A 57,671-nucleotide genomic window follows, 5' to 3' on the forward strand; every position below is an offset into this window, starting at 1 on the left:
GCCAGCATCGACCATCTCAAGGCGCTGGGCATCACCACGGTCTGCCTGCTGCCGGTCGCCTTCCGCGCCGACGAGGCCCGGCTGCTGCGCATGGGGCTGAGCAACTACTGGGGCTACAGCCCGATCGCCTGGGCCGCGCCGGAAGCGCGGCTGTGGAGTGGCACGCCGGGCAGCACCCCGCGCACCGAACTGCGCGCCCTGGTCGACGCGCTGCACGCTGCTGGGCTGGAAGTCGTGCTCGACGTGGTCTACAACCACACCGCCGAGCTCGACCCGCACAGCGGCCCCACGCTGTCGCTGCGCGGCATCGACAACGCGCTGTACTACCAGCTCGACCCCGAAGATCCGAGCCGCAACCTCGACTGGACCGGCTGCGGCAACAGCGTCAACCTCAACGCCCCGCTGGTGCTGCGTGTGGTCATGGACAGCCTGCGCCGCTGGGTGAGCGAGTTCGGCGTCGACGGTTTTCGTTTCGACCTGGCCACCACCTTGGCGCGCGGCAGCAGTCGGGTCGATCACGCCTTCCAGCCCGACGGCGCGTTTCTTGGCGCAATCGCGCAAGACCCGCTGCTGTGCAACTGCCTGCTGATCGCCGAGCCCTGGGATCTGGGCCCGGGCGGATATCGGCTGGGCGGCTTTCCACCGGGCTGGCTGGAATGGAATGACCGTTTCCGCGACACCCAGCGCAGCTTCTGGCTGCAGCATCAGAACGCGCCAGGTGAATTCGCCACCCGGCTGGCCGGATCGAGTGACCTGTTCCAGCCCATGCTGCGCGGGCCGTACAGTAGCGTGAACTTCATCACTGCGCACGACGGCTTCACCCTGCGCGATCTTGTGAGCTATGCGCACCGCCACAACCAGGCCAACGGCGAGGACAACCGCGACGGCCATGGCCACAACCTCAGCACCAACAACGGGGTCGAAGGCCCGACCCAGGTACCCGAGGTCCTTGCCGCCCGCACCCGCCAGAGCCGCGCCCTGCTGGCCGTGTTGCTTCTTTCCCTGGGCACCCCCATGCTGCTGGCTGGCGACGAACTCGGCCATACCCAGCGCGGCAACAACAACGCCTACTGCCAGGACAATCCCATTTCCTGGATCGACTGGCAGCAGGCCGATCGCACGCTGCACGACTTTGTGCGCGGCGTGCTGGCGCTGCGCCAGGCGCTGCCGCTGCTGCAAAGCCACGCGTGGTGGGCACCGTCGCCCACGGCGACCCAGCCCGGGGCTGCATGGTTCCGCGCCGACGGCCATCCGATGGAACCGGCAGACTGGGCGCGCGACGATCACGGCGCGCTGATGGTGCAGCTCACCGCGCCTGCCGGCACCACGGTGCAGCAGGCGCTGATCCTCATCAACGCCGAGGCGCAAGAGGTCGCGTTCACCCTTCGGCCAGGCAATTGGCACCTCAGACTGGCGAGCGACAATGGATTCGTCGATCCCGCCGCGGGCCGCGCCGGCAGCAGCCGGGCACGGCGGCTGCAAGCACAGCACATCCTGCCGCCGACCAGCCTGTGGGTCGCCACTTCAGAACCAGGAGAGCCCAACGCATGAACCGCATCACCCGCCCGTCCACCCCGTTCGAAGACCAGCGCCCCGGCACCTCCGGGCTGCGCAAGAAGGTCAGCGTGTTCCAGCAGCCCGGCTATCTGGAAAACTTCGTGCAGGCGCTGTTCGACGTGCTCGGAGACGCTGGTGGCAAGACCTTGGTGGTCGGCGGCGACGGGCGCTATTACAACCGCGTGGCCATCCAGACCATTCTGCGCATGGCCGCAGCGCATGGCTACGCCCACGTGCTGGTCGGGCAAGGTGGGATTCTGTCCACCCCGGCGATGAGCGCGGTGATCCGCCGGCGGGCGGCGAGCGGCGGTATCGTGCTGTCGGCCAGCCACAACCCGGGCGGGCCGGACGGCGACTTCGGCATCAAATACAACATGGACAACGGCGGCCCAGCGCCCGAGTCGTTCACCGAGGCTGTGTACCAGCGCGCACGGCAGGTGCACCAGTTCCACACCACGGACAGCCCCGACCTGCCGCTCGACGCGCTGGGCACGCACCGGCAGCTGCAGACGCAGATCGAGATCATCGACCCTGTGGCCGACTATGCTGCGGTGCAGCGTGCGCTGTTCGACTTCGATGCCATCCGCGCGCTGTTTTCCCGCGGCTTTCGCCTGCGGCTGGACACCATGTGGGCCGTGGGCGGCCCTTACGCCAAGGCGATTCTCGAAGGCGAGCTCGGTGCGCCCGAGGGCACCGTGGTCAACGCCACCCCGCGCGAAGACTTCGGCGGCCTGCACCCCGATCCGAACCCGGTCAACGCCACCGATCTGATCACGCACATGGCCGCCGCCGACGCCCCGGACATGGGCGCCGCCACCGACGGCGACGCCGACCGCAACATGATCGTCGGCCGCAACTTCGTGGTCTCGCCATCCGACAGCCTGGCGGTGCTGGCTGCGCATGCCACGCGCATTCCGGGTTATGCCGCAGGTCTGGCCGGGGTGGCGCGCTCCATGCCCACGTCCACCGCAGTCGATCGCGTCGCGGCCCGGCTGGGTATCGCTTGCTTTGAAACGCCCACCGGCTGGAAGTTTTTCGGCAACCTGCTCGACGCCGGCAAGGTCACGCTGTGCGGCGAGGAAAGCTACGGTACTGGCTCGAACCACATCCGCGAAAAAGACGGGCTGTGGGCCGTGCTGTTCTGGCTCAACCTGATCGCGGTCACCGGCAAGTCGGTCGAGCAACTGGTGCGCGAACTCTGGGCCGAGCATGGCCGCTGCGTGTATTCACGCCACGACTACGAGGGCATTCCCACCGCGCAGGCCAACGCGCTGATGCGCGATCTGCGCGCCGCGCTGCCCGACCTGCCGGGAAAAACCCTGGCGGGCGAGCCCGTCGCCATCGCAGACGATTTTTCCTACACCGACCCCACCGATGGCAGCGTCAGCAGCAAGCAGGGCGTGCGCATCATTCTGCGCAGCGGCTCGCGCGTGGTATTTCGTCTATCGGGCACCGGCACCGAGGGGGCGACGCTGCGCGTCTATCTGGAACGCCACGAGGCCGACCCTGCGCGTTTCGATCTGCCTGTGCAGCAGGCGCTGGCGCCGCTGGCAGCGCTGGCCGAACAAGTCGCCCGGGTGCGCCACCACACCGGACTGGGGCGCCCCAGCGTGATGACCTGAGACTTTCGACTGCCCCCTAACAGGCCGTTGAAAAACGTCGCGAGGATGGCCAGATGCAAGGCGCACGGCGCGCAGCGACCGAGACATATCAAATAGATAGGCGAGGCAGCGCGCACCGTGCAACGCCGCAGATGGCCCACCGCAGTAGTTTTTCAACGGCCTGCTAAAAACACCCAGGAGACCTGCTATGCATCAGAATCAACCGCTGAGCCCCATGAACCTGCAAGATCGCCAGATGCAGCCACACATGCTGGTACGCCGCTCGATCGCACTGGTGCTGGCCGGCGGGCGCGGCTCGCGCTTGAAGCAGCTCACCGACAAGCGGGCCAAGCCCGCGGTGTATTTCGGCGGCAAATTCCGCATCATCGACTTTGCGCTGTCCAACTGTGTGAATTCCGGCATCCGCCGCATCGGTGTGATCACCCAGTACAAGTCGCATTCACTACTGCGCCACTTGCAGCGCGGCTGGAGCTTTCTGCGCGCCGAGCTCAACGAAATGGTCGATCTGCTGCCGGCGCAGCAGCGCGTCAACGAAGAACACTGGTACCGCGGCACGGCAGATGCGGTGTATCAGAACATCGACATCATCCAGTCGAGCAAGCCCGAGTATGTGGTCATCCTCGCCGGCGATCATGTGTACAAGATGGACTACTCCATCATGCTGCAGGATCACGCCACCAGCGGTGCTCAGGTCACGGTAGGCTGCATCGAAGTGCCGCGCGACCAGGCCAGCGCCTTTGGGGTAATGGCGATCGACTCCAGCCGCAAGATCGTCGAGTTCGTTGAAAAGCCCGCCGATCCACCCGGCATGCCGGATCACCCCGAGATGTCGCTGGCCAGCATGGGCATCTACATTTTCAACGCCACCTACCTATACCGCATGCTCGATGAAGATATGGCCGATGCCGCCTCGTCGCACGATTTTGGCAAGGACATCATCCCCAAGGCGGTGCGCGAGGGCATGGCGCATGCGCATCCGTTCTCGATGTCATGCGTGCAGGGCGGACAGCAGAGCAAGCCTTACTGGCGCGATGTCGGCACGCTCGACGCCTTCTGGGCGGCCAACCTCGACCTGGCCTCGGTGATGCCAGAGCTCAACCTCTACGACACCGAATGGCCGATCTGGACCAGCCAGCGCCAGCTCCCCCCGGCCAAGTTCGTCCAAGACCACAACGGCCGACACGGCCAGACCATCAACATGATGGTGTCGGGCGGCTGCATCATCTCGGGTTCCGCAGTCAGCAACTCGGTGCTGTTTTCCAATGTCCGGGTGCATTCGTTCTGCACCCTCAACGAATGCGTGCTGCTGCCCGATGTGGTGGTCAACCGCTCGTGCCGGCTCAACAAGGTCATCGTCGACCGCGGCTGCGTGCTGCCAGAAGGGCTGGTGATCGGCGAAGACCCCGAGCTCGATGCCAAGCGCTTCGAGCGCACCGCCGGCGGTGTGGTGCTGGTGACCAAGAAAATGCTGCGCGCACTGGGCGAGGCCGAGCTCAACGAGGATGACGATGACTGAAATGCCCCCCCCCGGTCGCGCCACGTCTAGCCTGCCGCCAGAGGCGCCCGCAGCCCTGCAGCAGTCTGATGGGCTCGGCGCCCTGCGCCTGCTGCAGGTCAGCGCCGAAATCTTTCCGCTGCTCAAGACCGGCGGTCTGGCCGACATTGCCGGCGCGCTGCCCGCGGCGCTGCACTCTGTGGACTGCGACGTGCGCGTGCTGCTACCCGGCTTTCCCGCCATTCTGGCCGGCCTGCAAGACGCCGTGCCGATCGGCTGCTTCGCTCTTCCCTGGGGTGAGCCGGTGCAAGTGCTCGGCGGCACGCTGCCGGCGGTGCCGGGCGGTGACGGTGCGCCGGTGTGGGCCTACGTCCTGGAAGCACCGGGGCTGTACGACCGCCCGGGCAATCCGTATGAGGACGCGCAGCGCCGCCCCTATGACGACAACCATCGCCGGTTTGCCGCGCTGGGCTGGGGCGCGGCGCATCTGGCGCGCGGCCTCGACCCCGGCTGGGCGCCGCAGATCGTGCACGGCCACGACTGGCATGCCGGGCTGGCGCCTGCCTGCCTCAAGCTCACCGCGGGACGGCAGGTGCCCTGCGTGTTCACCATCCACAATCTGGCGTACCAGGGCATTTTCCCGGCAGATCGCTTCGGCGATCTCGGTCTGCCGCCGAGTGCGTTCCAGATCGACGGGCTCGAATTCCACGGCCAGATCTCCTTCATGAAGGCCGGGCTGTTCTACGCCGACAAGATCACCACGGTCAGCCCGACCTACGCGCGCGAAATCCAGACTGCGGAGCAGGGCTTCGGCCTGGACGGCCTGCTGCGCAGCCGCCGCGCCGACCTGACTGGCATTCTGAACGCGGTCGACACCTCTGTGTGGAACCCGGCCACCGACCCGCTGATCCCGCGCCGCTACAACACGACGCAGATGGCGGGCAAAGCCCATTGCAAGGCAGCGCTGCAGGTCGAGGCCGGATTGCACCCCGCCAGGGACGCGCCGCTGTTCTCCGTGGTCAGCCGCCTGACCGAGCAGAAGGGGCTGAACCTGGTGCTCTCCGGCGTGGACGCGCTGGTCGCAGGCGGCGGCCAGTTGCTGGTGCTGGGCAGCGGCGATCATGTGCTGGAGACCGCTTTCGCCCACGCGGCGCAGCGCCACCCGGGTGCGGTGGCGCTGCGCGTAGGCTACGACGAGCAGTTCGCCCACCGCATCTTTGCTGGCAGCGACATCACCCTGGTGCCCTCGCGCTTCGAGCCCTGCGGGTTGACCCAGATGTACGGCCTGCTCTACGGCAGCCTGCCGCTGGTGCGCGCGGTTGGCGGGCTGGCCGACACCGTGGTCGATGCCGACCTGGCCACGCTCGAAGACGGCACCGCCACGGGCATCGTGTTCACCGATTTTTCTCCTGCGCATTACCTCCATGCAGTGCGCCGCGCGCTGGCGCTGTATCGCCAGCCGCGCGCCTGGGCACGGGTGCGGCTGACCGGCATGCAGCAGAATTTCAGCTGGACGCAGGCGGCCCGACACTACCGCGCGATCTACCTGTCCACCCTTCCTGCTTTCACCCTTCCCTCCACATGACTCCAGAACCCAAACCACCCCTGCCCGAAGCCGCCACCGTTCCCTTCGTCCACGACACCCCGCCGCACGACGTGGCGGCACTCAAGCGGGCGATTTCCAACAAGCTGATGTTCCAGATCGGCAAGGATCCGCAGTCGGCCCAGCCGATCGACTGGCTGCACGCAGCTTCCTACGCGGTGCGCGATCTGATGGTGCAGCACTGGTTCGACACCACCCACCTGCGCAACGCCAAGGACGCCAAGCAGGTCTACTACCTGTCGATGGAGTTTCTCATCGGTCGCGCCTTCGGCAATGCCCTGATCGCGCTCGATCTCACCGCCCCGCTGCGCCAGGCGCTGGCCGAACTCGGCGTGGACATGGACAGCATCGCCGACCTCGAACCCGACGCGGCGTTGGGCAACGGCGGCCTGGGCCGGCTGGCCGCCTGCTTTCTCGACAGCATGGCCACGCTGGGCATTCCCGGCTACGGCTACGGCATTCGCTACGACTACGGCATGTTCCGTCAGACCATCGTCGATGGCCGGCAGGTGGAAGCGCCCGACTACTGGCTCACCGCAGGCAATCCCTGGGAATTTCCCCGCCCCGAGGTGGTCTACCGCGTGCAGTTCGGCGGCCATGTGGTCAAGGAAGGTGACCACGCCCGCTGGGTGGACACGCACGATGTCGAGGCCATGGCCTACGACACCATCATCCCCGGCTACGGCACCACGACCACCAATACGCTGCGCCTATGGTCGGCCAAGGCCACCAAAGAAATCGACCTGTCCGCATTCAACCGTGGCGACTATTTCGGCGCGGTCGAGCAAAAAAACCACTCCGAGAACGTCTCGCGCGTGCTCTACCCCGACGACTCGACCGATGCCGGACGTGAGCTGCGACTGCACCAGGAATACTTTTTCTGCAGCGCCAGCGTGCAGGACCTGGTGCGCCGCTATCTGCAGACGCACACCACCTTCGACCAGTTCGCCGACAAGGTGTCGATTCACCTCAACGACACCCACCCAGTGCTGGCCATCCCGGAGCTGATGCGGCTGTTCGTCGATGTGCATCACCTGCCGTTCAACGATGCCTGGCGCATCTGCCAGCGGGTGTTTTCCTACACCAACCACACCCTGATGTCCGAGGCGCTGGAAACCTGGCCGGTGGACATGCTGGGCCGCGTGCTGCCGCGGCATCTGCAGATCATCTTCGACATCAACGCCCACTTCCTGGCCCGTCTCACGCAGAAATACGGCCATGACGTCAACCTGATGCGCCATGTCTCGCTGATTGACGAAACCGGCACCCGCTCGGTGCGCATGGCCTATCTTGCCGTGCTCGCCAGCCACTCGGTCAACGGGGTCTCCAAACTGCACTCCGAGCTGATGCAGCAATCGATCTTCGCCGACTTCGCTCGGCTATGGCCCGAGCGCTTCAACAACAAGACCAACGGCATCACCCAGCGGCGCTGGCTGGCGCTGGCCAACCCGCCGCTGTCGGCACTGCTCGACCAGACCATCGGCACGCACTGGCGGCGCGACCTGACCGAACTCGCCAAACTGCGCCCGCAGCTCGACAACATCGCGCTCCTGCGCGGCGTCCAGCAGGCAAAGCGCAGCAACAAGCAGCGCTTTGCCCACTGGCTGCAGACCCACCACGGCATCACCATTCCGGTGGACGCGCTGTACGACGTGCAGGTCAAGCGCATCCACGAATACAAGCGCCAGCTGCTCAACGTGCTACATGTCATCACCCGCTACCTGCGCATTCTCGAGCAACCCGGCAGCGTGACCGTGCCGCGCGTGGTCATCTTTTCCGGCAAGGCAGCTTCGGCCTATCACACCGCCAAGCGCATCATCCAGCTCATCAACGATGTGGCCCGAACCATCAACACCGACCCGCGCGCAGGCGACCTGCTCAAGGTGGTGTTCGTGCCGAATTACAGTGTGAGCGCGGCCGAGGTCATCATCCCCGCGGCCGACCTGTCCGAGCAGATCTCCACCGCAGGCACTGAGGCCTCGGGCACCGGCAACATGAAGCTGGCGCTCAACGGCGCACTGACCATCGGCACCCTCGACGGCGCGAATGTCGAGATCCGCGAGAACGTGGGCGCCGACAACATTTTCATCTTCGGCCTGACAGCAGACGAAGTCACCGATCTGCGCATGTCCGGCTACCAGCCCCAAGCCATCGTCCGCGACAACCCGGAGCTTGCGCGCGTGCTCGACGCGATCCGCGATGGCCGCTTCAGCCCGGAAGAGCCGCACCGCTACCAGAGCATCCACGATCTCCTGGTCAACTGGGGCGACTACTACATGCTGCTGGCCGATTACGCCAGCTACATCGCCACGCAGGAAAAGGTCGATGCGCTGTATCTCCAGCCCGATGCCTGGGCGAAAAAAGCGCTGGCCAACATCGCCGGCATGGGGCCGTTCTCATCCGACCGCACCATTGCCCAATATGCAGAGGAGATCTGGCACATCAAGCCCCTTCTGCTCGACTAACCTCGTCCGCCACCTCCACCCGCAAAGCGCTCCAACCCCCATGCCCACACCCAAGACCATCGACACCGCCGGCCTGCGCCTGGAGTTCACTCGTCACGGCGAACAGGCGCTGGCCACCGCGCTCAAGACCCTCGCCGCCCTGCCGAACAACCCGCAGGATTTGGTGAGCCAGACTGTGCTCAACGGCAGCGAAAACCGCCCGGCCTGGCATGTCCTGTCGCGCCTGGGCGCCAAGGGCCTCGACGCGCCCTCACAGGCCGCAGCCGATTTTCTGCACGCCGAATTCACCCGCATGGCCGACTGGGTGGATCAGCGCGTGGCAGAGGCCGGCCCGCAGGGTCTTGACATCATCCACCTCGGCGCCGGCGGCTCCGAAACGCCCATGCTCGCGCTGCATACCGCACTGTCGGTGCTGCAGACACCCCGCTGTCGCGTGCACTGGGTCGCCAATCTCGACGGCGCCACCATCGACGCCGCGCTAACCGCCGCCGTGCCCGAACGCACCTGGATCCTCATCAACAGCAAGTCCTTCCGCACCCAGGAAGTGATGCGCAACGCCGACATCGCACTGCGCTGGCTGGGCGATGGCATCGGCGCGGACAAGGCCCGCTCCCGCCTGGTCGCGCTCACCGCCAACGCCGAACTCGCGCTGCAGCGCTTCGGTCTGCCCGTCGATCAGATTTTCCGCTCCCTGCCGGAAATCGGCGGCCGCTTCTCGCTGTGGAGCGCGCACGGCATGGTGCTGCTGCTCGCCTTTGGCCGCGATGCGGTCACCCAGCTCCATGCCGGCGCGCACGCCATGGACACGCACTTCCTCGACACACCGCTGCAGAGCAGCGCACCGGGGCTGATGGCCGGGCTGTCGCATGCCTACCGCGTGCGCTTCGGCCTGCCGCTGCTATCCATCGGGCTGTACGGAGACGCATTCTCGCGCATGCCGCTGTACCTGCAGCAACTACTGATGGAATCATTGGGCAAGTCAACCAGCGCCGACGGCATGCAGCCAGTGCACGTCAGCGGCCCTGCAGTCATCAGCGGCGTGGGCACGCCAGTGCAGCACACCTACTTCCAGCTGCTGCACCAGGCCGCGGTGCCAGTGTTTCACGAAATCGTCGCAGTCGCACACCCCTGGCACAGACACCTGCGCGAACATCTTGCCCTGCTGGCTAACGCACTGGGCCAAGCCGATGCCCTGTGGAACGGGAAAGACGCCTCCAGCTGGCAGACCGAACTGATGGCCCAGGGCATGAGCCAGGAAGCCGCCGCCCGCGCCGCACACCATCGCGCCTGCCCTGGCGGCCGCCCCTCCACCTTCATCTGGATGGAACGGCTCAGTCCCTACCACCTGGGGGCGCTGCTGGCGCTTTATGAACACCGCACCGTGGTCGAGGGCTGGCTCTATGGCATCAATCCTTTCGACCAATGGGGCGTGGAACTGGGCAAGACCCTGGCCACCAAGATCGAAAACGCCCTGCTGTCGCAAAACACCCAGGGGCTGAGTGCAGAAACTGCAGCCTCGATCGACTACCTGCTCACCCACGGCGCCTGAGCCTGCGTCGCAGCCATGCGTCAACCCGCAGCAATTTCTGGCCTGCCCGACTGGATTCGAACCAGTGACCTACGGCTTAGAAGGCTTAAATAAATAGAGCTGAAACCCGCATAAATACTTGCTCTGCTAGACTTCTCCCGGGCATTTGTGGGAAATTAGTGGGAATGGGAGTTATGGCATGGCTTACATTGAACAGCGGAAAAATGGCTGGATGGCGCAGATCAGAAAGCGCGGCATGCCGACGCTTTCGCGCACCTTTGATCTGAAAGCCGACGCCGAAGTCTGGGCGCGTGAGATCGAGCGCGAACTTCAGCGTGGCAACGTGGCTGCCGCGACGAATGAGGCTGGCCGGGTCACACTCGGCCAAGTTGTCGAGAGATACACCACCGCCGAGTTGCCTCGCCTGCGCAGCAAAGGGGCCGCCGGCTATGTGCGCGCTTGCAATGCCCGTTTCGGCGCGTTCTTCCTCGGTTCGGTCCGCTCCGTTGACGTGGCCGCCTGGCGTGATGATCTCTTGAAAGACGGTCTAGCTGCGCAGTCAGTGATTCACCATCTCAATACGCTGTCGAGCCTGTTCTCTTATGCCGAGAAAGAACTGTCGATCCCGCTGCCGGCCGGCAATCCCGCGAAAGCCATCCGCAAGCCTTCGGTCCCGAAGTCGAGGGACCGACGGCTTCGGCCTGGTGAGCTCGATGCATTGCTGGCGGCGGCAGAGTCAACAAAACGCACGCCAGGACTGCGGCAAATCATCATCCTGGCAGTCGAGACCAGCATGCGCCTGGGCGAACTTCTCGGGCTAGAGTGGAAGCGCGTCGATCTAACACGCAAGACCGCACACCTGGTCGACACCAAGAATGGAGAGAGCCGCACCGTTGCGCTGTCTAGCGCTGCGCTTGATGCCTTTCGCGCCATGAAGTCCCAACCGCTCCGCATAGACGGCCGCGTGTTCGGCTGGGCCGCCGCCGATAGCTTCGAGAAGGCGTGGGTTCGCTGCAAGGCGCGGGCGCTGAAGGCTTATCGAGAAGAGTGCGAGAAGTCAGGCACCCAGCCCGACCCCGCCTTCCTGGCGGATCTGCGCTTCCATGACCTGCGCCACGAGGCCACGTCGCGCCTGTTTGAGAAGGGGCTGAGCATCATGGAGGTAGCCAGCATGACGGGGCACAAGAGCTTGTCCATGCTCAAGCGCTACACGCACGTCGAGGCGGAGAGGCTGGCGGTGAAGTTGGGGTGAGGTGAAGCGGCCTTTCTCACTGACCTTTGCCCTGGTTGCATTGCCCACCTGCTGGGGTGGAAGCTCCGGGGTTCGGGGCAGAGCCCTGAGGTGTTTGGGCCGTGGAATCGGGCTGCTGGCGGGGTGTTTGAGGGTTGATGCGTTCATGGCGGTGCTCTTGTGTGGGGGTGGTTTCTGCCAGGTATGGAGGGCTCATTTGCCGAGCTTTTGGCCGGGCGGCTTTAAGGGCAGGAGGCGTGACAGCGGCGTCTTCATGCCGCTGGCGCGGCTCTTGTCCCGCATGGCCCGGCCAAAAGTCGCGCGGCTCCAGAACCGGCAGTCGTCCCCCAAGTGGTCGAGCGCGGCACCCCGGCCGCCCGGCATGCCCGTGCAGCGCCCATGACGACACAGCCGTCATCCTTCGCCCGCAGGGTGCTATTTGGATGCTTGTGTGCCCGCCTGGCGGGCATGCTTTGGCCGGGCGAAGCCGGGCCTGCTTTTGGCCCTTGGCTTCGGCACGTGTGCGTAGCACTGGTGCCGCAGTTGCTCCGTTGAAGCAAACTTTGCTCCATCGGAGCAAACATGCATGCCCCCCGAGTTCGACATATTTTTGCGTAAGTGATTGATTCGCCTCTGTTCCGGCGATTGAAATTGGCACTACGGGGCGATGTCCCCTCCTGCCACTCGGCTGTTCAAATATGCACAAGTTTGCCGTATCCTTGCCAAAATTGCCATCAGAAATGGCCAATACCCTACGACGGGTTGGGAAGTGGTGAAAAAAGCGACTAGCGAAATATTTACCCTCGACGAAGTGGCGGCCTATCTCAAAGTGGGCAAGCGCACGGTGTATCGCCTGGCGGCGGCGAAGAAGATTCCCGCCTTCAAAGTCGGTGGGACGTGGCGCTTCCAGCGCCAGGAAATCGACCAGTGGATCAAGAGGCAGACCGCGGAAGCCCAGAGCGATGATGATCCTGGCGGATCTCGTGGCGAGACAAATCTGTCCGGAACAGATTTGCACAGCCGACAGGCTGGCCCCGAAGGGGCGGCCTCCAAGGATGGGGGCCGCAATGGCTGAAGGGCTGCCGGGAATGCTCACACGACTGGACCGTCTCGTAGACGAAATCGCGGCCCTGCACAGCAAGCTGATCCTGCTTGTCGGCCGCCCTGGCTGCGGCAAGAGCGCGCTGCTGGCCGAGCTGGCCAATCGGCGCGGTGCGGAGGTAATGAATGTCGGTGCCGTGCTGGGAAGGCGGCTCGCGGCGCTGCCGCTGCGGCAGCGGGCGCTCCAGGCCAACGTCGTTATGCGGGAGCTGGCCCAGAGTTACGCCAGCGGCGATCTGCTTCTGCTCGACAACATCGAGCTGCTGTTCGATCAGTCGCTCAAGCTCGATCCGCTGGATCTGCTCAAGCGCCACGCCAGAGCCCTTCGTGTCGTGGCGGTGTGGCCAGGAGAGCGACGTGATGGCCGCCTGATCTATGCGGAAATGGGGCATCCGGAATATCAGGACTACGGCCTCGATGGTCTGGTCCCATTCGAAATTGAAATGGTGAGGTAAAGGGGGAAACGCATGCGGTACGGGGATCTCATTCAGTTCGAGCCGATCGAGTCGGTCATTCAGCTGCTCGACGCCAACCGGCCCGATGAGGCAAAGAAGCTCGTCGCCACCTACGTCATTTCCGACGACATGGCCGAGCGGATCACCAAGCAGATGATCCCGCAGCTCTCGTTCGACGAATCGGTCGACCACAAGGGTGTGCTCGTGGTCGGCAACTACGGCACCGGTAAGTCACACTTGATGTCGGTGCTCTCGCTGATTGCCGAGGACGCTGCCTACGTCCCGATGATCCACCACCCCAAAGTCGCGGAGGCTGCCGGTTCGATCGCCGGCAAGTTCAAGGTGCACCGTATCGAGATCTCCAGCCAGATGTCCCTGCGCGACATCATCACGCAGGAGCTCGAGATCTTCCTGGAGAACCAGGGCGTCAGCTACGCATTCCCGCCGGCCGACAAAGTGGTCAACAACAAGGCCGCCTTCGAGGAAATGATGGCTGCTTTCGACGAGGTGCACCCCAACCATGGGGTCCTCCTCGTCGTTGACGAGTTCCTCGAATACCTGCGCTCCCGCAAGGACCACGATCTGGTGCTGGACCTGTCCTTCCTGCGCGAGATCGGCGAGGTCACCAAGCACCTGCGTTTCCGCTTCGTGGCCGGTGTGCAGGAAGCCATCTTCGACAGCAGCCGCTTCCAGCATGTCGCCGACAGCCTGCGTCGCGTGAACGAACGCTTCACCCAGGTCCTGCTTGCCCGCCAGGACGTAAGCTTTGTGGTGGCGGAGCGTCTGCTCAAGAAGTCGGCAGACCAGCAGCACAAGATCCGCACTTACCTCACGCCTTTCGCCAAGTTCTACAGCAACATGAACGAGCGGATGGATGAGTATGTCTGCCTGTTTCCTGTCCATCCGGACTACATCGGCACCTTCGAGCGGCTGATCTTCACCGAAAAGCGCGGCGCGTTGGTCACTTTGCGCGACCAGATCCAGGCTCTCCTGGATGAGGAGGTGCCGACCGATCGCCCCGGCCTGATCGGCTTCGACAAGTTCTGGGACACGGTCACCTCCAACTCGGTGCTGCGCTCGGACCCCAACATCGGCCCTGTGTTGAAGGTGGCCGAAGTGCTGGGTGAGCGGGTGCAAAAGGCCTTTACGCGCCCCGCTTACAAGGCGATGGCCATGCGGGTCATCAAGGGGCTGTCTGTCCACCGGCTGACGACCGGCGGCGACATCTACGTGCCGGTGGGCCCAACGGCCGAGGAACTGCGTGACACGCTTTGCCTGTACCAGCCCGGCATCGAGGATATGGGTGGTGAGCCCGCCGACGACCTGCTGACCGCCGTGCAGACGACCCTGCGTGAGATCGTCAAGACGGTCAATGGCCAGTTCATCTCCAAGGTGCCAGACACCGAGCAGTACTACCTCGACCTCAAAAAAGACATCGACTACGACGCCCAGATCGAGAAGCGCGCCGAAGCCCTGTCGGACGACGCGCTGGACCGCGCTTACTACAGCGCGCTCATGCAGATCATGGAACGCACCGATGAGCATGCCTACGTCACCGGCTACAAGATCTGGCAACACCAGGTCGAATGGCAGGAGCGCCGCGTGGAACGCAATGGGTACCTGTTCCTCGGTGCGCCCAACGATCGGCCGACTGCCCAGCCCGAGCGCGACTTCTACATTTACTTCATCCAGCCGTTCGAGCCACCTCGTTTCCGCGACAACAACAAAGCGGACGAGGTGTTCTTCCGGTTAAAGGGGCTGGATGACGTCATCAAGCACCATCTCAAGTTTTACGCCGCTGCCCAGGAGCTTGCTTCTACGGCCAGCGGCACTGCCAAGACCGTCTACCTGGACAAGGCCAGACGCGCCTTAAGCGACATGAGCAAGTGGCTGCAGGACAAGCAGATGACCGCCTTCGAAGTCACCTACCAGGGCAAGACCCGACGCCTTGCGGAATGGGCCAAAGGCGTGTCCATGCGCGACAAGCTCCGGTTGGGGCCGGATGATCGCGCCAACTTCCGCGACATCGTCAACGTCACAGCAAGTCTGGCCCTCGGCACCCACTTCGCGGATCTGGCGCCGGAGTACCCAACCTTCTCGGTGCTGGTCACCGAATCCAACCGCAAGCAGCTCATCACCCATGCCCTGCGGCGTCTGGCGGGCGGTCCCGCTACCCGTGACGCCATCGCCATCCTCGATGCGTTGGAGATGCTGGACGGCGATCGCATCGATCCCACACGCTCCAAATACGCCCAGGATGTGCTCAACCGGCTCAAGGCCAAAGGCCACGGGCAGGTGCTCAACCGTAGCGAGCTCATCAGCGGCGCCGCCGACGTTGAGTACTTCGCGCCGGTGCGTTTCCGCCTGGAACCTGACCTGCTCGTGGTGGTGCTGGCCAGCCTGGTCTACTCGGGTGACATCGTTCTGGCGATTACCGGCGACAAGATCGACGCCGGCAAGCTGTCGCAACTGGCCGAACGATCCTTGGACGACCTGATCCAGTTCAAGCACATCGAAGCGCCCAAGGAAATCAATGTCGCCCTGCTGCGATCGCTATTCGAGCTGCTGGGATTGCCTAGTGGCTTGGCTCAAATGGCGACTCAGGGCAAGGAGGAGTCGGTCAAGGAGCTGCTGGATGCGGTCGCCAAGTTGGTCAACCGCGTGCTGACCGTCGGCACCGACCTGCGGAATCGCCTCATCTTCTGGGGTCAATGCCTGCTGCGCGAAGAAGATCTGCGCGACAGACAACAGAGGCTGGAAGCACTCAAGAACTTCCTGGAGGGGCTGTCACCCTACAACACGATCGGCAAGCTCAAGAATCTGCACACCAACATCACCCAGGGCGACATCGAGACTCAGAAGAAGAACCTCGATGCGCTTGCCGCAGTGGAGAGACTGCGTGACCTGGCTGCCGAGCTGGGCCATGTTGCCGCTTACCTCTCCCAAGCCGAAATGGTGCTGCCCGGCGATCATCCCTGGGTACAGCAGGCACAGGCTGCCCGCAAGGACATTCTCGACAAGCTCGCCGAGGACAGCAGTGCGCAGTATGCCGCTGAATACCGCCAGCGTCTGGCCACGTTGAAGAAGGACTACATCACCGCCTACGTGGCGCAACACAGTAAGGCCCGGCTCGGCGTGGCAGAGGACAAGACCAAGTCCGCTCTGCGCAAGGATCTGCGCATGGTGACCCTGCGCGCCTTGGCTGGCATCTCGCTCATGCCCACCGGGCAGCTGACCACCTTCGAAGACAAGCTGGACCAGCTCAAGAGCTGCGCGTCTTTGGTCGAATCCGAACTCGCCGCCAGCCCGGTTTGCCCGCACTGTGGTTTTCGCCCCGCCAAAGAACAGGGCGACCTTCTGCCGGCCGCCAACGTGCTCAAGGCCCTGGACGACGAACTCGATCGTCTCCTGGAAGGGTGGCAGCGAACCCTGCTGGACAACCTAGATGACCCGATCATTCAAGCGAACTTCGAACTGCTGAAACCTTCGCAGCGTGACCTGATCAAGGGCTTCCTTGCGTCGAAAGCCTTGCCAGATTCGGTCACACCCGAGTTCGTCGCGGCCGCGCAGGAAGCGCTGTCGGGGCTGGAGAAGATCGCGGTCACGGGCGATGAGATCAAACATGCGCTTCTGCAAGGCGGTTCGCCAGCCACGCCGGACGACCTGCGCAAGCGCTTCGACACCTTCATGAACGAGCGCTGCAAGGGCAAGGATTCGACCAAGCTGCGCTTCGTGATCGAGTGAGACGTCGTGATCACCTGACCATGACAACAAGAATTTGATGAACGACTGATGAGTGATCTTTACCAAAATCACGTGGCCACGTCCGGCCCCGTTGAATGCCTCGGGCAAACGTTCCCGAGTGATGAGGCGCGCCGCGAGCACTACCTGAAGTTGCTTGCCGAGAAGCTCAAAGACCCGGAGTTCCGCAAGATCGAGGGCTTCCCCATCGGCTCGGACGAGGACATCCTGGCGCTGTCCGATCCGCCGTACTACACCGCCTGCCCGAACCCGTTCATTGCCGACTTCATCAAGCACTATGGCAAGCCCTATGACCCTTCGGTGAAGTACAGCCGCGAGCCGTTGGCCATCGACGTCTCGGTGGGCAAGACTGATCCGATCTACAAGGCGCATGCCTACCACACCAAGGTGCCGCACCTGGCCATCGTACCCTCGATCCTGCACTACACCGAGCCGGGCGACATCGTGCTCGATGGCTTCGCGGGCTCCGGCATGACCGGCGTCGCCGCGCAATGGTGCGCTTCCGCGCCTGCGGCGTACCGCCATGAACTGGAGACGGCCTGGAAAAAGGAGGGCCACCCGGCGCCGAAGTGGGGCGCGCGCCGCGTGATTTTGAATGATCTTTCACCGGCGGCCACCTTCATCGCCGCCAACTACACCCTCCCCTTCGATGTGGAGGCCTTCGCCAAGGCAGGGAAGCAGCTACTCGAGGAACTCGAGCAGGAAATCGGCTGGATGTATGAGACCTTGCACTCGGACGGCAAGACCAAGGGGCGCATTGAATATACCGTGTGGAGCGAGGTCTTCACTTGTCCGGAGTGCGCGGGCGAGGTGAACTTTCTGGAAGAAGCGCTGGATGAGGAGAGCAAGCGGGTGCATGACACCTTCCCGTGCCCCCATTGCGGCGCGGAACTCAACAAGGAACGGCTGGATCGCGTGCTGGAAAACCGGCTCGACCCGGCTACGGGTCAGCCGTGGCAGAGAGTGCGCTTCAAGCCGGTGCTGATTTCGTACATAGTGGGCAAGACGCGCCATGAAAAAGCGCCGGATGCCGACGACCTGGCCTTGTTGGCGAAGATCGAAGCCCTGCCGCTGCCCGCTGCCTTGCCCAAGGGGCGCTTCCCGATCGAGCAGATGTACCACGGCTCGCGGATCGCACCCAAAGGCTTCACCCATATCCACCACTTCTACCTGTCCCGCGCCGCGCAGGCGATGGGCCGGCTGTGGGCCAAGGCCCAAGCGCATCCCGATCCGCGTCTCCGGTCGTTTTTGCTGTTCATGGTGGAGCAGGCGGTTTGGGGGTTGTCGGTGTTGAACCGTTACCAGCCCATTCAGCAGGGCCGTCCTGGCGGCTCACAAGTCAATCGCCAGCTCACTGGCGTCTATTATGTCGCCTCGCAGCACGCCGAATGCAGCCCCTGGTACAACTTGGGCGGTAAGCTCGATCGACTGGTCAAGGCGTTTCGCAACGCCAAAGTCGGCGCTGGCAATACGGCAATCAGCACCGGCACCGCCGCGCGGCTGCCGCTGCCCGATGACTGCATCGACTACATCTTCACCGACCCGCCTTTTGGCGAGAACATCTACTACGCCGATCTGAACTTCCTGGTCGAGTCGTGGCATGGCGTCACGACCGATGCTCAGCCGGAAGCCATCATCGACCGCTTCAAGCACAAGGCGCTGCCCGACTACCAGCACCTGATGCAGCGCTGCTTTGCGGAATACCACCGCGTGCTCAAGCCGGGACGGTGGATGACGGTGGTCTTTTCCAACAGCAAGGCCGCCGTCTGGAACGCGATCCAGGTGGCCTTGCAGCGGGCGGGCTTCGTGGTGGCCGAGGTCACCGCGCTGGACAAGGTGCAGGGCAGCTACCGCCAGGTTACCTCCACCACGGCAGTCAAACAAGACCTGGTGATCTCTGCCTATAAACCCAACGGCGGGCTGGAGGAACGCTTCACCCGAACGGGCGCGACGGAGGAATCGGCCTGGGACTTCGTGCAAACCCACTTGAAGCAACTGGCGGTCACCAAGGTCAAGAACGGCGTCTTGGAGTTCATCGTCGAGCGCGATCCGCGCCGCATCTTCGACCGCATGGTCGCCTGGTACGTGCGCTACGACGCACCGGTGCCGCTCTCCAGTGACGAGTTTCTGGGCGGGCTGCGGAGTCGCTTCCCCGAGCGCGACGGCATGGTGTTCCTACCCGAGCAGGTGGCCGAATACGACAAGAAGCGCACACAGATGGCGCAGGCGCCGCAGATGGAGCTGTTCGTCTCCGACGAGCGCAGCGCGATTGATTGGCTCACCGATTTCCTGAGGCGTCGCCCATCGACTTACCAAGAGATCAGCCCTGAATTCATGAGGCAACTTGGCGCAGGATGGAAAAGGCACGAGGCCAAACCCGAGCTTTCGGCATTACTGGAAGACAATTTCCTCAAGTATGACGGCAGCGGTGACGTGCCCAGCCAAATCCACGGCTACCTATCGAGCAACTACAAAGATCTGCGCGGTCTGGAGAAGAACAGTCCGGCGCTGGTGGCCAAGGCCAAGGATCGCTGGTTCGTGCCGGATCCGAATAAGGCGCAGGATCTGGAAAAGAAACGCGAAAAGGCACTTCTGAAGGAGTTCGAGCAGTACCAGCAACACAGCGGCCGCAAGCTCAAGGAGTTCCGACTGGAAGTGCTGCGCGCGGGCTTCAAGGACGCGTGGAGCAGAAAGAACTACCAAACCATCATCAAGGTTGCCGAGAAGATTCCGGACGAGGCGTTGCAGGAGGATGAAAAGCTGCAGCTCTGGTATTCCCAGGTGCAGACCAGAACGGAGAAAAACTAAATGGCCATTATCGAAGGATTTCGTGTCCAGAACTTCCGAGCCTTGCGTGACGTATCGCTGGGCAAGTTATCGGGGGGCCAGGCTGGTGATCCCCTCACGCCATTTACTGTTGTGATTGGCAAGAACGGTGTCGGTAAGAGTTCACTGTTTGATGCCTTCGGGTTTGTCGCCGATTGCCTGACAACCGATGTCGAAACCGCTTGCGATATGAAGCAGCGCGGTGGTTTCGAACGCCTGCGATCCAAGGGCGTGAATGAACCGATGCGCTTCGAGATTTATTACCGCGAAGCGCCAAAGGAGCGGCCAATCACCTACGAACTGTCTATTGATCTGGATGGTTCTGGCCGTCCCTATGTGAAGTCTGAACTTCTGAAACAGCGTCGCAAGGGCCAATCGTATGGGCGCCCCTATCCTTTCTTGCGCCTAGATCGCGGTAAGGGCAAGGTCTGGGCGGGGGAAGAAGCCGTGGAAATTGAAGGCGAGGAGGATCGCACCCAAGCGGTGGTCGAGCTGACCGATCCGCGCCAGCTTGGGATCGCCACACTGGGCACGCTCAAGGAGCATCCGCGCATCAAGCGATTCCGCGATTTTTTGAAGGGCTGGTATCTGTCGTACTTCTATCCGGATGCCGCGCGCAGCCTGCCCAGCGCGGGACCGCAGCGGCATTTGAATGTGCATGGCGACAATATCGGTAATGTGGTGCAGTTTATGGAACGCGAGCATAAGGATCGCTTCAAGAGCATCCTGGCGCGGATTGCAAGCAAGATTCCGGGCATCGTCAGTATCGATACCGAGGTAACGACAGACAAGCGCGTGTTGTTGCGCTTCAACGATGGAGCTTTCGACGACCCTTTTTTCGCGCAGCAAATGTCGGATGGCACGCTAAAAGTGTTCGCTTATCTGCTGCTGCTTGAAGACCCGGAACCGCCACCATTCATCTGCATCGAGGAGCCGGAAAACGGGCTGTACCACAAGCTCCTGGAGTCGTTGGCGCAGGAATTCCGTACCCATGCCACGGGCAAGAAGAACGCGCCGCAGATTTTTGTGACCACGCATCAGCCGTATTTCGTGGATGCGCTGTCGCCGAAGGAGGTGTGGATTCTGGAAAAAGGTGAGGATGGGTTTTCGACCATACGCCGGGTGTCCGAGCTGGAAGTTGTCAAGAATCTGGTGGCCGAAGGCTTGCCTCTAGGCGGGCTTTGGTACAGCGACTATCTCGATGCGAGGTGAGCATGCACATCGAGATACTTGTGGAAGACAGCTCTGGAAAAAAGCTGCTTGAAGCGGTGCTGCCCAAATTGCTCGGGGAACAAGGCAATTCGCATAGCTGGCGCGTTCATGACTACAAGGGGTTAGGCCGGATCCCAAGGAACTTGAATCCAGGTGCAGACCCGACGAAGCGGATTCTGCTCGATCAGTTGCCGCGACTGTTGCAAGGCTATGGCAGAACACCCGGCATCGATGCGGTAGTCGTCGTCCTGGACACCGACAAACGAAATTGCGTTGATTTCCTCGCGGAACTCAGTGCGCTGGCTGCGGGTTGCAATCCCGCACCGAACACGCTGTTCCGTTTGGCCATTGAGGAAGTGGAGGCCTGGTATCTGGGAGACAGGCAGGCCTTGGAAAGTGCGTATCCACGCGCCAAGGCAGATGTGCTGAACAGGTATGTTCAAGATAGCGCTTGTGATACGTGGGAACTGCTCGCCGATGCGGTGTATCCGGGCGGTTTAGTCGCCATCAAGAAGGTAGGCTGGCCATTGCCAGGGCAAATCAAACACGAATGGGCGGAGAGGATCGGCCCCTTGCTTGACCCGGATCGCAATGTGTCGCCCAGCTTCGGCAAGCTGTGTGACGGCCTGCGTCGTCTGGTCGCGGAGGCTGTTTGAGCATGAACCATGACGAATTGCTGGCACGACTGAACGGCATCGAATGGAACGACTTCGAGTACAAGCGGGTGCTGCGTGGTGTGCCGGAAGATGCTTACAAGACGGTGTCTGCCTTTGCCAACACGGCGGGCGGCTGGCTGGTGTTTGGCGTCAGCGAAGTCAATGGCCGCCTGGAAGTGACTGGTGTCGAGGAGCCCGACAAGGTCCAGAACGATTTTCTGGCGGTATTGCGCGGCGGGCAGAAGCTCAACCGGGTGATTGCGGTGGCAGCGCATCGCTTCGAGATCGACGGCAAGCACGTGTTCGCATTCCATGTGCCGGGAGCGTCGCGGGCCGACAAGCCGGTTTATCTCAAGGGCGATCCTCGCCAAAGCGACGTCCGCCGGGGCGCGGGCGATGAGCAGTGCACCCAGAGCGAGCTCGAGCGTTTCCTGCGCGATGCCGCGCAGGAGCGCTATGACGGCATGGCGCTCCCTGATATCCCCGTGGATCGCTGCTTCGACCTGGCGACGGTCGAGTGGTATCAGGCGCAGTTCGCCCGGCGCAATCCTGAACATCCGGAGATCGCCGATCCGATCGGATTTCTGCTGAACTGGAACTTCATTGTCGAGCAGGGTGGGCAGATGCTACCCACCCGTGCAGGGGTGCTGCTGTTCGGCGATGGGCGCTATGTGCGGCAGATTCTGCCGAGGCCGGTGTTGGATTATCAGCGTATCGATACGCCCTTCGACCAGTGGTCGGCAGCGCAGCGCTGGCATGACCGTTATGTGTTTGAAGAAAACATTTTTCAGACCTGGCAGGGGCTAGTGTCGCGCTACATGCGCATTGCCGAGCACCCGTTTTCACTCGACCCGAGCACGCTGCGCCGCAATGACGACCCGCCGGATTACTTGGCGTTTCGTGAAGCGGCCATCAACCTGCTGATCCATCAGGACTACGGCGATCATGGCCGCAAGGCCTCCATTCGCCTGTTCACCGATCGCACCATCTTCTGGAACCCCGGCGATGCCTTCGCAACCGAGGCGGAGCTGTTGGACCCCACCGAGAAGGAGGTGCGCAACCCGTCCATTGTGAAGGCGTTTCGCCGGATCGGCTTGTCCGACCAGGCCGGGACGGGCATCCGCGCCATCTTCCGCAATTGGCAGGATCTCGGGCGCATACCGCCGCAGTTGCGAAACGACAAGGCACGCAAGGAGTTCGAGCTGGTGTTGCTCAACTCGCCGCTGGTCACCGAGGCGATGCAGCGGTTCCGTCAGGCCATCGGGGTCAACCTGGAGCGGGAACAGGCAGACGTGCTGGCGCTGGCCCTGGGGCAGCCGGAAGGCGAGCGCATCAGCCTGACCGATATTCGCGGGCTGGGGATCAGCACGACCCAGCAGGCGAAACAGATCGCCGACTTCCTGGTTCGTCAGCAGTTGCTCCAGCCGGTCGGCGAAACCCTGTTCGAGGTGCCGGAGGCTCTGCGGCGGAGATTCGCCCAAGCGGCCGAGCAAGCCGCCCCGCAAGTCACCCCCCATGTCACCCCCCAAGTGACCCCGCAAGTCTCCCCCCAAGTCCTGGCGCTACTGGCGAAGGTATCCGGGGAGATGGCGCGCCAGGAACTGATGGAGGCTCTGGGGCTGAAAGACCGTAAGCACTTCGCGATGCCTACCTCCAGCCGGCCCTGGATGCGGGCGTGCTGGAAATGACGATTCCCGACAAGCCGCAGAGCAGCAAGCAGCGGTACCGCTTGACCGCGTTGGGACAGGCGTCGCTCAAGCGGGAGGGCGCATGAGCGGTGGCTTCGGCATCGGCGATTGGTGCTGGCATGCCCGGCAGGCGTCCCCCTGCCGGATAATCGACCGCCAGGACGTGTGGGGGGAGGTCTTCTTTCGCATCTGGCTGCCGGCCAAGGACGCCGTGATGCGTGCCCGCGCCCAGGACCTGGGCGAACTGACCAGTGTGCGTCCGACGGTGGAGCAGATCCTGCATACGGCGGCTGCGGCCAAGCTGCTCGACGCGCTCGAAGACAACCTGCTGCTGGCGCCGATCCAGTCCAGCGTGGTGCCGCTGCCGCACCAGCTCTACGCGCTGAACCGGGCCATGAGCCGTGATCGCATCCGCTACCTGCTGGCCGATGAGGTGGGCCTGGGCAAGACCATCGAGGCGGGCTTGATCCTGCGCGAGTTGAAGCTTCGCGGCATGGTGCGGCGGGTGCTGGTGGTGGCACCGAAAGGTCTGGTGCGTCAGTGGCAGGCCGAAATGCGGCTGCACTTTGGCGAGCACTTCCGCCACCTCGAGACATCGGACTTGGCGGCCTTTCGCCAGTGGCGAGATGACGACTCGAAACCTGACGATAACCTCTGGGGCATGCACGATCAGGTGATCGTTTCGCTCGACTCGGTCAAGCCCATTGAAGGGCGTCGCGGCTGGAGCGTGGAGCAGCTCGCTACTTACAACCGTGAGCGATTCGAGGACCTGATTTCGGCCGGTTGGGACCTAGTGATCATTGACGAGGCCCATCGCCTCGGCGGCAGCACCGAGCAGGTGGCCCGCTACAAGCTGGGCGCCGCGTTGGCAGAGGCCGCGCCCTATCTGCTCTTGCTGTCCGCGACGCCGCACCAGGGCAAGACCGACCAGTTCATGCGGCTGATGCAGTTGCTGGACCGTGAGACGTTTCCAAACGAAAGCAGCATCGACCGTGACCGAGTGCGCCCGTTCGTGATCCGAACCGAGAAGCGGGCCGCCATCGACGCGGAGGGCCAGCTGCTGTTCAGGCCCCGGTCCACGCGATTGCATGCCGTGGCGTGGCAGGAACGACATGCCGCTCAGCAACGGCTCTACGAGGCGGTCACGGACTACGTCCGGCACGGGTACAACCAGGCGATGGCCGCCAAGCAGCGGCACATCGGCTTCCTGATGATCCTGATGCAACGCCTGGTGACGTCCAGTACAGCCGCCATCCGCGCCACCCTGGAGAAGCGCCAGGCCCTGTTGGATTCGCCCCAGGCGCAGCCACACCTGTTCGAGGCGGTGGACCCGGATGAATGGGCAGAACTCGACGGCCAGTCCCAGCTCGACATTGCCCTGCAGGCCAGCGGCTGGGAGCGGGAGAAATCCGAAGTCGAGATGTTGCTGGATCTCGCTCGCGAAACCGAGCGACAGGGGACGGATGCCAAGGCGGAAGCGCTGCTTGAGCTGATCTACAAACTCCAGCAGGAGGAAAAGGACCCGCAGCTCAAGGTGCTGGTCTTTACCGAGTTCGTTCCCACCCAGGCCATGCTGGCGGGGTTCCTGGAGAGCCGGGGCTTTTCGGTGGCGCTGCTCAATGGCGGTATGGACCTGGACGCGCGCACCCGTGCACAGCAGTCCTTCTCACGCGACGTGAGGGTGCTGGTTTCCACCGACGCAGGCGGCGAGGGCCTGAACCTCCAGTTCTGCCACGTCATCGTCAACTTCGACATGCCGTGGAACCCGATGCGGATTGAGCAGCGCATTGGCCGGGTGGACCGCATTGGGCAGAAGCACGTTGTTCGCGCTATCAACTTCGTGCTCGAAGACACTGTGGAGCATCGAGTGCGCCAGGTGTTGGAGGCAAAGCTCGAGGTCATCGCGCAGGAGTTTGGCGTCGACAAGGCGTCCGACGTGATGGATTCTGTCGAGGCCGACCCGATCTTCGACGAGCTGTTCGTGCATGGTCTGCAGAACCCGGATGCAATTGAACAGGAGTGCGACGCGGTGGTGTCGCAGCTGCGATCCACACTGGCGGAGTCGAAGAAGAACAGCGACCTGCTCGCCACAGAGCACGATCTGGACGCCATTGAAGCCCGCAAATGGCGCGACCACCCAGCGCAGTTTTGGCTGGAGCGCGCCATCACTAGTGGGTTGGCTGCGAGAGGAGGCTCTGCAACGAAGGTTGGGAAGGCGTGGCGAGTGAAGTGGGCGGACGGCAGCGAGTCAGCAAAGGCCTGTTTTGACGCCCGCACGGCGGACGAAAACCCGGAGTTGGAATGGGTCACGATGGAAGACCCGCGCGCCCGCGCCATCATCAGCGAACTGCCGCGCTTTGTTGCCGGCCAGCCGCTGCCGGTGATCCGCGCGACCGGCTTGCCGGAGTCGGTTCGCGGCATCTGGTCGCTGTGGGAGATCAGTCTGGCGGCTGAAGGCTTGAGCCGGAAGCGCTTCCTGCCGGTGTTCATCAACGAGGAAGGCCGGCCCTTCGTGCCGACCGCCAAGCGCGTATGGGATCTGCTGCTAACTGAAACCGTGGATGTGCATGCCGTGACCGGCGCCGAGGAGTCGGTGAAGTGGTTCGAGGCATCGCATGCGGCTGCCAGCACCCAAGGTGAGCGGATCTTCACCGAATTGCTGACAGAACACCGCGCCCGGTTGAAGGAAGAACGCGAACGTACGGTCTATGCGTTCGAGGCCCGAGGCCAGGCCATTGGACGAATCGGCCTGCCCGCCGTGCGCGAGCACCGGCGCAAGCGACTGCAACAAGAACACGATGCACGCGTGGCCGCCCTGGACGACATGGAGGCCAGCATGCCGGATTTGAATGCCGTGATGATGGTGCGCGTCTCCGGTGATGTGATACCCGGAGGACAGGTGGGATGAGCCAGTGGTCAGAACGCATTCTCAGCCACTTCACGGCCGATCTCACCCGACTCTGGGTGGCGTGCGACCCTGATGATGTGTTGCTCGACGAGAGGCTGTTGATCGAGCTGCGCGGTCGCGGTTTCGAGGTGATGCTGTACGAGGACCCGTTTGCCTTCCGCGCGGAGTATGAGGAGCGTTACCGCGCCGCATGGGATCGCGGTGAGCAAGGGCCAGCGCCTTCGCTGGTTCTGCATCTGCGAAGCGCCGACGCGAATGAATTGCCGTGGGACATCGTGCATCACGGTCGTGTGGTGCGTCTCAGCCTTGCAGAGCTATTCCCGAAGCTGGCTTACAGCGCGGTACAACAAGTCGAGCCGGAGCATTTTGCCGGGCTGTTTCATGCCCACCAGACCGAATTGCAGTCAGCGCGCGGCGAGAACGAGTCCAAGGACTTCATTCTCGAACACGTCTACCAACTGACGCCGAGATCCATTCGCAACCCGGTCGACTTCTGGCGCGAGCTGCTGCGAATGCACTTCGCCAACCGCTCGTTGCCACCCCTGTTCGCCCAGCACGCGGCAAGCATCATCCAAGGCAAGGGACTGTTCCCGGATCAGCCCGTCGCCACATGGCTGGCATCCAAGAGCGCGCTGCTGCGCGTGGTACAGGATGCGTGGTATCGCTACCTGACGACCCTGGGTCTTGATGGCACGCGTACAGGGGAGCCGCCACCACCAGACTACGTCGCCAAGATCGAGATTCCGTTCGATCATTCCGATGTGCAGGTGCTGGTCGACTCCATGTTCCTCGACGGCAGTTTGCATCCGCTGGCGGTCCATAGTGTTCCGGCGGGGATGCCGAGTTGGATCAAGGCCGGCATTGTTCAGGACCCGGCGGCACTGCAGGCATTGGTGCTCAAAGGTATCGATGGCCTGATCGAGACGACGCCAACGGCGGCCTCTTCGCACAAGGACTGGAGCGAGTTCGCCAAACGCTACGGTGAGATTCTGGCTCGCACGCATGGTCTGCCAGGCACTGAAGGCAGCGAACACCTGCCGTTGATTCGGGAACGGATCAAGACCTTGCAGGCGCAATCAGACGAGGGTCTGCGGCAATGGTTGACCAAGCACTATGCCGACCTGCCTTCGCTGCCTGTCACCAAAGGGCCGGTCATGGTGCACCACGTGCCGCGCTTTTTGCGCCATCGGCGGTCCGCAGGGGAAACCAATGTGGCTCTACTGGTCTTCGACGGGCTGGCCTTCGATCAGTGGGTGCAGATCCGCGAGCGCCTGATCGCCACCACGAAACGTTTCGCGTTCGACGAGGGAACCGCGTTTGCATGGCTGCCGACCGTGACATCGGTGTCGCGCCAGGCGCTGTTCTCCGGCCTGAAACCGCGAGAGTTCGACGACTCCATCGACAGGACGGACAAGGAGGAATCCTTGTGGAAGACGTTCTGGCAGAACGAAGGCGTCAACTCGAATGAGGTGATGTATCGACGTGCGCTGCGTCAGACCCATCAGCTCGACGCACTGGAAGCGGATTTGATCGACCGGCGCCCGAAGGTGGTGGGCCTGGTCATCGATGAGGTGGACGATCGGCTCCACAAGGAGCGGTCCAAGAAAGACGTGGCGATGTGGATCGGGAACTGGTTGACGACCGGTTTCGTCGACCGGCTGTTCTCGCTGCTGCTGGACAAGGGATACCACATCTATCTCACGGCGGACCACGGCAACGTGGAGTCCACCGGTGTCGGCAGGCCCAGCCAGGGCGTGATTGCAGAGACGCGCGGGGAGCGCGTTCGGGTCTACCGGAGTGAGCCATTGCTGGCCGATTCCGCTGCGGCCTATCCCACCACAGTCAGGTTGGACATCGCTGGACTACCCGCGAACTTCATGCCCCTATTCGCAGGCGGACGAACCGCCTTTGTACCGGAGGGCGAGCAGGTGGTGGTCCACGGCGGGGTGTCGGTCGAAGAGTTGATCGTGCCCTTTGTGAAAGTCAGTTATGTGATTGGTACCGAATGAATTCATCAGCCCCAAAAATAGGCTTTGATCGTTTCATTCAGCTTGATTGGGCGGCTGCGGCACTGAATGTTCGTGCAGGCGTGGCTGGGCTAGATGATCTGAATGCACTGCTTGATGCAGCCGAACTTGGCGTGGAAGCCAAGAAAAAAACACGCACCGTACTGAATCGGTTGTGGCTGGAGCCACGCGCCGAACTGGTCGATTACGCGGATCGCGGCGTGGCCATCCACCAGACGCAGCCGGACATTCCCGTCTCAGCGCTGTGCTGGGGCATGTCCGTGGCGACGTACCCGTTTTTTGGCAAAGTGGCCGAGCTGGTGGGCCGCCTGTCCGCCATTCAGGGCGACTGCGCGTCCGCCGAGGTCCATCGGCGCATGAGTGAAACCTATGGGGAGCGCGAAGGCACCCGGCGTATGACCAACATGGTCATCCAGAGCCAGGCGAGCTGGGGCGCCGTGGAGCGGGTCGAGAAAGGCAAGCGCGTCATTCGCTTGCCCCAGACGAGCATCGACAACGATGCGCTCACTGCTTGGCTGATCGAAGCAGCTGTGCGCTACGCCGGCAAGCCCGTTTCAGTGCCCAGCCTGCAGTCGCTGCCCGTGCTGTTCCCGTTCAACTTGACGCGGCCTCTGGCCTACGTGGTGTCGAACAGCCCGAACCTCGACCTCCGGTCGGAGGGACCGAGTAATCAGTTTGTCGCGTTGCGCGCCACCCTTTGAGGACAGACATGAATACAAAAACGTTCACCGATGGCCTCAGATCGTAACGCCTGCCGCAGCGGCTGCGGGGGATTTTTCAACGGCCTGCTAAGGGCCAGCCGGTCGAGGTCTTCGACCCACAAAAGGCCTTGATCGCCGCAGTTCTCAATGCGTTCAAGAACCGTGGCGGACTCGTGCAGCAGGTCGGGGGTGGTGGGGGTTTGGACGGTCGTTTTCATGTTTGCTACTCCTCGCGCGAGGTGGGTATGCAGCCGGCGCGCCGCGCATCGCGCCGGCAGTTTGGTTATTCGGCTTCGGCTTCTCCCTCGGTAGCCCAGGACGCCTGCTCCGCCTGCCAGCCCAGCCAATTGGGGTCGCCCGGATCTGAGCCGTCGGGCGGTGTCCACGGGGCCTCACCAACCGTTTCCGTTTCGGCCGTGGCCGCGTCGGCCTGGGCATGCTCTTCTTCGCCGGGCATCACCCTGTCAAGCCAACGTGCAGCAGGGTCGAGGTGGTCGGCAGGGTTTTCGGGAGGGCCTTCGGCGGCTTCGAAAGCCCTCTCACGTGCGTTTTCGTGCTCAAATTCACAAAAACCCTGCAGGTTTTGGATCTCGTCACGCATGACTTGCGCGGCCGAGGCCGACCGGGCAGCCTCGCGCAGTTGCATCGCCCACTCGGGCACGTCGCGCGGGTCAGGTATCGGCGCTTCGTCGGGTGGCATTCCGGCCGAATCGGCGCGGTCATGGAGGTACGCCCACGCCAGAATCTCGGCGTCGGAGGGATCTTTACGGCCGCGCGTGAAATGCGACCGGTCGAACCATGCCGCGGCGTGGGCTCGCGCCGCTTGGGCGCGTTCGGGATTGGGATTGGTGCTCATAGTTTCGTTCTCCTGCGAGGCCTTGGACGGGGCGGCTGCGCGGGCCTCAGATCGCGCGGTCGGGGAAGTGACTTGTGCCTGTGCGGAGGGCTCAACATCCACCTGGAAGTCGGCCACGTCCTCGTGCGGCGCGGCCTCGCCGAGCTTCGCGGCGGCGGCCTGGAGCATCTGCATTGGGGTCATTGCCATGTCGCCGTCGATCTCGACGCCGGCCAACGCGGCGAGGCGCTCGAGATCCGACGCGACGAGGACCAGATACGCCGAGTCCTTGTGGCGGGTCCCCTGCACGTAGGCCAGGAGCTTGTCTAGGTTGCCGCCGCACGCGAGGTTGTAGGTGTGCAGCACGCTCGCGCCTTGTGACTTATGGACAGAGACGGCATAACCTCGTTCGAGCCGCGAGGGATCGAAGACGTCGCCCTGCAAGGTGACGGTGCGGCCGTTGTCGAGGGCGATGGTGATGAGCTGCGCATCAACGTGCAGGACCGTGCCGAGCTGGCCGTTCTTCACGTCGGCCTCGCGGCTGTTCTTGCGCACGAGCACACGGTCACCGACGGCATACTCGCGGGGTCCGTCGGCCCACCGGACCGATGGTCCTTCGAGCATCCCGCCCGACAGCATGCTCTGGCGGGTGTTGGCGCCGATGCAATTCTGAACCACCGTGCCGACGCAATTGTGAGCCAGGGGTGGAAGCCGGTTTGTTGTTGCCCGGCTGTGAATCAGTGTAGAGGTTTGCCTTGGTCGTGGTCTCCTTCGTTGGTGGGTTGATGCCGAGAGGGAAGCTGCGCAGGGCGTCGCCCGGAGCGGCTTCCCTCTCGGCTGCGTCAGTCACTTGGCATTGCTGTCTGCGCGGCCTTGCGAGCCTGTTCGCGCGCCTTGATCCGAGTCTTGGCCTCAGCGGTGCTGCGCAGGAAGCGGATCGAGTCGTTGCCGGTTTCGACGATGTGGCAGTGGTGGGTCAACCGGTCGAGTAACGCCGTCGTCATCTTCGCGTCGCCGAACACGCTGGACCATTCGGCGAAGTCCAGATTGGTCGTGATCATCACGCTGGTGTGCTCATAGAGCTTGCTCAGCAGATGGAACAGTAGCGCGCCGCCAGCCTGGCTAAACGGCAGGTAGCCCAGTTCATCGAGGATCACCAGATCCAGCCGCAGCAAGCTGGCAGCGATGCGTCCAGCCTTGCCCTGAGCCTTCTCCTGCTCCAGTGCATTGACCAGGTCGACGGTTGAATAAAAGCGCACACGCTTGCCATGCTGCGTGATGGCGGACACGCCAATGGCTGTGGCCAGATGCGTCTTCCCCGTGCCCGGGCCGCCCACCAGGACCGCATTGTGGGCGGCCTCGGTGAACGTGGTCTCGGCAAGCAGCGCGATGAGCTTGCGGTCGATTGGTGAGACGTCGAAGTCGAAACCGGCCAAGTCCCGGTGCATCGGGAACTTCGCCGTATGCATCTGGTAGTTCACAGAGCGCATGGCGCGATCGGTCACCTCGGCCTGCAGCAGGTGTTCGAGTAGCCAGCGGCTGCTGGCGGCTTCCGAACGGTCTCCTTGCTCGGTCAGGTCGGCCCACGCTCCAGCCATGCCATGCAGCCGCAACTGCCTGAGTTCCACAGCGAGGTCACGCATGGTCCGCTCCCTCGTCGCAGGTCCGCAGGGCGTCATATCGCGCGGTATTGGCGATGGGCACGATGTTGACCTGCAGTGTCGTGGCCGCGTTCTGTGGCACGACCGTGGGCGTCAGTCGGCCCAGCACGTTGATCACATGTTCCACGCTGACGCGCCCCGATGGCGGCGCGTTCTCCAGGGCCAACTCCGCAGCGACGAGCACAGCGTCCAGTCCAGCGGTGGGCACAATCGCCAGCACTTGCGCCATGATGCGGTCGCCCCCTGCCGTGCGGAGAAGGCTGCGCCGCAAGCGCTGCAGTGGCTCGGGCATGTCGGCGAAGGGTGCCCCATTGCGCAGGGCGCCCGGCTTTCTCTGCACCAGCGGCACGTAGTGCTGCCAGTCGTAGCGGGTCTCACCCGCATTGCTCAGCCGCGCATGGCGCGCGACCTCCTTGTCGTCGGCAACGATCACCACCTGGCCGGGATACAGCCGCGTGCTGACGATCTGCCCGGCCCACTCGCTGGGCACCGAGTAGCGGTTGCGCGCCACCGACACGAGGCAGGTGCTGGACACGCGCGCGGGCTTCTCCACATAGCCGTCGAATGACATCGTCATTGGCAGCAGGTGCGGACGTTCGAGGTCGAGCATCTCGGCCACCGTGAACTGGTCGTGCTCGGGATGTCGCACCTCATCCCACAGCGCCCGGCAGCGATCGCCCAGCCACGCGTTGAGCTCGGCAAAGCTACCGAATCGCTCCTTGGCGGCTTGAATCCAGATGCGCCTGCGGCTGTCCTGCACGTTCTTCTCAACGACCCCCTTCTCCCAGCCAGAGGCCACGTTGCAGAAGTCCGGGTCATAGAGGTAGTGTGCGCACATCACAGCGAACCGCGCGTTGACCACCCGACCCTTGCCCTTGCGGACCTTGTCCACGGCGGTCTTCATGTTGTCGTAGATGCCGCGCCGAGCCACGCCACCCAGCGCCGCAAAGCAGCGTGTGTGCGCATCGAACAGCATCTCGTGACCCTGGCTCGGGTAGGCCACCAGCCAGAAGGCACGGCTGGCACATAGCTTCATGTGGGCCACCTGCACCCGGTAGTAGATCCCGCCGACCACCAGCCCCTCTTCGCTCCAGTCAAACTGGAATGCCTCACCCAACTCAAAGCGCAGCGGAACGAACGCCTTGCCGCCGGACTCTTGGCCGGCGGCTCGCCGCCATGCACGAATGAAGTCCGTCACGCGGCTGTAGCTCCCCGTGTAACCCGCCGCCTTGATCTCGGCGAACAACGCCTGCGCCGTGCGCCGCTCCTGCGGCGGCCGCCTCGCATCCACTTTGAGGGCCAGCTTGATGCTGTCCTCAAACGGCGTGAGCTTGCACGCCTGCGCCGTGCGCTGATACTTCGGTGGCTCTGGCACCTCGCCGTGCAACCACTTGCGCACGGTGTTGCGCGATAGGCCCGTCTTGCGCGCAATCTCGCGCTCGCTGAGATGGTCCCGGCGGTGTAGTCGCCGAATCTTGCCGATCATGTCCATGGTGATCATTCCTGCTGTCCCCCACCGCACAGAAATGCAGCAGGGTAGGTCGAACACCTGGTTCAGTTTTCGGTCGGCACAACCCTCAAAAGTGGCTCAATTTTCGGTCGGTAACAACACGCGGGCAGAAGCCGGGCGAGGAAGCAGCTTGGGGGAAAGCGTCAGCGCAGCAAGCGCCCGGCCCCGAATATTCGGGACGGGTGCCGGGCGCGGACGGCGGATGGCGGCCGCGTGGGGCTGGTCGACTTCGACAAGCTGGGTAGCGGAGTCATGCAATCCCGCCAACCTGAACAGGCCCTGAACCTTTTCCGCAAGCTGCTCTTGAACCTGCTCCCCGGCAAGCATCCCCAAAAACACGAGTGAGAGGGTCGCCGAACCAAACAAGGCGGCCTGGCCAACTCCAAGCCCGTGAGCCATGGCCGGCCCGCAGGCTGAGATCAGCCCGAGCAACAGCATGAGCCAGACCCCGCGCCGCGCGAAGCGCCGCTCGCCGTCGCGCAGGGCGGCGGCGGTCGAGGTTCGGGCCTTGGCTGGGTTCATGGCTAAAATTAAATCACATGTCATGCTTGATTGTCAACACCATCCACTATTTTTATTTCGTTTGATAGTTTAATTGCGTAGAGTGCTGTTCTACGAAACGTAACGAGCCTGTTGTGGTGGGAACGGGGTGGGAATGATTGATGATGAGCAAAAGTGAATTCAATGCGCGTCATCGCGACTCAAACCCATTCACCGGAATTCACCGCGGCTGTGGGAATCCAGTGGGAATGGATCCCCACAAAGGACGAAAAAAAGCCCACATGGTTAGTGTGGGCTTGTTCTGTAATTCGTTGATTCTATGGGTATTTCTGGCCTGCCCGACTGGATTCGAACCAGTGACCTACGGCTTAGAAGGCCGTTGCTCTATCCAGCTGAGCTACGGGCAGATCGGTCGGACTGACTTCAGGCAGGCTCCGTGCGGAGCTGGGCGTGTGACGCCCCTGGCAGGCAATGCATGACGCGGATGGTTGGTCGGGGCAAGAGGATTCGAACCTCCGACCCTCTGCTCCCAAAAAGGATAAGGCTATTATGCTTGAAAGCCGCATCAACAGTGGCTTTAGCAGAACTTCCCAACTCATTTGGGAGAGCACAGGGGGAATGGATCATGGCGTACATCGAGCAGAGACCGACAGGGTGGCGGGCGCAAATCCGCCGCAAAGGGGCGCCGTCGATTAGCTGTCCGTCTGCATGATCGAGGCGCTCCTCGGACAATGATCCCTGAGAGACCAACACCGTTGCATGCAGCGCATCGTCCCCCCACCCGGCAGCGCGTGCTGGTGATCGGTGGTGGGCGTGGCGGCACGGCCATGCTGGAATTGTTTCTGGGCGACCCCTTGGTGGAGATCGTCGGCCTCATGGACAACAATCCAGACGCTCCGGCCATGCGGCTCGCAAAGCAGCATGGCATCGCGTGTTTCACTGTTGCGCAGCAGGCCTTTGAGTCTTGTCGCCCTTGCATGGCGCTCAACCTCACTGGCGACGAGACAGTCAGCACGGCCGCACAGGACGCTTTGGGAGCCGCTCACGTCATCGGCGGATTCCAAGCGCTTTTTTTGTGGCAACTGCTCACCCGGTTGAAAACAAGCAACGACCAGATCGCGCATCTGGCCTACCACGACCCACTCACCCATCTGCCCAACCGCATGTTGTTCTACGACCGCCTGCGGCAAGCCATTGCCCATTCGCGCCGCGCGCAGCAGACCTTTGCTGTGCTCTATCTCGATCTGGATGGCTTCAAAGCGGTCAACGACACCTACGGACACGCCACAGGCGATGCGCTGCTCAAGGAGGCGGCCCGTCGCATCTCGGATTGTGTGCGGGCCTCCGACACAGTCGCCCGGATGGGGGGCGACGAGTTCACTGTCATCCTGAGTGACATCAAGGCGCCGCACAACATCCAGCGCGTCAGCGAGTGCCTGCTGCATGCGCTGTCCAGCCCATTCGTGCTCGACGGACGGTCTTGCCAGATCGGCACAAGCATTGGCGCGGCAATCTACCCGGAACACGGCACGATCCCCGAGCAACTGGTCAAGCATGCCGACGCCGCGATGTATTGGGCCAAGCAGGGCGGCAAGAATCGTTGTCAACTGTTTGGTCAGTCATTGTGAGTCATCTTGTTGCCTGTGATTTTTTCCCATCTGTAATACAGAGACTTTTCCTTGGATGTTTGTATGAAAGCCCTTGTTGGATTTCGGGTTTGAGCTGGCTGTGGATGATTTTGGCAGCGGCTACTCGTCGTTTCTGTACCTGATGGACTTGCCGGTGCACTATCTCAAAATCGAGATTGGCCATCACGGTCAAGCCGGGCACCACAGTGACGTGGACCAATGACGACTCCGCACCCCACACCGTCACAGGCGACAACCACCAGTGGGGCTCACAAGGATTCAGCCAAGGGCAAAGCTACTCCTACACGTTCACCCAGCCTGGCACCTACAGCTACCACTGCGACTACCACCCCTACATGGTTGGAAAAATCATCGTCAGCGCCGCAAGCTAAGCTGGGCTGCTGACCACGGATCATCCGACGCCAAACTGCGCCGGATCCTGGTTGGCCCCAATCGGGATGCGTGTCCAGTCGTTCTTGTTTCCCAAGACCCCGGCTGGCCAGCCTCAAAACTCGCGTTCGACCATCATCCAGGTAGCCCACTGCGGTTGCGCCCCGCCTTGCTGAAACATGATCTGCTCACCCATGGCCAATAACCAAACCGGTGAGACGTGATAGGCGATCTGCGGCATCAGATAGCCTTCGAGACCCCGCCGGCCATCTTCCAAGGTGAGCTGGTTGTCGATCCCCACCTCAAGCTGGGCGGCATACGCCGTAAGTTGCTGGGTTGTAAGATGCGCGTCTTTGCGGATGCGCCGTGGTCCTCTTCAGCCCTAGGAAGCGACTGTCGGCGTGCGGCACCGATCGCAATAACTGGCGCAGATGTCCCCATCCCTCACCCAACGCAGTGTGCAGGCTGTCTGGCATCCCTGCACACAAATGCAGCGCGCCACGCACGCTCCGCCCCTGGCGATGGTGCGTGGCGCAGGGCCGTGGCTGTTTGATGAGTCTGGCAGGCGTTATTTCGACACCAGCAGTTCCTGGTGGGTCAATCTGTTCGGTCATGCCGATCCCGGCATCAACGCCGCGCTCAAGGAGCAACTCGACCAACTACCACATGTCATGCTTGCTGGCTGCACGCATGCCCCGGCGGTCGAACTGGCCGAGCGTTTGTCGGCACTGACGGGCCAGGTTCTGGGCCACTGCTTTTTCGGCAGCGACGGTGCCTCCGCGGTGGAAATCGCGCTGAAAATGAGCGCGCATTACTGGCGTAACCGAGGGCAGGCTGGCAAGACCGAATTCGTCTGTCTGCGCCAAAGCTATCACGGTGAGACACTGGGCGCGCTCGCCGTGACCGATGTGGCCATCTTCCGCGATGCCTATGACCCGCTGCTCATGCGCGCGCATCAGGTCATGTCGCCCGACGCGCGGCAGGCGCAGCCAGGCGAAACCGCCGCCGACGTGGCGCGCCGTGCCGTGGACGAACTGCGCGCGCTGTTCGAGGCGCGCGCCGGACATATCGCCGCGCTCATTGTGGAGCCTCTGGTGCAGGCCGCCACCGGCATGGCGTTCTATGACCCACTTTACTTGCGCGAAGCGCGCGCCCTGTGCGATGCCTACCAAGTGCTGCTCATTGCTGACGAGATTGCCGTGGGTTATGGCCGCACCGGGACGTTTTTCGCCTTCGAACAGGCCGCGCCTGCCGGACAGGCGCCGATCTGGCCCGATCTGCTGTGCCTGTCCAAGGGCATCACTGGCGGTTATTTGCCCCTGTCCGTGGTGCTGTCGCGCGAAGTCATCTATTCCGCCTTCCTCGACGACGAGGTGGCCCGTGGATTTCTGCACTCGCACTCCTACAGCGGCAACGCGCTGGCCTGTCGGGCGGCGCTGGCGGTGCTCGACCGCCTCGGTGACGGAACCGTGCTGCAGAACAACGCGAGCCAAGCGCGCGTGCTGACCGAAGCCCTGGCTCCGCTGGCGGACGACCCGCGCATCGCCTATGTCCGCCAGATGGGCATGATCTGGGCATTCGACGTGCGCGAGCCCTTTGCCGGTCCGCGCTTTGCCGAGCGGTTTCATCTCGCCGGCCGGGTGCGCGAATTGCTTATCCGCCCCATCGGAACCACGGTCTATCTCATGCCGCCCTATGTGCTCAATCCGTCGCTGTCTCGCTGGCTGGCCGAGCAGGTGTACGCCACGCTGGGCGATGTGCTGCAACAGCCCGATCCCGATGCTCATCGATCATCTGAACCAGCAATTGCATGAGCGTGCGGCCAAGGGCCTGCTACGCCAACGTCGCACGACCCTCACCGCGTGCGCCCCCCAACAACTGGTCTGTGGCGGGCCGCACGCCATCAGTACCCAGCCACGCGAACTGCTGGGCTTCTGCAGCAACGACTACCTCGGCCTAGCCAATCACCCTGCGCTGATCGAGGCGATTGCCGAAGGCGCCCGCCGCTATGGCGCGGGCAGTGGCGCCTCGCACCTGGTCAGCGGCCATTCACTGGCGCACGACGCGTTAGAAAATCTCCTGGCCGATTGGATGGCACCCTACATCCCTCAGTCGCGCGCGCTAACCTTCAGTACCGGCTACATGGCCAATCTGGCGCTGCTGACCGCACTGGGTGACACGCAGGCCACGCTGTTTTGCGACAAGCTCAACCACGCCTCGCTGATCGATGGCGCCAGGTTGGCTAAGGCTGAGGTACAACGCTATCCCCACGCCAACCTCGATGCACTGCGGCGCCAGTTGCAGACGTGCGCCACACCGCTGCGCCTGATCGTCACCGACACCGTGTTCAGCATGGACGGTGACCTGGCCGATCTGCCCGGCCTGTTGGCATTAGCCGAGCAGCATGATGCCTGGCTGATCCTCGACGATGCGCATGGTTTTGGGGTGCTCGGCCCGAAGGGCCAGGGCAGTCTTGCGCATGCGGGGCTGCGCAGCGAGCGGTTCATTCTGATGGGCACGCTGAGCAAGGCGGCCGGCATCGCCGGGGCCTTCGTCGCGGCGCATCCGGTCATCATCGACTGGTTGATGCAGACCGCACGCAGCGCGGTATTCACCACGGCCGCGCCGCCCGCGCTGGCTTATGCGCTGCTGAGCAGCCTGCAACTCATTGCCAGCGAGGAAGGGGTCCAGCGCCGCGTCCTACTGCAGCAGTATGTCGTCCAGTTGCGCAACGGTCTGCAAACCCTGATCGACCAGTTCCCCGAGCTCGGCTGGCGTCTGGGCGCGTCCGACACACCCATCCAGCCCTTGATCGTGGGCGATAACGTGCAAGCGCTGGCCCTGTCCGCCGCATTAGAGGCGCGGGGACTGTGGATTCCTGCTATCCGCCCGCCCACCGTGCCTGTGGGCACGGCACGACTGCGCATCACCCTCAGCGCCGCACACACCGCCGAAGACATCGAACACTTGCTTTGCGCATTGCACTGCATTGCGCAAGACGTCAGATGATGCCTCCGATTGCACAGCGCGGATGCTTTGTCACCGGCACCGACACCGAGGTAGGCAAGACCCATATCAGCGCGGCGCTGCTGCACTGGTGCGCGCTTCAGGGCTGGCGCAGCGCCGGATTCAAGCCGGTTGCCGCCGGTCTGGAGCAGCAGGAAGGCCGGTGGGTCAATGCCGATGTGCAGCTATTGCGTCAGTCCAGTTCGGTTCCGCTCACCGATGCAGAAGTCGGCCCCTGCCAGTTCCAGGCCGCCTGCGCGCCACATCTCGCCGCTGCACAGGAAGGTCGGGTGATCGACTTCGACGCTCTACTGCACGCTGCGCGGCATCTTGCCAGCAAGGCGGATGCTCTGGTGGTCGAAGGCGTCGGCGGATTCGTCGTGCCCCTGGACACGCAGCGCGACACTGCCGATCTGGCGCAGGCGCTTGGCCTGCCGGTGGTGCTGGTCGTCGGCCTGCGTCTGGGCTGCCTCAATCATGCCCTGCTCACGGCGCAAAGCGTGCAGGCACGCGGGTTGCGGCTGGCCGGTTGGGTGGGCAACACGGTCGATCCGGGCATGCTTTGGATGAAGGACAACCTCGACACGCTGCGGCAGATGCTATCGACGCGGTACGGCGCGGTCGCTCTGGGTCACGTCCCCCGCCTGTCTAAGCCGAGCCCGCAGGCCATCCTGCACCACCTCGATCCAGCCGGTTTGCGGCAGGTCTTCGCTCAATGACGTCGCTAGTAGAGCGGCCACTGGTCGATGCCGCGTTTCTCGCCAACCCCTACCCCACCTATGAGGCATTGCGCGAGGCCGGGCCGTTGCACTGGAGTACAGAATTCTTCGGTGGCGCCTGGCTACTGACTCGGCATGCCGATGTGGAGGCTGTGCTGCGCGATCCGAGGTTTTCCGCCCAACGCACGGGGGGCTGGATCAACGACGTACAGACCGAGCGCGGTGAACTGACCCGATTTCAGCGCCTGTTTTCCCGTGCCCTGCTGTTTCTCGACCCTCCCGAGCATGGCCGGGTCCGCTGTCTGATGCAGGCGGCCTTCCGCCCGGAGGCCGTGGCGCGCCTGCGGCCGCGCATCGCGCAGATCGTGGACGCCCTGCTCGATGCCATCGACCCGGCCCAGCGGTTCGATGCGATGGCGCACATTGCCCGACCCTTGCCGGTGCAGGTGATCGCGCTGATGCTGGGCGTCGATCCGAGTGACAGCGCCGACCTTTTGCGCTGGTCGGACGATCTGGCCGCGTTCATCGGCGCGCCGCAACCCACGCACACCCTTGCGCTGCGCGCTCAGGACAGCGTGCTGGCACTGACCGACTATTTCCAACAGCAGTTGCGCCATTCGCACCAGAACGACCCAGACGGGCTGCTTGCCAAGCTGCGCCAGGCCCGCGCGCAAGGTGCGCTCAAAGATGACGCGGAACTCCTTGCGCAATGCGCCATGCTGCTGTTCGCCGGACATGAGACCACACGGAATCTGCTGGGCAACGGCCTGCACGCCCTGCTCACCCACCCCAAACAATGGCAAAGCCTGCTGGACGATCCCGACCGCACGCCCGGCGCGGTGCGCGAACTGCTGCGATTTGACAGCCCGGTGCAATATACCGGTCGGCGCGTGACAACCGCACTGACCCTGCACGGACAAAAGCTGCAGCGCGGCGATCTGATCCTGCCGTTGATCGGCTCTGCCAACCGAGACCCGGCTCGCCATGTACACCCAGAGCAGCTCGACATCCTGCGGCCCGATCCCGGCGCACTTGCGTTCGGCTCGGGCATCCACGCCTGCCTTGGCGCGGCGCTCACCCGGCTAGAGGTCGAAATGACGCTGCGGCGGTTGCTTGTGCGCTGGCCCGGTCTGCGGCTGGCTCAGGCCACACCTCAGTGGATGGAAAACCCGGCTTATCGCGGCTTGCAATCGTTGATTTTGCAGGCCGCTTGATGTGACCGCCCAGTAGGCGCCACTCCGGCCATTACCCCGCTAAAAATTGCCGCCATCGTCCAGCAGGAAAGCGGTGGCAAGCCCCTTGCGCTGCACGACAACACCACGGGGAGAGCTACAAAAACCCAACGACCTCGCAGAGGCCGCGCGCTCGCCCGAGAGTTGATCGGGCAAGGGCATTCTGTGGACATCTGTCTGGTGCAGATCAACAGTTGCCACCTGCAGCATGAGACTGCACATCGAGCAGGCGCTCCAGCCCTGCGATAACCTGAGGGCTGCGCAGACCGGATTGCTCGAAGCTGGAGACGCTCAGTCGCTCTGCGCGCAACGTGTCGGCATACAACACCAGCCAGCTGCACAGCCCCGCTGGCGAAGCCTACGGGGTGCGGGTTTTCAGTCAGGCCGGTGTGATCGTGCCTGCGGTCCCCGGAGGGCGAATGGCGCAATGGGCTGTCGATGGCGCCAGGCTGCCGCCAGTGAAACCCGTGGTGACCTGGACACCACTGTCCAGCCCGCTAGCGCCCAAGGTCGATGGCCTCGCGCGAGCTTGTGAGTAAAGTGCCCATAAAAAATAAATGGCAAATTGAACGATATGTAATTAAATGTAATTAAAGACCGTTCGTCGGCATTTTTCGACCGTTCGTCGGTAAGTTGCTGCGGACCGTGATTTTTCTGGCAAGATTGACACATGCACTCACAAGTCACACAGTCTAGGCTCACAGCCCAGGGGTTCACCCTGCTTGAGTTGATGGTCACAGTCGCCATCGCAGCGGTACTCTTGGCCATCGCGGTGCCGAATGTACGCAATCAAATTCTTGCGTCGGAGGCGCGGCAGACTGCCCGATCGGTCAAGGACGCCCTTGACTACGCCCGGCAATACGCCCTCAACACTTCAACCATCACGACATTTACTCCCAACGGGTGTGGCTACACCGTCACGGCCAACGGACCGGCGAACACCACGTTGACCAGTTCCTCCGGTGTCGGCGGATGGTTGGTGAGCTGTACCGGCAATCTCGGGACGGTCAGTTTCATGGGCGATGGCTCTGCTGCATCTTGCTCTACCAGTGCAGGCAGCACGACCTGCTCGCCCTTAACTCGTGATCAGACTTTTTCCGTTTCGGGCGGTGGCACAACATGGACAGTCACGCTCCTGTCATCTGGACTCACGACACCAACACCATGATCTCTCGTCACCCCATCACGGCAGCACGTCAACAGGGCATCACGTTGCTGGAAGTGCTCATTGCCATGCTCGTGTTCTTGATCGGAGCATCCACCATGACGCTCCTGGCTGCAAATGCTTTTACAGCCAATGCCCAGGCATCACGCACATTCATCGCAACGTCGACATCGCGCAGTCTGCTCGCCACCATAGAAGGCAATCCACAAATTCTGGCCTCGCTCAATGGCACAGCGCTGGGCACGGGAGTGGGGGGCACCGCTCCGAGCCTGCTTCAAACCTGGTGGACGGCGCAACGTCAGATTTACCCAGATCTCCAGGGCGTGCAGTTGAACACGCAGCCCAATCCATGCAGTCCGACCGCACCCTGCCAGATCACGGCGATTCTCGCCTTGCGTTCGGCTTTCGGCGGCACTTTGCAACGCACCTTCGTCATGCAGGATGGGTTCTGATATGCGCGAACGTGGTTTCACACTCATTGAACTCCTCGTCGCCCTGGGTGTGTCGGCGGTCCTTGGACTTTTCATCTTTGCCTCCTACTCGGCCATCAGTGTTGGCGGGTTGCGAGCCAGCGGTGAATCCCAGCTGCAAAACACATCGCGCGTCGGCGTCACGCTACTGGCCGACGATCTGGCTCGCGCCGGATTCATGATGAACGGGCCATCAGGTCAGAATCGCTGCTCCCGCCTGCTTGTTTACAACGGAAATACCGCGCCGAATGTGGTGACATCGCAGTGGCCCGTTTCTGCCGTGCAGCAAACCACGTCAGGCGTTGTGCCGGGCACGACATCGACCGCCTATGGATATGCCAGTCCAGGCGGGGCTCAAACCGATGCCGTTTCGATTTTTTATGCCAGCGGATTTGGCATAGGCAACACAGCGGTACCCGGCGGAATACGCGTCGTCAAGGCCAATAATGGAACGCTCAATAACGCGGCGATATTCGTGGCGGACTCGTCGACATTTCATGTCGGCGATGTCGACATCGTGGTGCTGCCCTCTCGCAACATCTGCATTCGATTTCAAGTATCAAATATCGGTGGAGCGAACAATATCGTCCACAACCAAGGAAACAGTGCCGCAAACATCAATCCGCCCAACGGGTTCAGTGGGGTGAGCAGCTACGCCAATCCTCCCTTGAGTCCTGCAATCACGACTTCAGATTTGCAACAGGCCTATGTGCAGAATTTTGGTCAAATTTCAGGGGCGACAGGGCCACTACTCGTGACCTACAGCATTCGACCCGATCCGCAGAACCCAGCCACGCCCGATCTTTACCGCACGGTCGTGAACTCTGTGGGGACGGTGGTCAGCGATGTCCCGGTGGCACAGAACGTTGCGCTGCTGCGCGCCCTGTTCGCACCGATCCAGAACGGGCAGATTGGTCGCTTTGTCTCCTGGGACACGATCCAGGCCAACAACCAGCAGGGTCAGGTGGGTGCTGTGCAGTTTGCCTTGTTGATGCAAAAACCCAATACCGGCAACCGCACCAACAATCCCCCTTCGATCAAGGTACTCGATGAGACGTTCACCCCCCCCAACAACCAGAATCAGTATGCCTTGTACACCCAAACCGTGTATCTGAGGAATGTCGCATGGAACGCGCCTTGAATCGCCACCAGCAGCGCGGGGCGGCGCTGCTGATCATTGTCGCCCTGTTTTTGATCTTGCTGCCACTCGCCCTCATGGCGATTTTTCAGCGCAGCTTTCAAAACGATCAGTTTGCGAATTCTGCGCTTTGGCGGTCGCAGGCGCGTGATGCCGCCAACCAGGCGATGGCCACCTTGCGGAGCAATGTGGCTCAATCGATCGGCACGGGTGGCCTGCTCGAGTATCAACCATCGCCGCCTGCTTGGTTCGTCCCTCAGTCAGTTCGGGTTCAACCCACATCGGCCTCATTCTGGCAAACCTGTGCATCGAATACGACACCCCTTTGTCAGAGCTACACGCTCCCCCTCAACAATGGAACAGGTCGACAGACTTTCAACATCCAGCAGCTGGTGACTCCCACCGGCGTGGTCGATCCGACCTTATGTGGTAATTCTGGCTACGTCGCAGTCTTTTATAACCTCTGGGTTCAAGCAACTGCACCACAGAATCCTGCTGCAGGGAGCGCCTCAGAGCAGGCTGTTTACCGTGCCTGCATCCGTCCCTGAGATCACACAGAAATCTTCCGAGGTTCAAACACCATGATCTGCACGAAGAAAAAACGCCAATACTCGAAGATTCTGTTGGGCGTCGCCATTGTTTCTGTTGTTTTGCAGCCGGTGCTGCCTCAGGCAGCCTATGCGGCAGGCTCGAACCGCCCTCAGATCGTGATTGCCCTGGGCAATTCTCAGTCGATGGACGGTGACCTCACCGGCGCGATCATGACCGGCTCGGGGAACCTACCCAGCGGGCTCACCAGCCTGTACAACAGCAGCTCGCCGCAGCAATACTCCGTGCCTGCGGGCTTCACCCCGCCAATGACACCGAGCCAGACTGCCTCCGCGCCCTACACCTACAACAACAATGGCACGCTGGTGGACAACAGCGCCAGTCGCCTGAATATTGCCAAGGCCGGTTTGACCTCGGTCTTGAATAAATATCTACCCAGTATGGATTTTGCACTGGTGGACTACGCGACCAAGGGCGCGAATTTGTATACGACCTGGGTGTATTACATGTCGCCGGGCAACGGTTTTCAGTTTGCCAACAGCCTGCCAACCAACGGTTTCACCACCTACGCGGCCTATCAAAGCTTTGTCGCTGCCAATCCAAACGCCTCCCCGACGCCGACACGTTGGGTGAATAACCCCTGTTACAAATACAGCAGTGCATCCTCGTCGGTGAAAAACTATTGCAGTTCGATCGCCAATCTCTACGGCCCCAGCACCCTGCAAAACAATCAATACATGCAGATCGCTGCGTCGAGTGATGATCCGAACATCAACGACGTGCTTTACGCAGGTGGACTACCTGGGCTGTTCGTCTCGTACAACGGCCCGAATCCGGCTTCACCATATCCGCCTAATTTCAGTCTGAGCAATTACGAAAGCGGATCGATTTTCGTTTCATACAACAGCACCCAGCCTAATATTGGCAAATTTGGCACCTCTCCAACCAACGCAGGCTATGTGCCCTATTCTGCCCAAGTCATGTACGCCCAGCGTGGCTTCGGCTATTACGTGCAGAGTTTGAGCGCAAACACCAGCAATACCGTTGTACCGATGACAAACCTCGGGCCTAGCCCGAACAGTTCGACCGTCAATTCGGCCATGGCTCCGTTCAACACCGCCCTTCAGGCGGAGACCAACAACAGCTTGTCCAGCGAAATCAAGGCGTTGGCGTATCAGTCTCCAACTGCCGGTCTGGTGCAGGGCGCAGGCAATATTCTTCTGAATGCTTTGAACAACCACACCACGTCTTGCGCGGGGCAATATGTGATTCTGGTGACCGATGGTCTGCCAACCATGGATCTGAACAGCAACAACTGGCCCCCCCTGGGTAGCGCGGCCGGGCAAGGCTATGGCGTCTATGCGGCTTTTTACGGCATTGCCGGAAACAGCAACTATGGGATCAAGGACGACAGCGGAAACCTGCCAAGCGGTCAGACCCAGGGCGCGCTCGACATCAACAATACCAATGACCAGGCATTGATTGACACCATCAACGTCATCAAAGCGTTGAACCAGAAAGGCATCAAGACCTATGTGGTCGGTTTGGGCGCCGGCGTGGACCCGACAGCCAATCCGGCTGCGTATTACACGCTCAATGCCATGGCAATTGCTGGGGGCACATCTCAACAATATCCCGCAAACAATCCTTCAGCGTTCAATTCGGCCCTCCAGTCAATTCTTGCTTCCATACAAGGCAATGTCCTCTCCGCAGCACCCGCAGTACCGAGTTACGTCAAGAATGGCTCATTGGCCTACGCTTTGGCGTCGAACAACCTCTACGGTAGCCAGCAAGGATATTTTTATGCCTACAGTACCGACGCCAATGGCACAGTGTCGAGTTCGCCTGCATGGCAACTCTCCATGAATGCACAACAGCGACAATCCGCTCTGTACACCGATCAGGGCAACGGTACGTCGCCAATTCTGTTCACAAACACGCCAACTACCGCTTTTAATAGCATCGTCCCAACACCGCAAACCATCATCAACTACACCATCGACCCTTCATACAGTAGCGGTGCATATCTTGCTGGTCGTGCGAATGGGAGTTTTCTGGGAACCATCACTTCACAGGCAGATAAGCCGGTCATCCTGTCTCGGCCGAATAATCCTTACTTCATCACCAACACGGCTTATCAGCAGTTTGCCAAAACGAATGCCTCCCGATCTCAGCTGGTATTGTTTACTGCGAACGATGGTTTTCTTTACGCTGTCTCTGGTGGCTCAGTCAGCTCGCCTGGGACATTACAATGGGCATGGATGCCTTCAACCCTTCTGCCTCAACTCCAAAATTATGGAACGTTCCAATCGACTGTCCCGATGAACGGCGGCTTGCGTACCGTTGACAGCGCAGATAGCAGCGGCAACTGGGCGACGTATGTCGTTGGAACCGGACAGAGTGGAGCCTTGCACTATGACCTCAAATTGACGGGCTGCGGATCATCGACATCGTCCTGTACGCCAAGCATCAGCAAAATCTGGTTTGACAACCAATCGGGTGCCACATCACCTCCCGCCTCCGCACCACAGGCGCCGGCCATTTGGTGGGACGCCAATGGAGTCGCCTACGCATACTATTTCACCACGTCTGGGAGTACGTCTTACATCAATGTCATGCGCCTCTATGACGGCAGGACGAGCCAAGCAAAACTGCCTTTCACGCCGTCCTCGACAGCAACGGTGGATGTGCTCGGCGGAAAACTCTATGTCGGTGATGTGAGCGGCAATCTCTGGTCTTTCGATCTGACCGCAGGGACGACGGCGAACAGTTTGGCCGCCACTCAGATTGGCACGGTGGCCAACGCGTCATCAGCCGGCCCGGTGCGTTACCTTGGCATCGGGCAAACCCAGAACGGATACTACATCTGGGCAACCACGGATCATGAGGTCAATGTCTTCAAGTTCACTGGTGGAGCGGTCGCGACAAGCGCATCAGGCTGGACGCTATGGTGGTGGAGCGCAACCAATGGCTCTGGCTACTTCAATGGCACGGCGATGACGACAACAACGAGCGATCCCGGAGTCACCTCGACGACAGCGCCTTATTGGTTGGATGCCAACAGCACGATTACAGATGCTTCAGCCGTCGAGAACAACACACTGGTTGTTCCAGTGACTGTGTTGAACTCCGCTGACATCTGTGGTCCCAGCACCGCAAAGTACGATTTTTTCAATTTGGATTCAGGGGTATTCCCACAAAATCGCTTCTATCTACGAAACGGCAATGTGCTCACCTCGAATCCGATCATCGGCTACGGCACCGCTTTTTCACCCGTCACCTCGGAAAACTCCAATGGTTCTGGCGTAATTTATGGCTCAGCACAACAAAACCCGCAGCAGAATATCGGTTTCCAAGTCGCTGCAACCACGGGTATTCACGTGGGATCTGGAGTGATGGGGTGGCAACCACTGTGGATGACGCAGCCGTAGAAGAGAACGATGTTCCGTTTGGTGGTGGAAATCTTCGGGTGACGTAAACCATCGTTTCAAGGGATATCAACGACACCCTTGGGCACAATGCCGGCGACCGGGTCCGCGAGTTCGACATATTTTGGTGTAAGCCATTGATTCGCCTCTGTTCAGGCGCTTGAAATTGGCACTACGGGGCGATGTCGAAGGGCTCTTTGGTGGGGGCGTCGAGTTGAAGTTGGTCCAACAGGGTGAGTTGCTCGGGGCTCAAGTCGGTCAGGCCGCTGGCGGCGCCCTGGCCGGCGATGCGAACCTGGTGGAGCTGGATGTGGCGAACGATCTCGAGGGCGCGCTCCGGGCAATAGGGGCTGCCCGAAGCCTTGAGCTGCATGCGCAGCACGCGGTACAGCACCAGAGCCATGAAACAGATCAGGGCGTGGGCGCGGATGCGATCGGGCAGACGGTGGAACACCGGGGCGATCTCGATCTCGGATTTGAGGACCCGGAACCCCCGTTCGATGTCGGTCAGCGACTTGTAGCGCGCGATCACCTCGGCGGGGTCGAGATCGGCGGTGTTCGTCACCAGCAGCAGCTTGCCGTCGCTGAGCTCGGCGCGCGTGAGCGCGGTCTCGCCCACGGTGTAGGCGAATAGGTCGGATGCAGATCGACCTCGATCTTGATATTTGGTCGGGGCGAGAGGATTCGAACCTCCGACCCTCTGCTCCCAAAGCAGATGCGCTACCAGACTGCGCTACGCCCCGATGAAGCAAAGCATTCTACTGGTCTGCGGCATCGGGCCGGTCTTCACCCTGTCTCAGCGCCCAGTCGATGTGTTCGCGCAGCTGTGCGCTTGCACTGGGCGCTGCGCGCTGCAGGCTGTGGCGGGCAACCTGGCGCCAGGCTGGGTCGTCGCTGGTGCGCAGGGCGTTGCCGAGCGCCACGGCGAGATTGCGCTGCCAGCGGGCAAAGCCGATGCGCCGGATCGCGCTGCCTTCGGTGCGTTGCAGGAACTGCGCCTCGGACCAGCACCACAGTTCGAGCAGGCCGGCGCGATCCAGACCGTGACGTGGATCGAAATCCGGCAGAGGGCTGCGCCGGGCGTAGCGATTCCAGGGGCAGATCAGCTGACAGTCGTCGCAGCCGTAAACGCGGTTGCCAATCTGCGGGCGCAGTTCAAGCGGAATGGGCCCGGGATGTTCGATGGTCAGATAGGAAATGCAGCGCCTTGCGTCGAGCCGGCCGGGGCCCACGATGGCCTGCGTCGGGCAGATGGTGATGCAGCGGGTGCAGCTGCCGCAGTGGGCCTGCACCGGCGCATCCACCGGGAGAGGCAGACCGACGAAAATTTCCCCGAGAAAGAACATCGAGCCGCCATCCCGGTTGAGCAGCAAGGTGTGTTTGCCGCGCCAGCCCAGGCCGGCACGGGCGGCCAGCTCCACCTCGAGCACCGGAGCGGAATCGGTGAACACGCGCACCACCCCCGGGTCGATGCGCGCAGCGATGAAATCCGCCAGCCGCTGCAGACGCGTGCGCAGGATCTTGTGGTAGTCGCGCCCCCGGGCATACAGCGAGACCGTGGCGGCTTCGGGCTGGCGCAGCCGCTGCCATTCCACGGCACGCCAGTCTGCCCCGGCGTTACGCGGCAGGTAGTCCATGCGCGCGGTGATGACCCGCAGCGTGCCTGGCACCAGTTCCGCAGGCCGCGCACGCTTGAGGCCGTGCCGCTGCATGTAGTGCATCTCGCCGTGGTGGCCCGCGGCAAGCCAGGCCAGCAGCGGTGCCTCGGCCTCCCGGAGATCGATGCCGCTGACCGCGATTTGCGAGAATCCTAGCGCTCGCCCCTGCTGCTTGATGTCTTGCACGAGCAGTCGCAGGTATTCGGGCGATGCGCTGCTTTGTTCCATTTGCTCATTCTAGAAATCTGACATGTCCTGCGCGGCCCTGGAGTGTGTGCTTGCCGACGAATTTGCCACTGAGGCGCTGGCGCGGGCGATGGCCTTGGCGTGGATGCAACACCGCTGCCCCCCCCTGCTCATCGCCCTCGAAGGCGATCTCGGCGCAGGCAAAACCACATTCGCGCGTGCCTTTTTGCGCGCGCTGGGGGTGCAGGGGCGCATCAAAAGCCCGAGTTTCAGTCTGGTTGAGGAGTACACCGTCGAGATTCCCGACCTACAATTGAAGAGAACTCTTCGGACTTGCGCCTATCACATTGATCTCTATCGGTTTTCAGACCCGCAGGAATGGGATGATTCCGGCTTGCGCGATGTGGTGGGCAGCCCGGGGGTGAGTCTGGTCGAGTGGCCGCAGCATGCCCGCAGCCTGTTGCCCGCTGCCGACCTCACCGTGCAACTGGAACCGGCGGGCGAACGACGCCGCTGCAGCATTCGCGCCGCGACGCACTGGGGATCGATGTTGTTGAACGCCTTGCCGGAGCGACAGAGATCCGGCTGACGCCGTGGTTGGCGCCTGCCGCCGCGGCTTTGGAGCAGGAGCCAAACGATGACCAAACCACGCCGTCGCTTTCTCGTCCAGTCCAGCAGCCTGGTGCTGCTGCTGTCCACCCCAATGCTGGCCCGCGGTGCCACGCTGTTGTCCATCCGCGTCTGGCCTGCGCCCGAATACACCCGCGTCACCCTGGAGTCCGATGGCCCACTGACCGCGTCGCACCAAATGCTGGACGATCCGCCCCGGCTGGTGGTCGACATTCAGGGCCTGCAACTCGACAACCAACTGCGCGAACTCGCGGGCAAGGTCAAGGCAGACGATCCTTTCATCAAGGACGTGCGCGTGGGTCAGTTCAAGCCCGATGTAGTGCGTCTGGTGGTCGACCTGAAGCAGGCTGTCAAACCGCAGGTGTTCAGCCTGCTGCCGGTGGCCGCATACCAGAACCGGCTGGTGTTCGACCTCTACCCGGCCCATGGCGGTGACCGGCTGATGGCCTTCATGCAGCAGCAGGAGGCGATCGAGCGCGCGCGCCGCGCCGACGCCGCTGCGGGCAACGCAGCGGCGCCGCAAACCCTGGCGCAGGCGCCGACCGATCAGAAGGACTCTCTGGGCGATTGGATTCGCCGTCACCGCAGCGAACTCGACGAGCCGCTGCCCGCGCAGCAGCCGCCGCAGGTTCTGGCCGATGGCACGCCAGGGCAGCGGGCCGATCCGGTGCGCCGCGATCGGCGGAACTTCCGCAGCATGCTGCTGGCGATCGATCCCGGGCACGGCGGCGAAGACCCCGGCGCCACCGGGCCCAGCGGCGTGCATGAAAAGGACGTCGTCCTGCTCATCGCCTACCATCTGCGCGATCTGGCGCTGAACACGCCGAACATGCGGGTGATGATGACCCGCGACCGCGACTATTTCGTGCCGCTGTGGACGCGGGTGGAAAAGGCGCAGTCGGCCAACGCCGACCTGTTCACCTCGATCCACGCCGACGGCTGGTTCACTCCGGAGGCGCGCGGTGCGTCGGTGTACTGTCTGTCCGAGAGCGGAGCCTCCAGCGTCGAGGCCCGGTTGATGGCACAGCGCGAGAATGCGGCAGATGCCATCGGCGGCATCGACATCAATTCACGCAGCTATCAGGTGGCCAAGGTCTTGCTCGACATGTCCACCACGGCCAAAATCAATGCCAGCCTCAAGATGGCGCGCCCCACCCTGGAGAAAATGGGTGAGATCGTGCACCTGCACTCCAGGCAAGTGCAGCAGGCAGGGTTTGCCGTGCTCAAGTCGCCGACCATTCCGTCGATGCTGGTGGAAACCGCCTTCATCAGCAACCCCGAGGAAGAAGCCCGGCTGCAGACTCCGGCCTACCGCAAGAAAGTGGCCCGGGCCATTTTCGAGGGGCTGCGTGCCTACCTCGATACCAACCCGCCGCTGGCGCGACGTCGCATCCTGACCTGACGCGGTTCACAACGCGAGCCCGAGCGGCTCGCGGCTGACGATCACCCCATCCTCGTCTGCATAGAGCCATTCCCCAGGGCGCACAATCACGTCTTGAATGTTCACGACGGCGTCGGTCATGCCTTTGCCGAGCTTGTCCGGCGGGGCCGGCACCGCGGCCAGTGCCAGCACGCCGATGGGCACCTGCCGGATCTCGGCCACATCACGCACGCAGCCGTTGATTACCACCCCCGCCCAGCCGTTCTGGTTGGCCAGCGCGGCCAGATTGCCGCCCAGCAGCGCCCGTTTCATCGACGCCGCGCCATCGACGACCAGCACCCGCGCCAGGCCCGCCGTCTCGAGCATCGCACGCACCAACGCGTTGTCGTCGCGGCACTGAACCGTGGCGATCTGACCGCGAAACCGCGTGACCTTGCCGTAAGACCGAAACACCGGCGGCAGAATGCGCAGCATGTCGCTGTGCAGGGCGTCGCGGTGGGCATCGCACAGGTCACAGGTCGAAAACAAAGCATGCATCTCCATTCCTCCGGGCGCAAGGCCGTGTGCTGATTGCATTTGAGCAGACCCCAGGCCGCAGCGGACTGTGTCAGGTCAAGTCCCCTAGGATGTCGGTCTGCCGATTCGGCCGCCCGGCCTGTTGCTTCCATGTCCACCATCGCACTCAAGATCGATGTCGACACCCTACGCGGCACCCTCGAAGGGGTGCCCGCGCTGCTGCGCCTGCTCGACCGCCATCAGCTGCGCGCAGCCTTTCTGTTCAGTCTTGGGCCCGACCACACCGGTCGGGCGCTCAAGCGGGTGTTTCGCCCCGGGTTTCTCGCCAAGGTGCGGCGCACCTCGGTGACCAGTCATTACGGCCTTAAGACTCTGCTTTACGGCACGCTGTTGCCCGGGCCGGACATCGGCCGACGCGCGGCTGCGCCGATGCGTGCAGCACAGCACGCCGGCCACGAGACTGGGGTGCACACCTGGGATCACATCCTGTGGCAAGACGCCGTGGCACGCAAGGATGCCGACTGGACCCGCCGCCAGCTCCAGTTGGCGGCAGATCGCTACCGCGAAATCTTCGGCACGGCGCCGCAGGTGCATGGCGCAGCCGGCTGGCAGATGAACGATGCCGCTTACATCCTGGAGCAGGAGCTTGGTTTCACCTTGGCATCCGACGGTCGCGGCAGCCATCCCTTCCTGCCCGTGGTGCAGGGCCGCACCGTGCAGGTGCCGCAGTTGCCCACCACCCTACCCACGCTGGACGAGTTGATCGGCGTCGATGGCCTGACCGCCGACAACGTCGCCGACCATCTTCTGCGCTTGAGCTGCGATGGTCGCGACCATGTCTACACCCTGCACGCGGAACTCGAAGGCGGCCAACTCGCCCCGGTATTCGATCGTCTGCTGCAGGGCTGGAAGGCCGCCGGACTGCGCTGCACCAGTCTGCGCGACTATGCCGGTACGCTCGATCTGTCCGCATTGCCGCGGCACCGGGTCGGTCTGGGCAGCGTGCGGGGACGCAGCGGCACCCTCGCGGTGCAGGGGGTCGCGGCATGAACCAGGACGCACCGCAAGACGCCCTGGACGAGCCTGACACGCCCTGTGTCGGTGTCTGCTCGACCGGCTTCGACGAAATCTGTCGTGGCTGTCTGCGCACCGCGGTCGAGGTGGGACGCTGGGTCGAGATGAGTCCAGCAGAAAAACGCGCGGTCTGGACGCGCATTCTTGCTGCTGGATACAAGCCGCGTACGTCATCGACCTGCGCTGCGCCTTCGGCCGTCACGCGCCCTTGTTAGCATCAGGGTGATTGCCCAAACAGTTCTTTTCATCTACCCACCATGCCCCAGACCATCACCAAAGCCGTCTTTCCTGTCGCTGGACTCGGCACACGCTTCCTGCCCGCCACGAAGGCCACGCCCAAGGAAATGATGCCGGTGGTGGACAAGCCGTTGATCCAGTACGCGGTGGAAGAGGCCTATGCCGCGGGCATCACCGAAATGATCTTTGTCACCGGCCGTCACAAACGCGCGATCGAGGACCATTTCGACACCGCCTACGAACTCGAGCACGAGCTCGAGGCTGCGGGCAAGCAGACGTTGCTCGACCTGGTGCGTGGCGTCAAGCCCGACAATGTGCAGTGCGTGTTCGTGCGCCAGCCAGTGGCCAACGGCCTGGGCGCGGCCGTGTTGTGCGCCGAGCGCCTGGTGGGCGACGAGCCGTTTGCCGTGATTCTGGCCGACGACCTGCTCGTGGGCACGCCGCCGGTGATGGCGCAGATGGTCGAGGTGCACAGCCGCCATGGCCGCAGCGTCATCGCCACCGAGGAGGTGCCGCGCGCGCACACCAAGCGATACGGCATCGTCAGCGGCCAGGAAATCACACCGGGTCTGACCTCACTGAGCGGCATCGTCGAAAAACCCGCCCCCGAGCAAGCGCCCTCTACCCAGGCCGTGGTCGGCCGCTACATCCTGAGTCCTCGGGTGTTCCACCACCTGCGCCAAGGCAAGCCTGGCGCCGGCGGCGAAATCCAGCTCACCGACGGCATTTCGGCACTGCTGCACGAGGAGGCGGTCTATGCGTACCGCTACGCCGGACGTCGCTTCGACTGCGGCAGCAAGATGGGCTATCTCGAAGCCACCGTGCAACTTGGCATGGCGCACGAGGAAACCGGGGCCGACTTCACCGAATACCTGCGCGGACTGAACCTCTGAGTCGCCGTCTTGCGTTTCAGCGCCGCCGCAGGATATGGTGGTATTCCCCACCCTCGGTCTTCTGCTCGATCATGGTGTTGCCGGTCTGCCGCGCAAAGGCTTGGAAGTCCTTGACCGAGCCGGCATCAGTCGACACCACGCGCAGCACCTGACCGCTTTGCATCTGTGCGAGCGCTTTCTTCGCCTTCAGGATGGGCAGCGGGCAGTTCAGGCCACGCGTATCCAGGTCGACATCAATCACGGTTTGTTCCACGCGGGTCTCCAGTCATTGCTTGTTGCTATGGCGACGATTTTAAGAGTCACTTTGCATCTTCTGTCTGGCCTGCGGACAATCAAGGCTATTTAATGCTTGGAGATGCCATGAATTTGACCGCGCTGTTTGCCATGCCCGGCCTAGGCCGCAGCACCGGGGCACTTGAATTTTCCAAGCTCACCGAGCAGCAGTTGCTCGCACTGGCGATCTCGCTCGAAGAGGACGATGCGCGCATCTACAGTCAATATGCCCAGGCGTTGCATGCCGATTATCCAGACACTGCCGCGCTGTTTCGCGCCATGGCGGCCGAGGAGAACGCCCACCGCCACCGCTTGATCGAGCTGTACCGCCAGCGATTCGGGGAGCAAATTCCGCTGATCCGCCGCCAGGACGTGCGCGGATTCATCGAGCGCAAGCCCATCTGGCTGATGCAGCCGATCGACCTCGACAAGATTCGCGCGCAGGCCGAGATCATGGAAGCCGAGTCGCGCATGTTCTACGCCAAGGCGGCGCGCCAGGCCACCGATGCCGGCATCCGCCAGCTGCTAGGCGACCTGGCTGCGGCAGAGGCGGCGCACGAACAGAAGGCCGAGTCGCTAGGCAATGCGCTGATCACGCCGCAGACCATCCACTCAGAGCGCGAAACCCAGCGCCGCACCTTTGTGCTGCGCTTCGTCCAGCCAGGGCTGGCCGGACTGATGGACGGCTCGGTCTCGACGCTTGCTCCACTGTTCGCTGCGGCGTTCGCCACCCACGACACCTGGGCTACCTTTCTGGTCGGGCTGGCCGCGGCGATCGGCGCGGGCATCAGCATGGCGTTTGCCGAAGCCATGTCCGACGACGGCTCGCTCACTGGGCGCGGCAGTCCGTGGCTGCGTGGCGGCGTCACTGGCCTGATGACCGCGCTCGGCGGCCTGGGCCACACCCTGCCCTACCTGATCCCACAGTTCCATGTCGCCACGACGTTGGCGTTCATCGTGGTGGCGATCGAGCTGGTGGCGATCGCCTGGATTCGCAAACACTACATGGACGCCTCGTTCAGCATGGCCATGCTGCAGGTGGTGGTCGGCGGCGCGCTGGTGTTCGCTTCAGGCATTCTGATCGGCAGCGCCTGACCAGCACGTGGCGCGCGTGCGCGTGAACCCGCGCTTGCAATATTTCTATATTTCCATAAAAATTAAATTATGGAAACGAAAGACGCCCTACGTGCTCTGGCTGCACTGTCGCAAGACTCGCGGTTGCGCGTGTTTCGCGTCTTGGTGCAGGCGGGCCCCGAAGGGCTGGCTGCGGGCAAAATTGCCGAGCTCGCCGCCATTGCACCCTCCTCGCTCTCGTTTCACCTGAAGGAGCTCGCCCACGCCAACCTGGTCGAGTCTCGCCAGTCAGGGCGCTTTGTGATTTACACCGCGCGCTTTTCCACCATGAATGAACTGATCGGCTACCTCACCGACAACTGCTGCGGCGGCAATCCCTGCGGCCCGGTCGAGGCGAACTGCACCCCACCCGTACGCTCAACTGTTGAGGAGACTCACCCATGAAACGCTTCCATGTTCACGTCAGCGTGCCCGCGCTGGACGACGCCATTCGCTTCTACTCCGGCCTGTTCGCCGCCGAGCCCACGGTGCGCAAGGCCGACTACGCCAAGTGGATGCTCGACGACCCGCGGGTGAACTTCGCCATTTCGCAGCGCGGCGCCGCGCCCGGCTTGAACCATCTGGGCATTCAGGTGGAAAGCGATGCGGAACTGCTGGAGATGCAGCAACGGCTCGAATCCACCGAGGCTGGCTTCATCGAAGAAACCGGCGCCGCCTGCTGCTATGCCCGCTCCGACAAATACTGGGCCAACGACCCGGTCGGCATCGCCTGGGAGACCTATCACACCCTGGACACCATTCCCATGTTCAATGAGTCGCCCGATGGCAGCGCTTGCTGCATGCCTGCTGCGGTGGTTGCCGTGCCGTCACCGGCGCCACGCCCGGCGACGGCATGCTGCGGCGGCGCCTCCGCTTCCAAATCATCCTGCTGCTGATCTTTTACCCACTTGGAGATGTTCATGGACAAGGTTTACAACGTATTGGTGCTGTGCACCGGCAATTCCGCGCGCTCGATCATGGGCGAGGGACTGATCAACACCCTGGGCAAGGGCCGCTTCAAGGCCTATAGCGCGGGCAGCCATCCGGGCGGGGTAGTCAACCCCTACGCCATCGAACAGCTCAAAAGCATCGGCTACCCGACGGACACCTTGCGCAGCAAAAGCTGGGACGAGTTCGCCACGCCCGATGCGCCGCAGATGGACTTTGTTTTCACCGTCTGCGACAAGGCCGCGGGCGAGACCTGCCCCATCTGGCCCGGACACCCGATGACTGCGCACTGGGGCTTTGAAGACCCAGCCGCCGTGGAGGGCAGCGACGAAGAGAAGCGCCGCGCCTTCCAGACCATCTTCCGCCAGATCATGTGCCGGGTGCGCGCCTTCGTCAGCCTGCCGCTGGATCGGCTGGACGCAGCCGCGATCAAGCGGGAAATCGTGGACATCGGCAAGACCCAGGTCATGCCTTTGCCGGAGTCCTGCGCCAAAGACGATCTCGACCCGGTCGTTCAATAATCGCTCTCCCCGCGCCCAACGGCAGGCAGAACGGCCTGCCGTTTGCGTTTCGATTGCGTCCATTTCCCAACAAAAATTCCACGCCCATGATTGCCGCCCTGCTCATTTTCATCCTCACCCTGGTGTTCGTCATCTGGCAGCCGCGCGGTCTGGGCATCGGCTACAGCGCCCTGGGCGGCGCGGCGATCGCGCTGATATTCGGCGTGATCAACTGGGGCGACATTCCGGTGGTCTGGCACATCATCTGGGACGCCACTCTCACCTTCGTCGGGTTGATCATCATCTCGCTGATCCTCGACGAGGCGGGGTTCTTTCACTGGGCGGCACTGCATGTGGCGCGCTTCGGTCGGGGGCGCGGGCCACGGCTGTTCGTGCTGATCGTGCTGCTCGGCGCAGCGATATCGGCGCTGTTCGCCAACGACGGCGCGGCGCTCATCCTCACCCCGATCGTGCTTGCCATGCTGCTGGCGCTGGGCTTTTCGCCGGCTGCGGCGATGGCTTTCGTCATGGCCTGCGGCTTTGTCGCCGACACCACCTCGCTGCCGCTGGTCATCTCCAATCTGGTCAACATCGTCACCGCCGGTTATTTCGGCGTGCCGTTCGACCGCTACGCGGCGGTCATGGTGCCGGTCAATCTGGCAGCGCTCGCCGCGACGCTGCTCGTGCTCTACGCCTTCTACCGCCGCAGCATCCCGCCGCATTACGAGCTCGCCAAGCTCGATTCCCCTGCCAGCGCGATCAAGGACCCGCTGGTGTTCCGCTGGACGTTTCCGACGCTGGCGGTTCTGCTGGTGGCCTACTTCGTCACCGCAGCGTATGCGGTACCGGTGTCGGTGGTCACGGGGCTGGCGGCGCTGCTGATGCTGGTGCTGGCCGGGCGCTGGTGGCGCGGCGGGCAGGGAGCGCAGATCAATGTGCGCGGCGTCATCCGCCACGCGCCTTGGCAGATCGTGCTGTTTTCGCTCGGCATGTACCTGGTGGTCTATGGCCTGCGCAACGCCGGGCTGACCGCGGCTCTGGCGCAGGTGCTTGAAGCGCTCGGGCGGCACGGCGTACTTGCCGCGGCCGTCGGCACCGGGGTGATCAGCGCGCTGCTGTCGTCGGTGATGAACAACCTGCCGATGACGCTGATCGGCGCGCTGGGCATCCACCACGCGCAAGGACTGGACCCG

49 protein-coding genes and 2 tRNA genes (2 of these 51 only partly in view) are annotated in these 57,671 nt (G+C 62.6%); 39 read left to right on the forward strand and 12 right to left on the reverse strand.

What is annotated here, in order from left to right; genetic code table 11:
* The 18 genes from glgX to ACZ47F_RS12410 form a co-directional block, all read left to right on the forward strand.
* Window positions 1-1,551 carry the 3' portion of a glycogen debranching protein GlgX gene (gene glgX / locus ACZ47F_RS12325; RefSeq protein WP_464924983.1) on the forward strand. 609 nt of this gene lie to the left of the window's left edge, so the window shows 1,551 of its 2,160 coding nt (coding positions 610-2,160); its start codon lies beyond the left edge, outside the window; it ends in the stop codon at window positions 1,549-1,551.
* Window positions 1,548-3,179, forward strand: coding sequence for an alpha-D-glucose phosphate-specific phosphoglucomutase (locus tag ACZ47F_RS12330; protein WP_464924984.1), 1,632 nt, complete (start codon window positions 1,548-1,550; stop codon window positions 3,177-3,179). Before glgX ends, ACZ47F_RS12330 begins: the two co-directional genes overlap by 4 nt.
* Before the next feature lie 187 nt (window positions 3,180-3,366).
* A complete protein-coding gene (glgC, locus tag ACZ47F_RS12335) occupies window positions 3,367-4,695 on the forward strand; it encodes a glucose-1-phosphate adenylyltransferase (protein ID WP_464924985.1) in 1,329 nt (442 codons plus the stop codon).
* A gap of 82 nt (window positions 4,696-4,777) precedes the next feature.
* Complete coding sequence (gene glgA, locus ACZ47F_RS12340) at window positions 4,778-6,259, forward strand: glycogen synthase GlgA (RefSeq protein ID WP_464926641.1); 1,482 nt, start codon at window positions 4,778-4,780, stop codon at window positions 6,257-6,259.
* On the forward strand, window positions 6,256-8,742 hold the full coding sequence (locus tag ACZ47F_RS12345) for a glycogen/starch/alpha-glucan phosphorylase (RefSeq protein ID WP_464924986.1): 2,487 nt from the start codon (window positions 6,256-6,258) through the stop codon (window positions 8,740-8,742). The genes glgA and ACZ47F_RS12345 overlap by 4 nt, the downstream gene beginning before the upstream one ends.
* A 40-nt stretch (window positions 8,743-8,782) precedes the next feature.
* On the forward strand, window positions 8,783-10,291 hold the full coding sequence (locus tag ACZ47F_RS12350; RefSeq protein WP_464924987.1) for a phosphoheptose isomerase: 1,509 nt from the start codon (window positions 8,783-8,785) through the stop codon (window positions 10,289-10,291).
* A 178-nt stretch (window positions 10,292-10,469) separates the two neighbouring features.
* Complete coding sequence (locus ACZ47F_RS12355) at window positions 10,470-11,522, forward strand: tyrosine-type recombinase/integrase (RefSeq protein WP_464924988.1); 1,053 nt, start codon at window positions 10,470-10,472, stop codon at window positions 11,520-11,522.
* A gap of 646 nt (window positions 11,523-12,168) precedes the next feature.
* Complete coding sequence (mads1, locus tag ACZ47F_RS12360; RefSeq protein WP_464924989.1) at window positions 12,169-12,576, forward strand: methylation-associated defense system helix-turn-helix domain-containing protein MAD1; 408 nt, start codon at window positions 12,169-12,171, stop codon at window positions 12,574-12,576.
* Window positions 12,569-13,057, forward strand: a complete 489-nt coding sequence (brxF, locus tag ACZ47F_RS12365) for a BREX-3 system P-loop-containing protein BrxF (protein WP_464924990.1) — start codon at window positions 12,569-12,571, stop codon at window positions 13,055-13,057. Before mads1 ends, brxF begins: the two co-directional genes overlap by 8 nt.
* Before the next feature lie 12 nt (window positions 13,058-13,069).
* A complete protein-coding gene (locus ACZ47F_RS12370) occupies window positions 13,070-16,801 on the forward strand; it encodes a DUF6079 family protein (protein WP_464924991.1) in 3,732 nt (1,243 codons plus the stop codon).
* 48 nt (window positions 16,802-16,849) lie between these two features.
* Entirely contained in the window at window positions 16,850-19,627 is a 2,778-nt protein-coding gene (locus ACZ47F_RS12375; protein ID WP_464924992.1) for a DNA methyltransferase, read from the forward strand.
* Window positions 19,628-20,857 carry an AAA family ATPase gene (locus ACZ47F_RS12380; protein WP_464924993.1) on the forward strand — a complete coding sequence of 410 codons (1,230 nt, stop codon included), beginning with the start codon at window positions 19,628-19,630 and terminating at the stop codon, window positions 20,855-20,857.
* 2 nt (window positions 20,858-20,859) lie between these two features.
* Window positions 20,860-21,513, forward strand: coding sequence for a DUF4276 family protein (locus ACZ47F_RS12385; RefSeq protein WP_464924994.1), 654 nt, complete (start codon window positions 20,860-20,862; stop codon window positions 21,511-21,513).
* A 2-nt stretch (window positions 21,514-21,515) separates the two neighbouring features.
* On the forward strand, window positions 21,516-23,201 hold the full coding sequence (locus ACZ47F_RS12390) for an RNA-binding domain-containing protein (protein WP_464924995.1): 1,686 nt from the start codon (window positions 21,516-21,518) through the stop codon (window positions 23,199-23,201).
* Window positions 23,198-23,287 carry a Fic family protein gene (locus ACZ47F_RS12395; RefSeq protein ID WP_464924996.1) on the forward strand — a complete coding sequence of 30 codons (90 nt, stop codon included), beginning with the start codon at window positions 23,198-23,200 and terminating at the stop codon, window positions 23,285-23,287. Before ACZ47F_RS12390 ends, ACZ47F_RS12395 begins: the two co-directional genes overlap by 4 nt.
* Window positions 23,284-26,109, forward strand: a complete 2,826-nt coding sequence (locus ACZ47F_RS12400; protein ID WP_464924997.1) for a DEAD/DEAH box helicase — start codon at window positions 23,284-23,286, stop codon at window positions 26,107-26,109. Before ACZ47F_RS12395 ends, ACZ47F_RS12400 begins: the two co-directional genes overlap by 4 nt.
* Entirely contained in the window at window positions 26,106-28,118 is a 2,013-nt protein-coding gene (pglZ, locus tag ACZ47F_RS12405) for a BREX-3 system phosphatase PglZ (protein WP_464924998.1), read from the forward strand. The genes ACZ47F_RS12400 and pglZ overlap by 4 nt, the downstream gene beginning before the upstream one ends.
* Window positions 28,115-28,837: a hypothetical protein gene (locus ACZ47F_RS12410; protein WP_464924999.1), complete on the forward strand. Its 723-nt coding sequence runs from the start codon at window positions 28,115-28,117 to the stop codon at window positions 28,835-28,837. The genes pglZ and ACZ47F_RS12410 overlap by 4 nt, the downstream gene beginning before the upstream one ends.
* Here ACZ47F_RS12410 and ACZ47F_RS12415 read toward each other — a convergent pair.
* The 6 genes from ACZ47F_RS12415 to ACZ47F_RS12440 form a co-directional block, all read right to left on the reverse strand.
* Window positions 28,807-29,055 (reverse strand): hypothetical protein, encoded by a 249-nt coding sequence (locus ACZ47F_RS12415; protein WP_464925000.1) that lies wholly within the window; start codon window positions 29,053-29,055, stop codon window positions 28,807-28,809. The two genes, ACZ47F_RS12410 and ACZ47F_RS12415, sit on opposite strands and share 31 nt — an antisense overlap.
* 65 nt (window positions 29,056-29,120) lie before the next feature.
* Window positions 29,121-30,311, reverse strand: coding sequence for a hypothetical protein (locus ACZ47F_RS12420; RefSeq protein WP_464925001.1), 1,191 nt, complete (start codon window positions 30,309-30,311; stop codon window positions 29,121-29,123).
* A gap of 203 nt (window positions 30,312-30,514) precedes the next feature.
* Window positions 30,515-31,315, reverse strand: coding sequence for an IS21-like element helper ATPase IstB (istB, locus tag ACZ47F_RS12425; protein WP_464924246.1), 801 nt, complete (start codon window positions 31,313-31,315; stop codon window positions 30,515-30,517).
* The gene (gene istA, locus ACZ47F_RS12430) at window positions 31,308-32,825 is read right to left on the reverse strand and encodes an IS21 family transposase (RefSeq protein WP_464926573.1); all 1,518 of its coding nucleotides are present in this window, start codon (window positions 32,823-32,825) and stop codon (window positions 31,308-31,310) included. The genes istB and istA overlap by 8 nt, the downstream gene beginning before the upstream one ends.
* A gap of 96 nt (window positions 32,826-32,921) precedes the next feature.
* Complete coding sequence (locus ACZ47F_RS12435) at window positions 32,922-33,365, reverse strand: hypothetical protein (protein WP_464925002.1); 444 nt, start codon at window positions 33,363-33,365, stop codon at window positions 32,922-32,924.
* A gap of 309 nt (window positions 33,366-33,674) precedes the next feature.
* Window positions 33,675-33,751 (reverse strand) — tRNA-Arg (locus ACZ47F_RS12440).
* Window positions 33,752-34,171: 420 nt separating this feature from the next.
* Here ACZ47F_RS12440 and ACZ47F_RS12445 point away from each other — a divergent pair.
* From ACZ47F_RS12445 to ACZ47F_RS12455, 3 genes are all read left to right on the forward strand, one after another.
* Window positions 34,172-34,972, forward strand: a complete 801-nt coding sequence (locus ACZ47F_RS12445) for a diguanylate cyclase domain-containing protein (protein ID WP_464925003.1) — start codon at window positions 34,172-34,174, stop codon at window positions 34,970-34,972.
* Window positions 34,973-35,072: 100 nt separating this feature from the next.
* The gene (locus ACZ47F_RS12450; RefSeq protein ID WP_464925004.1) at window positions 35,073-35,195 is read left to right on the forward strand and encodes a hypothetical protein; all 123 of its coding nucleotides are present in this window, start codon (window positions 35,073-35,075) and stop codon (window positions 35,193-35,195) included.
* Entirely contained in the window at window positions 35,179-35,364 is a 186-nt protein-coding gene (locus tag ACZ47F_RS12455) for a plastocyanin/azurin family copper-binding protein (protein ID WP_464925005.1), read from the forward strand. Before ACZ47F_RS12450 ends, ACZ47F_RS12455 begins: the two co-directional genes overlap by 17 nt.
* A gap of 113 nt (window positions 35,365-35,477) precedes the next feature.
* Here the strand turns inward: ACZ47F_RS12455 and ACZ47F_RS12460 are convergent, their stop codons facing one another.
* Entirely contained in the window at window positions 35,478-35,663 is a 186-nt protein-coding gene (locus tag ACZ47F_RS12460; RefSeq protein ID WP_464925006.1) for a hypothetical protein, read from the reverse strand.
* A 130-nt stretch (window positions 35,664-35,793) separates the two neighbouring features.
* On the opposite strand from ACZ47F_RS12460, the gene bioA reads away from it, so the two are divergent.
* The 8 genes from bioA to ACZ47F_RS12500 all read left to right on the forward strand — a co-directional run bounded on the left by bioA (window position 35,794) and on the right by ACZ47F_RS12500 (window position 47,072).
* Complete coding sequence (gene bioA, locus ACZ47F_RS12465) at window positions 35,794-37,176, forward strand: adenosylmethionine--8-amino-7-oxononanoate transaminase (RefSeq protein ID WP_464925007.1); 1,383 nt, start codon at window positions 35,794-35,796, stop codon at window positions 37,174-37,176.
* Window positions 37,142-38,371 (forward strand): 8-amino-7-oxononanoate synthase, encoded by a 1,230-nt coding sequence (bioF, locus tag ACZ47F_RS12470; protein ID WP_464925008.1) that lies wholly within the window; start codon window positions 37,142-37,144, stop codon window positions 38,369-38,371. Before bioA ends, bioF begins: the two co-directional genes overlap by 35 nt.
* Window positions 38,371-39,087: a dethiobiotin synthase gene (gene bioD, locus ACZ47F_RS12475; RefSeq protein ID WP_464926642.1), complete on the forward strand. Its 717-nt coding sequence runs from the start codon at window positions 38,371-38,373 to the stop codon at window positions 39,085-39,087. Before bioF ends, bioD begins: the two co-directional genes overlap by 1 nt.
* Entirely contained in the window at window positions 39,084-40,301 is a 1,218-nt protein-coding gene (locus ACZ47F_RS12480) for a cytochrome P450 (protein ID WP_464925009.1), read from the forward strand. The genes bioD and ACZ47F_RS12480 overlap by 4 nt, the downstream gene beginning before the upstream one ends.
* Window positions 40,302-41,483: 1,182 nt before the next feature.
* Window positions 41,484-41,936, forward strand: a complete 453-nt coding sequence (locus ACZ47F_RS12485) for a type IV pilus modification PilV family protein (protein WP_464925010.1) — start codon at window positions 41,484-41,486, stop codon at window positions 41,934-41,936.
* A 1-nt stretch (window position 41,937) separates the two neighbouring features.
* Complete coding sequence (locus tag ACZ47F_RS12490; protein ID WP_464925011.1) at window positions 41,938-43,095, forward strand: PilW family protein; 1,158 nt, start codon at window positions 41,938-41,940, stop codon at window positions 43,093-43,095.
* Window positions 43,080-43,640 carry a hypothetical protein gene (locus tag ACZ47F_RS12495; RefSeq protein WP_464925012.1) on the forward strand — a complete coding sequence of 187 codons (561 nt, stop codon included), beginning with the start codon at window positions 43,080-43,082 and terminating at the stop codon, window positions 43,638-43,640. The genes ACZ47F_RS12490 and ACZ47F_RS12495 overlap by 16 nt, the downstream gene beginning before the upstream one ends.
* Before the next feature lie 33 nt (window positions 43,641-43,673).
* Window positions 43,674-47,072 carry a pilus assembly protein gene (locus tag ACZ47F_RS12500; protein ID WP_464925013.1) on the forward strand — a complete coding sequence of 1,133 codons (3,399 nt, stop codon included), beginning with the start codon at window positions 43,674-43,676 and terminating at the stop codon, window positions 47,070-47,072.
* A 169-nt stretch (window positions 47,073-47,241) separates the two neighbouring features.
* Here ACZ47F_RS12500 and ACZ47F_RS12505 read toward each other — a convergent pair whose 3' ends face one another.
* The 3 genes from ACZ47F_RS12505 to queG all read right to left on the reverse strand — a co-directional run bounded on the left by ACZ47F_RS12505 (window position 47,242) and on the right by queG (window position 48,955).
* Window positions 47,242-47,688, reverse strand: coding sequence for an IS1634 family transposase (locus ACZ47F_RS12505; RefSeq protein ID WP_464925014.1), 447 nt, complete (start codon window positions 47,686-47,688; stop codon window positions 47,242-47,244).
* Window positions 47,689-47,735: 47 nt separating this feature from the next.
* Window positions 47,736-47,812: transfer RNA gene (locus ACZ47F_RS12510), tRNA-Pro, on the reverse strand.
* A 15-nt stretch (window positions 47,813-47,827) separates the two neighbouring features.
* Window positions 47,828-48,955 carry a tRNA epoxyqueuosine(34) reductase QueG gene (queG, locus tag ACZ47F_RS12515; protein WP_464925015.1) on the reverse strand — a complete coding sequence of 376 codons (1,128 nt, stop codon included), beginning with the start codon at window positions 48,953-48,955 and terminating at the stop codon, window positions 47,828-47,830.
* A gap of 22 nt (window positions 48,956-48,977) precedes the next feature.
* Here queG and tsaE point away from each other — a divergent pair, with 22 nt between their 5' ends.
* Together tsaE and ACZ47F_RS12525 are read left to right on the forward strand one after the other, a co-directional pair.
* On the forward strand, window positions 48,978-49,502 hold the full coding sequence (gene tsaE / locus ACZ47F_RS12520) for a tRNA (adenosine(37)-N6)-threonylcarbamoyltransferase complex ATPase subunit type 1 TsaE (RefSeq protein ID WP_464925016.1): 525 nt from the start codon (window positions 48,978-48,980) through the stop codon (window positions 49,500-49,502).
* Between the two features lie 48 nt (window positions 49,503-49,550).
* The gene (locus ACZ47F_RS12525; RefSeq protein WP_464925017.1) at window positions 49,551-50,945 is read left to right on the forward strand and encodes an N-acetylmuramoyl-L-alanine amidase; all 1,395 of its coding nucleotides are present in this window, start codon (window positions 49,551-49,553) and stop codon (window positions 50,943-50,945) included.
* 6 nt (window positions 50,946-50,951) lie between these two features.
* Here the strand turns inward: ACZ47F_RS12525 and rraA are convergent, their stop codons facing one another.
* Window positions 50,952-51,461, reverse strand: coding sequence for a ribonuclease E activity regulator RraA (gene rraA, locus ACZ47F_RS12530; protein WP_464925018.1), 510 nt, complete (start codon window positions 51,459-51,461; stop codon window positions 50,952-50,954).
* A gap of 129 nt (window positions 51,462-51,590) precedes the next feature.
* Here rraA and ACZ47F_RS12535 point away from each other — a divergent pair, with 129 nt between their 5' ends.
* The 3 genes from ACZ47F_RS12535 to galU are packed head-to-tail and all read left to right on the forward strand — an operon-like array spanning window position 51,591 to window position 53,644.
* On the forward strand, window positions 51,591-52,490 hold the full coding sequence (locus ACZ47F_RS12535; RefSeq protein ID WP_464925019.1) for a polysaccharide deacetylase family protein: 900 nt from the start codon (window positions 51,591-51,593) through the stop codon (window positions 52,488-52,490).
* A complete protein-coding gene (locus ACZ47F_RS12540; RefSeq protein WP_464925020.1) occupies window positions 52,487-52,729 on the forward strand; it encodes a DUF1289 domain-containing protein in 243 nt (80 codons plus the stop codon). The genes ACZ47F_RS12535 and ACZ47F_RS12540 overlap by 4 nt, the downstream gene beginning before the upstream one ends.
* Window positions 52,730-52,771: 42 nt before the next feature.
* Entirely contained in the window at window positions 52,772-53,644 is an 873-nt protein-coding gene (gene galU / locus ACZ47F_RS12545) for a UTP--glucose-1-phosphate uridylyltransferase GalU (RefSeq protein ID WP_464925021.1), read from the forward strand.
* Window positions 53,645-53,660: 16 nt separating this feature from the next.
* Here galU and ACZ47F_RS12550 read toward each other — a convergent pair whose 3' ends face one another.
* A complete protein-coding gene (locus ACZ47F_RS12550) occupies window positions 53,661-53,897 on the reverse strand; it encodes a sulfurtransferase TusA family protein (RefSeq protein ID WP_464925022.1) in 237 nt (78 codons plus the stop codon).
* A gap of 107 nt (window positions 53,898-54,004) precedes the next feature.
* On the opposite strand from ACZ47F_RS12550, the gene mbfA reads away from it, so the two are divergent.
* From mbfA to ACZ47F_RS12575, 5 genes are all read left to right on the forward strand, one after another.
* A complete protein-coding gene (gene mbfA, locus ACZ47F_RS12555) occupies window positions 54,005-55,012 on the forward strand; it encodes an iron exporter MbfA (protein WP_464925023.1) in 1,008 nt (335 codons plus the stop codon).
* A 69-nt stretch (window positions 55,013-55,081) separates the two neighbouring features.
* On the forward strand, window positions 55,082-55,435 hold the full coding sequence (locus tag ACZ47F_RS12560; protein ID WP_464925024.1) for an ArsR/SmtB family transcription factor: 354 nt from the start codon (window positions 55,082-55,084) through the stop codon (window positions 55,433-55,435).
* On the forward strand, window positions 55,432-55,926 hold the full coding sequence (locus ACZ47F_RS12565) for an ArsI/CadI family heavy metal resistance metalloenzyme (protein ID WP_464925025.1): 495 nt from the start codon (window positions 55,432-55,434) through the stop codon (window positions 55,924-55,926). The genes ACZ47F_RS12560 and ACZ47F_RS12565 overlap by 4 nt, the downstream gene beginning before the upstream one ends.
* 24 nt (window positions 55,927-55,950) lie before the next feature.
* On the forward strand, window positions 55,951-56,499 hold the full coding sequence (locus ACZ47F_RS12570) for an arsenate reductase ArsC (protein ID WP_013123429.1): 549 nt from the start codon (window positions 55,951-55,953) through the stop codon (window positions 56,497-56,499).
* Between the two features lie 86 nt (window positions 56,500-56,585).
* On the forward strand, window positions 56,586-57,671 hold the 5' portion of the coding sequence (locus tag ACZ47F_RS12575; RefSeq protein WP_464925026.1) for an arsenic transporter. 222 nt of this gene lie beyond the right edge of the window; 1,086 of the gene's 1,308 nt are visible here — the first part of the coding sequence; its start codon is at window positions 56,586-56,588; the stop codon falls past the right edge of the window.

Source organism: Thiomonas islandica (assembly GCF_055383445.1).

Coding starts and splice junctions, on each gene's coding strand:
- galU (WP_464925021.1), top strand. CDS start 52,772: ATGCCCCAGACCATCACCAAAGCCGTCTTTCCTGTCGCTGGACTCGGC.
- ACZ47F_RS12370 (WP_464924991.1), top strand. CDS start 13,070: ATGCGGTACGGGGATCTCATTCAGTTCGAGCCGATCGAGTCGGTCATT.
- ACZ47F_RS12415 (WP_464925000.1), bottom strand. CDS start 29,055: ATGAAAACGACCGTCCAAACCCCCACCACCCCCGACCTGCTGCACGAG.
- brxF (WP_464924990.1), top strand. CDS start 12,569: ATGGCTGAAGGGCTGCCGGGAATGCTCACACGACTGGACCGTCTCGTA.
- ACZ47F_RS12385 (WP_464924994.1), top strand. CDS start 20,860: ATGCACATCGAGATACTTGTGGAAGACAGCTCTGGAAAAAAGCTGCTT.
- ACZ47F_RS12380 (WP_464924993.1), top strand. CDS start 19,628: ATGGCCATTATCGAAGGATTTCGTGTCCAGAACTTCCGAGCCTTGCGT.
- queG (WP_464925015.1), bottom strand. CDS start 48,955: ATGGAACAAAGCAGCGCATCGCCCGAATACCTGCGACTGCTCGTGCAA.
- tsaE (WP_464925016.1), top strand. CDS start 48,978: ATGTCCTGCGCGGCCCTGGAGTGTGTGCTTGCCGACGAATTTGCCACT.
- ACZ47F_RS12400 (WP_464924997.1), top strand. CDS start 23,284: ATGAGCGGTGGCTTCGGCATCGGCGATTGGTGCTGGCATGCCCGGCAG.
- ACZ47F_RS12330 (WP_464924984.1), top strand. CDS start 1,548: ATGAACCGCATCACCCGCCCGTCCACCCCGTTCGAAGACCAGCGCCCC.
- ACZ47F_RS12540 (WP_464925020.1), top strand. CDS start 52,487: ATGAACCAGGACGCACCGCAAGACGCCCTGGACGAGCCTGACACGCCC.
- istA (WP_464926573.1), bottom strand. CDS start 32,825: ATGGACATGATCGGCAAGATTCGGCGACTACACCGCCGGGACCATCTC.
- ACZ47F_RS12480 (WP_464925009.1), top strand. CDS start 39,084: ATGACGTCGCTAGTAGAGCGGCCACTGGTCGATGCCGCGTTTCTCGCC.
- pglZ (WP_464924998.1), top strand. CDS start 26,106: ATGAGCCAGTGGTCAGAACGCATTCTCAGCCACTTCACGGCCGATCTC.
- mbfA (WP_464925023.1), top strand. CDS start 54,005: ATGAATTTGACCGCGCTGTTTGCCATGCCCGGCCTAGGCCGCAGCACC.
- ACZ47F_RS12375 (WP_464924992.1), top strand. CDS start 16,850: ATGAGTGATCTTTACCAAAATCACGTGGCCACGTCCGGCCCCGTTGAA.
- ACZ47F_RS12570 (WP_013123429.1), top strand. CDS start 55,951: ATGGACAAGGTTTACAACGTATTGGTGCTGTGCACCGGCAATTCCGCG.
- ACZ47F_RS12485 (WP_464925010.1), top strand. CDS start 41,484: ATGATCTCTCGTCACCCCATCACGGCAGCACGTCAACAGGGCATCACG.
- ACZ47F_RS12395 (WP_464924996.1), top strand. CDS start 23,198: ATGACGATTCCCGACAAGCCGCAGAGCAGCAAGCAGCGGTACCGCTTG.
- ACZ47F_RS12560 (WP_464925024.1), top strand. CDS start 55,082: ATGGAAACGAAAGACGCCCTACGTGCTCTGGCTGCACTGTCGCAAGAC.
- ACZ47F_RS12350 (WP_464924987.1), top strand. CDS start 8,783: ATGCCCACACCCAAGACCATCGACACCGCCGGCCTGCGCCTGGAGTTC.
- bioA (WP_464925007.1), top strand. CDS start 35,794: ATGTCCCCATCCCTCACCCAACGCAGTGTGCAGGCTGTCTGGCATCCC.
- rraA (WP_464925018.1), bottom strand. CDS start 51,461: ATGCATGCTTTGTTTTCGACCTGTGACCTGTGCGATGCCCACCGCGAC.
- ACZ47F_RS12420 (WP_464925001.1), bottom strand. CDS start 30,311: ATGCTGTCGGGCGGGATGCTCGAAGGACCATCGGTCCGGTGGGCCGAC.
- ACZ47F_RS12490 (WP_464925011.1), top strand. CDS start 41,938: ATGCGCGAACGTGGTTTCACACTCATTGAACTCCTCGTCGCCCTGGGT.
- ACZ47F_RS12390 (WP_464924995.1), top strand. CDS start 21,516: ATGAACCATGACGAATTGCTGGCACGACTGAACGGCATCGAATGGAAC.
- bioF (WP_464925008.1), top strand. CDS start 37,142: ATGCTCATCGATCATCTGAACCAGCAATTGCATGAGCGTGCGGCCAAG.
- ACZ47F_RS12435 (WP_464925002.1), bottom strand. CDS start 33,365: ATGAACCCAGCCAAGGCCCGAACCTCGACCGCCGCCGCCCTGCGCGAC.
- ACZ47F_RS12495 (WP_464925012.1), top strand. CDS start 43,080: ATGGAACGCGCCTTGAATCGCCACCAGCAGCGCGGGGCGGCGCTGCTG.
- ACZ47F_RS12525 (WP_464925017.1), top strand. CDS start 49,551: ATGACCAAACCACGCCGTCGCTTTCTCGTCCAGTCCAGCAGCCTGGTG.
- ACZ47F_RS12355 (WP_464924988.1), top strand. CDS start 10,470: ATGGCTTACATTGAACAGCGGAAAAATGGCTGGATGGCGCAGATCAGA.
- ACZ47F_RS12445 (WP_464925003.1), top strand. CDS start 34,172: ATGCTGGAATTGTTTCTGGGCGACCCCTTGGTGGAGATCGTCGGCCTC.
- ACZ47F_RS12345 (WP_464924986.1), top strand. CDS start 6,256: ATGACTCCAGAACCCAAACCACCCCTGCCCGAAGCCGCCACCGTTCCC.
- ACZ47F_RS12410 (WP_464924999.1), top strand. CDS start 28,115: ATGAATTCATCAGCCCCAAAAATAGGCTTTGATCGTTTCATTCAGCTT.
- mads1 (WP_464924989.1), top strand. CDS start 12,169: ATGTCCCCTCCTGCCACTCGGCTGTTCAAATATGCACAAGTTTGCCGT.
- istB (WP_464924246.1), bottom strand. CDS start 31,315: ATGCGTGACCTCGCTGTGGAACTCAGGCAGTTGCGGCTGCATGGCATG.
- glgC (WP_464924985.1), top strand. CDS start 3,367: ATGCATCAGAATCAACCGCTGAGCCCCATGAACCTGCAAGATCGCCAG.
- ACZ47F_RS12535 (WP_464925019.1), top strand. CDS start 51,591: ATGTCCACCATCGCACTCAAGATCGATGTCGACACCCTACGCGGCACC.
- ACZ47F_RS12565 (WP_464925025.1), top strand. CDS start 55,432: ATGAAACGCTTCCATGTTCACGTCAGCGTGCCCGCGCTGGACGACGCC.
- ACZ47F_RS12500 (WP_464925013.1), top strand. CDS start 43,674: ATGATCTGCACGAAGAAAAAACGCCAATACTCGAAGATTCTGTTGGGC.
- bioD (WP_464926642.1), top strand. CDS start 38,371: ATGCCTCCGATTGCACAGCGCGGATGCTTTGTCACCGGCACCGACACC.